Source organism: Nostoc sp., assembly GCF_036917675.1.
In the GTDB taxonomy this organism is placed as follows: Bacteria; Cyanobacteriota; Cyanobacteriia; order Cyanobacteriales; family Nostocaceae; genus Nostoc.
In genome coordinates this window covers 57672-115342 of the sequence record NZ_JBALCT010000052.1, presented here as the reverse complement: position 1 = coordinate 115342, position 57671 = coordinate 57672, and the positions used below count along the sequence as shown (strand labels likewise).

Sequence of the window (57671 nt, the reverse complement as noted above, 5' to 3'; positions counted from 1 at the left end):
GAGAACCGCCAAGGCATTGGTGTACCGCCCAACGAGAGCCTACCAAAGCACCTAGCAGACTTTGCAGGTAAACCAAAACAGCAGCAGTTAAACTTACCCAAGGCAACTTACCAACGGTTCCAGTCCCCTGATAGGGTGTGAGTGCCGTGCCGATAATCAGGAGGGTGCTAAAAAATAACAGTGCCGTGCCTAAATGAGCGGTAACGATATCAAACCGCAACAGTTCGGTAACGGTGAGTCCTCCCAAAATGCCTTGGAAGACGATTAAAAACAGAGCGAATGTGGATGCCCAAGGCAGCCAAGAGGGTAAGAAACGACGATGCCACCAGGATAAACCGAAGAGTGCGATCGCGCTTACACCAATTAAAGCTGCATCCAATCTGTGAAACCATTCCAAAAACACTTGGAGATTCATTTGCTTGGCTGGCACCAGTTCGCCATAGCATAAGGGCCAGTCTGGGCAAGCAAGTCCAGCATTCATCACACGGGTGGCACTGCCTATTGCCATCAAAATTAAGGTGGCTATGCAAATTTTCCACACCAAGCGCCGAATCATTTCCTTGGGCTTTTGCTGCTCAACTGCCGCTTCATTTTGTTGTTGTAGGACAAATTCGCTCATGAAGGATACTTTCTGCCCGCTCTTGGTGGATCTGTTAAAATTTTCAATTTTCTTTTAGCGTCCTATCTTCACCCTAGCGTATAGGCAAAGGGTTTATAGATTAGCACTCACTTATACTTTGAATCACTCCAGAAAGGTTTTGCCTGAAGCTTTAGGTATTTTTCAAGATGTGAAAAATTGATTAGTGACAATTAATTTAAGCATTCTAAATTTTTCCTTAAATTTTTCTACTGATTCATATCTACTTTTGGCAGTATCTGATAGTCACCTTGTACTCAAAATTAGTAAAATAGTTAAAAAAATTAATAAAAATTTCAGACCTTTGGACTCTATGCCTTCCAGCCTAGACTACCTTAGTAAGTGAGCAGGTTTAAGATAACGTAGTAAATTCAATTAAGTAAGCCGTGAAGATTCCAAGTTCAATCTGGACATTACTGATTGGCATCGTACTAACGCTAGCCAGCTTTTGGTACGGTCAAAATCACGGTCTGTTGCCAGCAGCCGCAACGGATGAAGCCGTTTTGGTGGATGGTCTATTCAACACGATGATGGTTGTTTCTACAGGTATATTCCTGCTCGTTGAAGGTATTTTAATTTACTCTGCATTTAAATACCGTCGGCGTGCAGGTGACAATGAAGACGGACCACCAGTTGAGGGCAATGTACCTCTAGAAATTCTCTGGACGGCAATCCCAGCAATTATCGTTTTCGGCATTTCAGTTTACAGCTTTGATGTCTACAACGAAATCGGTGGCTTTGATCCCCATGCGATCCATGAAGCACCGATGAATCAGCAGTCGATGAAAATGCCAGGGCATGGAACCGCACTCGCGGCTACTTTAAGGGATACTCCTGGCAGCAGCGAACCCAACCTCAATCAAGAAAAATCTGATCAGGCAATGCAAGATCCAGCTACCGCAGAAGTTCGTAATGCTGACCAAATTCCCCAACTGCGGAATGCCCCAGGTGTAGGTAGTGTTGCTCCGACAATTGGCGGCAGTCCTGAAAAAGCAGGCAAACCAGCAGAATTACGGGTCAACATCACTGGTCTACAATATGCCTGGATTTTCACTTATCCTGAAACTGGTATAACTACAGGTGAAATGCATGTCCCCATCGGACGGGAAGTGCAAATCAATATGACAGCCAACGATGTCATCCACGCCTTTTGGGTGCCAGAGTTCCGCCTGAAACAAGATGCGATCCCTGGTAGACAAAGCGAGATTCGCTTCACACCCAAAAAAGCAGGCGATTATACTCTGATCTGCGCTGAACTTTGTGGCCCCTACCACGGTGCAATGAGAGCGCCAGTAGTTGTTGAGACAGAAGAAGCCTTTGACAAATGGATGCAGGAGCAGCTAGTTGCCAGCAAAGAAATGCTAAATCAAGCCGTTGCTGTTAACCCTGCCGATCTATCTCCAAATGATTTTCTTGCTCCTTACACCAAGGACATGGGAATTCAGCCAGAAATCCTCCATCAAGTTCACCATTAGTCAATATGTTATTTAGTCAAAATCCAATGACTAATGACTAATGACTGATGACTAATGACTAATGACTATGACCCAAGCTCAGTTGCAAGAAACTGCCAATATCCCCGCCCTTCTTGAGGAACCAGGGAGCAGAAAATGGCAAGACTACTTTGGCTTCAACACCGACCATAAGGTGATTGGGATTCAATACCTAGTCACTTCGTTTATTTTCTACTGCATTGGTGGCGTAATGGCTGAATTGGTTCGTACAGAACTGCGAACCCCAGAGGTAGATTTTGTCACCCCAGAAGTCTACAATAGTCTGTTCACGCTGCACGCCACGATCATGATTTTCCTCTGGATCGTGCCAACCGGGGCAGGGTTTGCTAACTATCTAATTCCCCTGATGATTGGGGCAAAAGATATGGCATTTCCTCGGCTGAATGCTGTTGCCTTTTGGATGATTCCGCCTGCGGGTGTGTTGCTAATCGCCAGTTTAGTAGTGGGCGATGCACCCGATGCCGGTTGGACTTCCTACCCTCCCCTAAGTTTGGTAACAGGACAAGTGGGTGAAGGCATTTGGATTATGAGTGTCCTACTACTGGGTACGTCCTCAATTTTGGGGTCGATAAATTTCCTTGTGACATTGCTGAAGATGCGTATTCCCAGCATGGACATACACAAAATGCCCTTGTTCTGCTGGGCAATGTTCGCCACTTCTTCACTGGTTTTGGTATCAACCCCAGTATTAGCAGCAGGTTTGATTCTGCTTTCCTTTGACTTAATTGCTGGGACAACATTTTTTAACCCGACTGGCGGTGGCGACCCGGTAGTATACCAACATATGTTCTGGTTTTACTCCCACCCAGCAGTTTACATCATGATTTTGCCATTCTTTGGCGGAATTTCAGAAATTATCCCCGTTCATTCCCGCAAGCCGATTTTTGGCTATAAAGCGATCGCTTATTCCTCTCTCGCCATCAGCTTTTTAGGGCTAATTGTTTGGGCGCACCACATGTTTACCAGTGGTGTCCCCGGTTGGTTGCGGATGTTCTTTATGATCACCACCATGATCATTGCCGTACCCACGGGAATTAAAATATTTAGCTGGTTAGCAACCATGTGGGGTGGAAAAATCCAGCTTAACAGCGCTATGCTATTTGCCATCGGCTTTGTTGGCACTTTTGTGATTGGCGGGATCAGTGGCGTGATGTTGGCAGCAGTGCCTTTTGATATTCACGTTCACGATACCTATTTTGTCGTTGCACACTTGCACTATGTCCTATTTGGTGGTAGTGTTCTCGGCATTTATGCGGCGATTTACCACTGGTTCCCGAAAATGACGGGACGAATGCTGAACGAATTCTGGGGTAAGGTTCACTTTGCCTTGACAATTGTCGGTCTAAACATGACCTTCTTACCCATGCACAAGCTGGGTTTAATGGGCATGAATCGCCGTATTGCCCAGTATGATCCCAAATTCACCACACTGAACGAAATCTGCACCTATGGTTCTTATATACTGGCAGTCTCAACATTTCCCTTCATCATCAATGCCATTTGGAGTTGGTTGTATGGCGAGAAAGCTGGTAATAATCCTTGGAGAGCACTTACCTTAGAGTGGATGACGACCTCACCACCAGCGATCGAGAATTTTGATCAAACTCCAGTACTGGCTACAGGCCCCTATGATTACGGTTTGGAAAGGGCTAAAGAAGGTGTACCTTTGTATGATCCCAATCCAGTCTTATCTGGTGGCCCAAACTCAGTATTAAGAGCAGAACCCGACCCAGCAGTTGCCGCCAATCCCGAAGACCGGAAATAAATAGGGCATGGGGCAATTCAATTTTGGATTTTGGATTTTAAATTTTGGATTAAATTTCAATCTAAAATCCTAAATCCAAAATCTAAAATTCTTGCTCCCCCCTTCCCCACTCCCCACTCCCCACTTATCAAAATTCATGCAAAGTCAAATAATTGACCCAGCTAAAACTGAACTAAATCATCACCAAGCGGCGGAAGCGTCCGTCGGTCATCATGAAGAACATCCAGACCATCGCCTGTTTGGTTTGTTTGTCTTTCTAATTGCTGAAGGGATGATTTTTATGGGACTGTTCGGAGCCTACTTGGCTTTCCGTGCTACCTTACCTGTGTGGCCGCCAGCCGGTACCCCAGAATTAGAACTATTGCTACCTGGGGTCAACACCATCAATCTAATTTCTAGTAGTTTTGTCATGCACAATGCCGACACTGCGATTAAAAAGAACGATACGCGGGGTGCGCGAATCTGGTTAGCAATTACCGCTATAATGGGTGCTATTTTCTTGGTGGGTCAAGTATATGAATATACCCATTTAGAATTTGGTTTAACTACCAATTTATTTGCTAGTTCATTTTACGTTTTGACTGGTTTCCACGGATTGCACGTTACCATCGGAGTTTTGGCAATTGTTGCCGTGTTGTGGCGATCGCGCGTTCCGGGTCACTACAGTAACAAAAAGCACTTTGGTATTGAAGCAGCCGAAATCTACTGGCACTTCGTTGACGTGATTTGGATTATTTTGTTCGGATTAATGTATTTACTGTAAGTATTAATTATTAGTTGTTCACTCCACGCGAACAACTTAATCAGCCTCCCTTTGGGGGCTTTTTTAATTAACAGAATGCTGCTATAGCAATCCTAAATCATTTGTGAAAATTACATATCTCTTTCTTTTTTCTTCTCTTTGCGTCCTTCTCTACGCGAAGGCGTTCTTGGCGGTTCGTTTCCTGATCTATATTTTTCACGACTCATTTAGGACTGCTATATTGCAGCTAGCTACCCTTAGCTCGACTTTATCCAAAATTAAGAACTCGCTTTTATTTATCCAGCAAAAACCCTAGCTTTTTCGCAAATACTTTTTCCACGTCACAGATTATCGATGAAGTAAAAAAAGTAAAACTCGTGTCCCACAAAGGTTTCAGCAATAGCGATTGCGTTGCGAAAAAAATGGATAAAGTCGAGCTTAGTTTTCATGGGATCTGAATGCTAAATGCAACTGAGTTATTGCAAGTAAAATAGATGCGAATAAAAGGTGGGAAAAGTCGGAAAAGTGGGATGTTTTGTAGAAATTATTGAATAACCACTTAATATCCTGTAAATTAATATGTTAAAGACAGAGTAAACCATTAACAATTCAAAATTAAAAGCATTTTCAGACGAAGTGAAAAGTGTGGTCTTCTCTCAAGGGGAGTAAGTGGCGTGAGACGCTAAAAGCGTTAGCGAGTGTCTGGCGATTTCCCCTATGAACAACTGCGTCAAGAAAGGTAAGCGCAAAAAGCAAAAGGCTGGACTGAATAAGTCTATTCTTGATGTTGGATTTGGAATGCCCAGAAGCGCCATTAAATATAAAGTCGAGCAAATTGGTGGTGTGTATTATCGAAGTTCCAGCACGCCAAGTAAAACCTTCTCAAACCTGTCCTAAATGTGCAAATCAGCACAAAAAGACACTCGATATTCGAGTTCATGAATGTGGTATTTGTAATTATGTTCAGGATAGGGACATCGCTGCTGCTGAAGTAATGCTTTATTGGGCGAAAGGTACTCTACCGGGATTGGGAATCAGTGTCGTAGGCGCAGAGTCGTCTAGCTCTACTTCACACACCCCAAAACTTGCGGGAAGTATGAAGCAACTAGGGGCGAAGAAGCATCAGAAATCTCAAAGTAACTTTGTCACTAACGACTTGGGGAATGTAGAAACCCCAATTTCAGGCGAAGCAAGATTGGGGTAGTTCATGTGATAAGATTATTGAAATATTCCAGAAATAAATTTATATTAAAATACCTATAAGGTAAAAGTATTAAATGAACTAGTTAAACAGCTAACCATAAAACTGCTCCAAAGCATAGGTAGCCTGAAAAGCTGACTGCCTCAAATACACAAATCTAGCGGCAAGTATTCATAAACTCACTCAAGCTCTGCTCTGAATGGTCAGCAAATTAACAAGTAGTATACGCCACATGAGCCAGAACCCTCTAGTCAGAAAAACACTTCGGAGTCGCTTTGAGACTGTCAAACTGCTCGAAAGCGGAGAATCTGGTGATACTTACTTGTTAACAGGTGCTAGACATAACAGATATCAACACTCTATCGCCAAAAAAAGACTTCGGAATCGCTTTGAGATTGTCAAACAGTTAGGAAGTGGAGGCTCTGGTGATACTTACTTAGCAATAGACCTGGATTTACCAGGACAACCCCATTGTGTCGTCAAACATTTCCACCCAAAAGATCCTAATCCTGCTATTCTACCCATCGCTAAAAGCCTATTTGATCGGGAAGCAGAAGTTTTATACCAGCTAGGCAACGACCACGATCAAATTCCTAGACTGTTTGCCCATTTTGATGAAGATGGGGATTTTTATTTAGTCCAGGAATTTATTGACGGTCATGCCTTGACTCAAGAAATTGTACCAGGTCAGCGTCTTAGCGAGAATGCAGTCTTAAATTTATTAAAAGAGATCCTGGAAGTGCTGGACTTCGTTCACCAACATAACATTATTCACCGGGATATTAAGCCCCAAAATTTAATGCGGCGGCACTCCGATCAGAAAATTGTGCTAATTGATTTTGGGAGTATTAAGAAAATTGGTGCTTTGGGAGCAGGCTTAACAATTGCTGTTGGGACTCCTGGCTATATGCCAAGCGAACAGGCTAAGGGAAAGCCAAAACTTTGCAGCGATATCTATGCAGTAGGTATGATTGGCATTCAAGCTTTGACAGGTTTAATACCTGAGCAACTACAAGAAGATCCTAACACTGGAGAAGTTATCTGGCATGATCAAGCACAGGTAAGTGACGCTGTTGCAAATATTTTAGATAGAATGGTTTGCGATCGCTATAACCAGCGTTATCAATCTGCCGCAGAAGCTTTGCAAGCGCTTAATTCTGATTTGGCGTTCTCACAGTCATCACAATCTGCTGACATAAAGCAAAACACTGATGATAGCTATTGGCTAACTTATAAAAACTTTCTTTTGCTACTAGGAATAGGGCTTGGTGCTACCACTAGTCTGATAGTAATAATTTTAATCTATACATTTATTAATACAGGTACATCGCCTTCAAACCAACCTACTCAATTAAATAATTCTATAGAAAAATTATTTAAGTCACGGTTTACTAATGTTAATGTGAATAGCCTAATAGCCCAATCAGCTACTAACAGAGGAGTCTATAAAAGCAATTCCACCATTACAAAGACTACCACAGAAAGAGCAAATTGAATCTCACTAGATTAGAAAGAATTAATCATGTATTAGCAATCATAAAACTGTCTATTAACTGGTTTATTAAACATTCACTTATAACTTATAATCTCTAGACATTATTATAGAATAAATACCTATAAATTCCTGTAAGATAAACACAATAAAGCACATTTAAAGGTATGGACAATACAAATCAAAAAAAAGCTATCATTAATAACGAAATAGCCCTCTTTCTAAGAGGTTTGATTATTGGTAAAGTGCTGACACTTATAGTTATTGGCGGACTGCTTTGGTGGTTACTCAAGCCGAATTTATTGTCCCGCGATAGCGTTAACTCTTCCTCTAATCAAAGTTTCAATGCAGGCTCTAATAATGTATCAGCTTTTCAGACAGTTGCTGATGTCCCCACTGGCTCATTTAATTACGGAGGCAGTACAGCTTGGGCATCTATCCGGCAATTGGTAGATTCTCAGATCCAGAGCGTTCGCCCTGAACTACAATTACGTTACGTAGACCCTGTTAATGGTAGCCCTGGTTCTAGCTCAGGCATTCGGATGTTGCTTGATGGACAACTGGACTTTGGTCAGTCCTCCCGTCCCCTTACAGATGAAGAACAAGCTATGGCAAAAGAGCGAGGCTTTAGCCTTGAGCAACGTCAGGTGGGTATGGATGGGATAGCAGTGGTAGTCAACCCATCACTCAATGTGTCAGGTTTAACTGTTGACCAATTGCAGAAAATTTATTTGGGGCAAATTACTAACTGGAATCAAGTAGGTGGGCCAAACTTACCCATCACACCTTTATCCCAACAACAAAAGGACGCAGATACAGTAATATTTCCTAGCAATAGCGACTTGAAAGATCAAGCACTTGGCTCTAATGTGCAGTATGTCTACTCTACTACAGAGGCAGTGCGCCAACTTAGCAAAACCCCTGGTGGTATATATTACGCTTCTGCCCGTTCAGTAGTACCTCAATGTAGTGTGAAGGCTTTGCCATTGGGTCAGACTTCTGGTCAGCTAATTTCCCCCTATCGCGAACCTATGGTGTCGCCTGAGCAATGTCCACGTCAACGCAACCAGCTAAATATTCAGGCTATCAAAAATCGCAGCTATCCCATTATCGCTAACTTGTCTGTGATTATTAAGCAAAATAAAGGTCGGGAACAGCAGATTGGGGATGTCTATGCCAAACTTTTATTAACTGACCAGGGGCAAAAGGCAATTGAACAAGCTGGTTTCGTTGGGGTTCGCTAGTAGATTTGAAGAACAATAGAAATTGATCAAGTCTCAAGTAACTGACGTGCAAATGCGATCGCCTCGGTTGGTGTTAAGACTTTTCCCTCAGCTTGTGCTACGGCAATTTCTGCCAACAGTTGGCCGATGATTGGCGAAGCTGGAATATTTAATGCTACGATCAACTCCTTCCCGCTCACTAGTGCAGTGGGATGAGCGACCAGATCATCAGGGTTCAAGTAGCGGTTGATCAAAGGTGCCAAGACTTGGTAGCCCCTTGCTTTAGTTTCCTCTGTTGTAGCAACTGCTGTGTGTAGTGGCTTGTCACCAGACATCGCCTCTACCAAATTATTAAGTGCCATAGCTAGCACTGCTATAGCGGGAAACACCATATCTGCATCATGGAACAAAAAGTATTGTTCTCGCAAGGACATATCAACTACTTGAACCTGCGGTAATAGTTTCAGAGCAGTGATTACACCCCGGATTTCGGCACGACTATAAGTTAATTCCTGTAGCTCTATTTCTGCTAATTCCGGATCTGGGTTGACAAGACAAGCAAGTTTGGCAATACCTAACCAAGTGGTTTTGATACTATCGCGGACATACTCTTGCAGTTGTGCGCCTAATTGTGGCCAATTTTGGCTGAGTAAGGCAGCTGCATTGTCAACTGCTGCGAGTTTGATCAAGCTTTCACGGGTGGCGTTTTTGAAGAAAGGGGCAAGTAAACCATCTTCCCAAGCACTTGTAATCCAAGGAGTACCCTGAGAATTTGCCAGTAGATAGCCAATTTCTACCCGAACTCGTTCGGCTGCAACTTTGCTAATATGTGATGTTAAAGAACGAATTGCGGCTTGGGTAGCTGGCTCAATAGTAAAACCTAATTGGGCGGCTTGGCGATAACCTCGCATTAACCGCAAAGGGTCATCTTTTAGGTTAGCGGGTGATACCATTCGCAAAATGCCCTGTTGTAAGTCTAGACAACCTTGCAGAGGATCGATAATTTCTTGCGTATGAGGATTATAGGCGATCGCATTTACTGTAAAATCTCGTCTGTGCAAGTCAACTTCTAAACTATTTCCTTCCTGTTGGGCAAAATCAGCTGTGGCGTGGGGAAAAACCACACGAGCAATTTGTCGTTTGGCATCAAGTAACACAAAACCAGCTTTGTAATGATGAGCGATCGCTCTCGCTACCTTTACCGCCTTAGATGGTATAACAAAATCTAGATCCAGATATTCGCGAGTTCTGCCAAGGATAGCATCTCGGACAGCGCCACCTACCATGTAAGCCGGTTGTGGCAGCCATTCCAAGCTAAAAGGCCAATTTTCGGGAGCTAGGGTAGAAAGAAATGATTCCTGCATTTTAATAAAAATCAACCCAGCAATTCATGAATAACAGTTGGGCTTAAGCTAGATTAACAATAAAGGCGCCTGGAGTTGGTTCTATTATGTGTATTTGCGTGAATTGCCACTATGTAGACAGCTGTTTTACCTATCATGCCGTAGAAGGGCAGCACCAACAGCCTCACTTGACCGAAACACCAAATTTTGATCCGAATGAACCTTCGATCAATGTCAACATTCGGACTAAAGAGGATGTAATTGAAATGGAATGGGATGTTGTTGGTTGTCTGAGCTTTAAGCGGGAAACGGGTAAGTGGTCGAAGTTGCGTCCTGGTGAATTAGTGCCGACTTGATAGAAAATGATCAGTATATCTTAAAGGTGACTACTGCACCAAACAGCAGTAGTCGTAGATATTTTTGTAGATAACTATAAGGGTAACTTTACCCACATTTTTCATAAGTGACAAATGCGGGTAAAAAAGTATGTACTCTCGTTTCCCTTCTTATATCATGTCCGCATAATTAGTTATTCTAACCACAATCATTACACCCCCCCTCTTAATCCCCTGCTTGCTTGCGGGGAGGGGAGACAAAGCGTAGCTTTGGCGGGGTGGGGTTCTTTGGGTTTACAGCTATTTTCAGGTAAATAGACCACGCAATAAGGGCACAGCATTGCTCATAGGTGTCAACTTAACGTGAAAACCAGTCTCTAACTACAATACCTTCGCCAATTTTTTAGAATGCCCGTAGAATGCGGGTTTTGGGCTATGGGTTTAAACCTCAATTCAAAAGCCTGAAACCCTTACTGTCTAAATAATTTAGCTTTTTTGTCTAGCTGTAACCCTCTAATTTTGGCGAAGGTATTGTAACTAGCTTTTAGATTGTCTCGTTAAGAGTCTCCGACTGGGAATGCCGTTCTAGAGGCGGAGCCTCTTGAAAAGCGGCAGAGCCGCCAAGAGCAGCATTTCCAGCCAGAGTCTGGAAACGAGGTTTTAAAGGGGTTTGCGCTTAAGTTGACACCAATGAGCATTGCTGTGCCCGTACGAAAGATGTGGTTCAAATAGATGAAAACTGCTGTAATAAGTAATTAAGCGGACTTGATATTATGCCCAGTCCATAGCTTCACTTAATACTGGCGGACATGAGCAATTCATGAATTAACTTTTATTTAATATTTGCTTAAGAATAGCTTAATCATTAGGCATACATAATGATTAAGTAAAAAAAATACAATGTCCCTCAGTAAATATTGCCCCTAGTAGGAATACTGATATGCTCAAGAGAAATCTCATTCTGTTCTTGTTAGCGTCATTTTTTGCTGCCCCCGCCGCCAACGCAGAGGTTAAGCTGATCGCAATTGGGAGCCTAAGCGGTAACATCAGCGATCTCTCCAGAAAAACCTCCGCTCCGCTCGAAAGCGGTGTTCCAGGAAACGTCCTCGGTGGTTTTGGGTCAGGACTGGCCTACGCTGGCCGTAACACCTTCATCGCTGTCCCAGATCGGGGTCCGAATGCCAAGGCATACAATAGCGCTGTGGATGACACAACATCCTACATCAACCGCTTTCAAACTATCAGTCTGAAACTCGTACCAAGCCACCTTGGTTCAGCGTTGCCCTTTACTCTTACTCCTTCTCTAATTGACACAACCCTGCTATCGAGCAAGAAACCTCTAGACTATGGGACTGGGATGGGACTGGGGCTGCCGAGCGGAGTCCCTGCCCTAAATGCCAAGAATACCTACTATTTCACTGGACGCTCAGACAACTTCGACCCCACCCAGATATCGACCAATCCCAATGATGCCCGCTTCGATCCTGAGGGCGTGCGTGTATCCAATGATGGTGAGTCCATCTTTATCTCCGATGAATACGGACCCTATGTGTACGAATTCAACCGCGAGACAGGTAAGCGCATCAAGGTCTTTACGCTCGACAGCAAGTTCGCAGTCAAAAACCTAAGTCCTGTTGGTGCTACAGAGATTAGCAGTAACACGTCTGGACGTGTTGCGAACAAGGGTATGGAAGGACTTGCGATTACCCCTAATGGCAAGACTCTAGTCGGCATCATGCAGAGTCCACTAATCCAGGATGGGGGTACTAATGGCGCTTACACCAGAATTGTTAAGATCGACATTGCAACAGGTGCCACCAAGGAATACGCCTATCAGTTAGATAATATCGGCACCGCAGCTAAACCGAAATACCCGACAGTAAGTGAGATTTTGTCCATCAACGATCGCGAATTCCTAGTAGACGAACGAGATGGCAAGGGGTTGGGCGATGGCTCTCAAGCTGCCTTCAAGAAAATATACCATATCGATCTGACGAATGCTCAAGAAGTAAGCAATATCACCGGGGAAAGTAATCTTGCTGGTAAGGCAGTTAGCAAGACTCTGTTCCTCGATGTAGTAGCTACGCTGACTCAGAATGGGATCAAAACAGAGGACATACCTGCCAAGCTTGAAGGTTTGGCTTTCGGATCAGATGTGGTTATCAACCGCGTAATCAAGCATACGCTTTTCATCACCAACGATAACGACTTCATTGGTACCATAACGCCGGACACTTACCATCCAGCAGGTATCGAGAACCCAAACAAGTTTTTCGTCTTTGCAATTGACACTACTGACATTCCAGGTTTTGTACCCCAGAAGATTAAAGGAGGGTATTAATATCCAGGGTTCCGGGAAAGAGAATGATCGCAATATCTCCTGTGGGGTGGGCATCTTCCCATTGGTGTTAAGTTAACAAAATTAGAGTCTTGTCAAATGGGGAAAACTCAACGTATAGCAATCCCATGTCCAGATCCCCGACTTCTTTTAGATGTCGGAGATATAAATTTGAAAAATTTTGATCCGAATAAAGCTTCTATACAATGTCAACATTCGGACTCAAGAAGATGTGATTGAAATGGAATGGGATGTTATTCGGTAAATGGGTAAGTGGTCGAAGTTGCATCCTAGTGAATTAGTGCCGATTTGACAAGTTAACAGTAGTATGTTATATTTATGCCCATTAATAACAGAACCTTGACAATTCAATACCAAGTTTCCTAGTGAAAGCAAAAATATTTATTTTGACTTTACACACGTAACTTTTTCGAGGGGGTATGGCGATCGCTCAAACCCTTATTCTTTCGTTGACCCCCTCGATAAGCTGCTGTGTAAGCGTTTGAGGGGTGTACTGTTACCTTTTTTGTCAATAATTTAGACTTATTGACAAATAAATTAGACCCCCTCGAAAATGACCCTTCAAAACCAGTCACAGTAAGGGTTATAAAAGGGTAGGGTTTCTTCAATCACTTCCCCTCACGGGGATGGAAACCTTTAGTAGCACCACCACTAATTGAAGAAAAAGCAGTTTCTTCAATCACTTCCCCTCACGGGGATGGAAACTTTAGCAAACGGACAACTAGCTGGGATTAGTTTGAGTTTCTTCAATCACTTCCCCTCACGGGGATGGAAACTCTATATTGAACTCTTGGGTTTCTGGAATTACAATCGAAGTTTGTTCAATCACTTCCCCTCACGGGGATGGAAACTCAAAATCTTGCTCTTTCCCATCTTTCGATGTTTTTGTTTCTTCAATCACTTCCCCTCACGGGGATGGAAACAGATAATAATCCCTTCCCAGAACATACCAGATAATAAAGTTTCTTCAATCACTTCCCCTCACGGGGATGGAAACCTAATCCAACTTTAAGTTCATGGATGCCACGTTTAGTTTTTTCAATCACTTCCCCTCACGGGGATGGAAACAGGTGTAAGTTGACCACTAAGGTCGAGTACATAAAGTTTCTTCAATCACTTCCCCTCACGGGGATGGAAACTTGACTATGATGTGGTTGAATAGATAAATCAAGTACACTCTAAAAAATCAATATTTTAATTAACTTTGACCACAGAACTAAAACACCTCACAACAAAAAAATATGCTTTATCACTGCACACCACCACTCCCGAATTGGGTTTGGCAGTTAGTAATTTTGCAGGTGAGACTCGCTCTCAAGTTTGGAATTTGGGGCGTGATTTATCTAGCTTAATACATCAATATTTAATTGAATTTATCAAACCCCAAACTTGGGCAGATTTGTCTTATATCGCAGTTGCAAAAGGACCTGGCGGCTTTACGGGAACTCGGATTGGTGTTGTCACTGCTCGTACTTTGGGGCAACAGTTAGATATTCCTGTATTTGCGATTTCAACTTTGGCTGCGGTAGCTTGGTCAGAAGCAGGCAAAAGTCAAAATCCCAAAACTATTGCTGTGGAAATGCCAGCACAACGAGGTCAAATTTTTGCTGCTATTTATCAGTTTGAGCCAGATGATTCTAAACTAAGAGCGTGTTTGTCAGATAGAGTTTTGACACCAGAAGCATGGCAGGAAACTTTAGCGAATTGGAACACTAATTATCAGCTGATTCAAGCTCAATCTGGGCTAGCAGCGACGGTGACAAGTATTTTGGAACTAGCTAATCTCGATTGGCAAGAGGGGAAGTGTCCTAATTGGTCAGAGGCTTTGCCATATTATGGGCAGCACCCAGTAGAAGTTTAAGCGATCGCATCGCATCACACCCAAATCAAAACAGCCACAGCCAAACTGGGAGAGTCACCAGCAATAGTATAGCCCCAGCAGCTAAAGCAGTTACTGCCAGATCGCGATCGAGATTGAATGTCTCAGCAATTACCAGTGTGGCGAAAGCTGGAGGCATGGCCATTTGTAGCACGATGACTTTTGCGATCGCCCCAGTTAATCCAAACAGTGGTAAAATACTCCCCAATATCAAGGGAACCAGCAACATTTTGATTCCCAAGCTTATCACTGCTTGTGGTAAGCTACGCCAAGACTTGAGCAGCGCCAGTCGCATCCCAATTAACATCAAAGATAAAGTTACGACACTCCAAGCAAATTTCTCTAACCAGAATTCCGCGACTGTGGGAATTGTCACCTCCCGAAACAGCAAGCCAAATCCGAAACCCCACAGGGCAGGATTAATTAAGATGGACTTAGCAATCTGCCAATGATTATGTACACCGCCGCCAAAACGCGCTGCTAGTAACACACCCAAGCCATAAGTTCCTGGGAATGAACCGAACAAATCGTAAAATAGCGCCCAAGCAAAGTATTCCTTGCCTACCATTGCTAAAGTAATGGGAAAGCCAAGATAACCTGTGTTACCCAACATTGCTGCTAATATCAAGCTAGCCTGAGTCGATTGTTGGGGGACGGTATTTTTAAAATAGGCTTGTCCTTTAATGGCTAGCCAAGCTAAAAATCCTCCTAGTAAAATGGCTAAGTAAGCGAAGGCAGGTGCAATCCAAATTTGCCCCGACAAGCTAGATCGATGCAAAAACGATACTATGCTTATGGGTACTCCCACCCGAAAAAGGAACTGTCCCAAACGTGTAGGAACTGTCACAGGTAGTTTGCGTCCCATAATAAAACCTACCAGGACTAATCCTCCCAGCTTGACGTATAGTTCTAAAAGGTTTATCAAGATTGCGCCTAAAAACCACAGATGTAAAATGCTAGCTGTTACGTCTACTTTTGTCCAGTGCAAAATCTGTTATGGCTATCCCACAGAAACAGGAGTTTACCCTTGAATAAGGCTGGGTTTTCTGGAAAACCGCAAAACTCATCGAATGACTTTGGTGATGATATTCCAGTGGCTGTACGCGATACCCCTGATGCAACACCTAAAATTTGGTTGCAAACTCGAATTGTCCTGATTGGCGGAGTTGCAGGATTTGTCCTGCTGGCTTTAATTAGCGGTTTTTTGTTTTTCGTCACTGCACCCAAAAAAACCGCCGATTCTCAACCCTCGCCCACTACTTCTGCTCCTGCAACTCCAGCAGCATCTACTAATTCTAGCGATACTGTGTTAGGGCATTTTCCATACCCAGAAGCCCCTGAATCAGAACTAGTAACCATCTTTGCAAATAGGGGCATTAGAATGCGAAAAGCTGCTGCCCAAAAGTTTGAGGAGATGGTAGCAGCAGCGCGGAGTGCAGGTGTAATTTTAGTACCTATTTCTGGCTTTCGCTCAGTCAAAGATCAGGAGCAGTTATTTTTTGCTGTCGGTGCCCAACGAAATCAGACGCCAGCAGAACGAGCTGCCCTCAGCGCTCCTCCTGGTCATAGCGAACATCACACAGGTTATGCTGTGGATATTGCAGATGGAGCAGTACCAGCAACTAATCTCCAAACTAACTTTGACCATACCAAGGCTTATCAGTGGATGCAAGCAAATGCAGCGCGTTTCAGCTTTGAAATGTCATTTCCTAAAGATAATGTTCAAGGTGTGAGTTATGAGCCTTGGCACTGGCGTTTTGTAGGCGATCGCAACAGCTTGGAAATGTTCTACAAAGCCAGAAATTTAAAACCCGCTAAGTTGCCTCAATAAAAGTTGATCTAGAAGACCGATTCAGTAATCGGGGAGCAAAAGAAAAATTAGGTGAAGTAAATAATGGAGACGAAAATAGACTAAAAGCTTGCCAGCCAATGCTTATAGCGATAAGTAAGATACTACCCGTCGTCCTGAGTGCAAACAACGGGCAGAATCTTGAAATAAGTTTTCTAAGGTGTTTTGGATGCGATTTGTGTTCAGTCCCCTATTTTACCTTTGGTATTTTGACACTCCCCGCCCTAAAGGGAACGGGGATTCTTAATTGAACAAACTTAACTGTTCAAATAATATCCGCTTTTCAGGCATTACCTTAGATGTACGGTTCCTGCCCTGATTCTGTTCGCCATTACTGGCAGAATCATAACTGACAAGCGTGACTTTCCGAGAGTCCCCCGGTAGGTTTTTACGTCTTATGCTGACGAATTTTAAATTGGCTCTACGCAAAATTGTACGAGAAGCTTGCGTATCGGCATGGTCAATATGACCACAGCTTTCACAAATAAATTTCTCGCCATCTCTATTGTCTTTACTAATATGATGGCAGTCCGAACATTCCTGAGATGTAAACTTAGGATTAACTGATAATACAGGCTTGCCAGATTTCATTGCTAACCAAGCAATCAAAGAATTCAGTTCACCCCAACTAGCATCAGATATGGAGCGGTTCAATCCACGTTTTGCAGATTGTCCATTAGCCATGAATCGCCCTTTCTCTCTTTTAGGTTTACAGCGACACTTCATAGCTTTGATATTTAGATCCTCTTGAACAATCGCAGTAGCACTATGAACAACTTTATTGGCTGCTTTCCATTGATAATCATTTCGTTTATCCGCAATCTTTTTATGGAGCTTGGCTACTTTACATCCCGCTTTACTGCGATTCTTAGAGCCTTTGATTTTACGATTAATCCGGCGTTGCCTAATTCTTAGCTGTCTACGGGTCTTTTTGTTGGTTGAGAATTTGGGGTTTTCAACAAAAGATCCATCTGACAATGAAATAAATTTGTTAATTCCGACATCAATACCTACAGCCGATTTGACAGTTTCAATAAGACTAATAACTGGTAATTCATTTACTAGATTAAGCAGTACGCTAATGTACCAGCCATCTGCTTTTTTTATTACCGTAACGGAACGGAAAGCGACATCATTGGGGATAGCGCGACTATCTAAATATCGCATATCCCCAATTCCGGGTAAGTAGACATGGGAATAGCAGTCTTTACGTTTCCCATTTCTGTCAGTCTTACCATCCCGCTTGATATCAAATTGAGATTGTCCCGGCTTGTACTGGAAACTATTAAAATTAGAGACTTTTCTGAAAGCAGGAAAACCGCGTTTATGCTGAAAGAATCCGTTGTAAGCCGTATCTAACTTAGCTAAGTTGCCTTGTAAAACATCTGAGTTAATTCGGGCATAGTAGGGATTTTCAGACCTTAACTCAGTAGTTCTTTTACTTTGAACATCTGCTGCACTGCCCCATTTTAAAGTGCCTTTACTGCTTTTGGTTAAGCCAGCAGACATTACACCATGCTTGACGACTGGACACGTTAACGGGCATGAGGCGCCGTACTCAGCACGAGTTTCAATATCAGAGTAAGCGGCATAGCCATACATCACGGGCTTCACTGAGTCTTGATTATTAGTTTCAAAACCGCGCTTGCGTTCTGCTAGACAATAGTTTCTATGTTTCCGAAGTGTTACAAGCCACTGACCCATAAGTGCTTGTTGCGCCTTATTCGGTTGTAGTTTGTAATTCCAACGGACTTGTATAGATAGTTTGTTGTTTGCTTTGTTGTTTGCTCTTAACCAATGATACACTACAAAGGTAGAACTTTATAAAAAAAGGAGGAAAACATCTTACCAGTATCGCCATTACAATCACTCGGTCGGGTTAGCGGTTGTTCATTTAGTTTGGATACCAAAGCGGCGCAAAAAAGTATTGATTGGAGATGTAAAAACCCGACTGATTCAAATCTTTCAAGAGTTGGCAATAGAAAAAGAATGGGCAATTAGGGCAATGGATATAGCACCTGACCACATTCATCTTTTTGTCGAAGTTCATCCTACCGATGCAATTAATCAAGTCGTGAAGGCTTTTAAAGGTAGGTCTGCTTACTTGCTGCGTCTTGAATTTCCAGAATTAAAAAAGCTGCCGTCTCTATGGACAAACAGCTATTTTTTCACAACTGCTGGAAACATTGCTGCTGATACTATAGAAAGGTATATCAACGATCCTCATCATGGTTGAGAATATCTGTAGGCGGTTAAAACGCGAAATGCGCCGGGGGAAACTTCCCCCGATCACTTTCGCCGCTCGTGTGCGTTTTCCTCTTCGGGCTAAAGCCACGAAGCTCCCAACGCTACCGCGCTTCTCTTGTGGGTTGATGTTGAGCTTTATATCATTGACATCCTCCCCACCTTACTTGGTAGAAGGTGGGGAGAATGTCAAGAGGGTTGATTTAATTTGGTCATGAGAGTACCTTCAGCTGTGTTTATAAAGGTGTCTCGATCTGGAATAATTGCTTGGGGTATTAAAGTAGTGGAGTGAGTGGTAATTCCTGGCAGCTTTTTGACAGCAGTGCCGATCGCCATAAACTCTATAATGCCACTACCTAACTGATAAACATAAGTTTTAATACCAACAACTTGGTCAGCTCCACTATTACGAGCATCAGTAGCGATGTGAGCAATGGCTTGTTCGCGTGCTTCATAAATTAATGTAGTCAATTCATTAATTTCACCACGGACAAATGACTTGAATGCTGATGTGATTCCCCCAACAAAACCAAGAGAATATACGGAAACACCCAAAAGCAACTTTAAAGGCATATAACCCAGGTTGATCAGGTTCCACATTTCTTGATTAGTTAAATCGCTGGTAATAGGAGTTTGACTAAAGGCTACTTTAAGGGCGGGATGGTAAGAAGCAGTACCAATCATCACCATCTCTTGCATCCCGGCAAAGGGAATAATTGATGTCTGAATTCCAACCACAGCATTAGCCCCTGTACTTAAGGCTTCAGACTCAATTCGCTTTAAGGCTAAGTGACGAGTTTGGTTGAATATTTCGGAAAATTCTTTAATTTCTCCGCGTTTTAAACTTTTGAGAGAGCCGAGTATTCCACCGCCTAATCCAATGGAGTAGGCAACATTGCCAAAGACAAATTTTTTGGGTGCAAATCCGGCATCAATTTGGCAATAGAGTTCCTGTCCATCGGCGGAAGTAGAAAATTCTAATTTTTCGGATTTTTCTTCACCTTGGTGAACACAGGAGCCAATAGAGAGGAATTCAACATTGCCGACTTGTTGCACTAAATCATTAGAAACGCCTGTGATGCCAATTCCGCCATGCTTTTGTGCTTCAGCCGACATCCGCGCATAAGCTTTTTGCCTTCCTTCATGAATCATGCTGGTGACTTCGGTGACTTCTCCGCCGACAATGGTTTTTAGTCCTGATGCAATTCCCCCAATTAGCCCCAGTGAAAAGACACTGTTGCCAATGACTAAATCTCCTGGATACATACCCTGTTGTCGAAGACAGAAGATTTCATTGCCAGAGAGTCCGCTGATTGCAACCATGCTTTTGACTCCAGTAATTAAGATGAGTGTATGATAACCCCGTTCCAAATGGGGAGTTATATCATGTCCGCCAAATTACCCATAATAAAAGAACCCCACTCCCAACCCCTAAGAGCCTGCGGGGAGGGGAGACAAAGCATAGCTTTGGCGGGGTGGGGTTCTTCGGATTTAATAAGTAATCAAGCGGACATGATATAGGACTAGTATTTGATTTTTGAAATACACGTAGGGTGTGTTAGCGATAGCGTAACGCACCAAACCCTCGATAATGGTGGGTTACGAACTCCGTTCTAACACACCCTACAATACTAATTTTGTTCAAAAATCAAATAGTAATCCTATATTAGTCATTAGTTATAACTCATAGCTGTTGAAGAAGGGTATATGGATTCACTCAATTTTTCCCTGTTTCAGGGCTTTACGGGCTAACTTGACATAAGTTTTCACTGTAGACTCTGGCATCTCTAAATCTTGAGCGATCGCCTTTAAGGATTCGCCTATCTCCCGTCGTGCTAAAATTGTTGCCCAGACTACCGCAATTTTATCAGTGCGATCGCCTCCTTTTCGTTTTCGTTGTGCAGTAAATAACTCTGTGAGTTCTTCAATACGTTCTGCCAACATATTCGTTAGCAACTCAACGGTTGTAGTTGATTTTTGTTCCACCCAATCTAAACGTGTTTGTCCCAGTCCGAAGGTAGTTTTATGTCCTGTCCCACAGTATGGAGCCAACTGCACCAAGCCATAAAATAACTCGGTAAACTCAGCATTTGCTAAAGCTGCTTTGCTTAGACCAAAAGACATAGCTCCGGTAAAACCTGTGACTGAGCCTCGCTTCCCGGCTGCCACTTTCATCGATTCCAAATGGTGCTGATGAATAATTACGCTTTCGTCTATCCAATCAAGGAATGTTTCTTGTTCTACTGGCAATCTGGAAAAGTCATTCCATCGCCGTAGGTAACTATGGAAAAGATTTTCTGGTACTGGCAAGGGAAAATGATGACCTTTGCGCCGAAAACTTGTGGGTGAAATAAAACTCAGATTTACTAACGATTGTTGGACTGATGATTGCAACAACTGAGCATAAGTAGTTGGAGCATGAGCGATATTCACCTGTTTTATCTGTAGGGATGCGCCACTCAATTCGATAGTTTTCGGTAAGTTAGTCAACCAAAGTTTTAGAAACTGCACCACCCGTTCAGACAGAGCATTCAGATGCCAGTGGTAAATTTGCTTGGCTTCTAATCGCAGTTGCTTGCCACTAGCAAGCAGTTCACCTTCTAATGCTGAAATATTGAAGGGTTTTTCTGATTCTCCATCATGTAAATATGCAGAAAGCTCTGGATCAATTTGTCGCACTTGGTCAAGAAACCAGGCATGAAGTCCAATTGTATATTGTGAGTAAAGAGAATTTGATGTGTTTGGCTCAAGTTCAAACACCAAGCCTACCAATTCAATGTTATCTGCCCATGTAACTGCTGAGGTGGTAGCCACTGATATAGCTTTCGGTTGGCGTCTGGTGCTTGTAACTGCTCTTGGCATCGCTTGATTATACTCAAACAGTGTTCAATATTTTAGGCCATTTCATCCCCTTGTGGGGAAAAGTTGATTGCAGGCTGGAGGTTCAAGAGGAACGGCGAATATCCATCTTTATTGTTTCAGTCCCCGTGAGGGGATTTTGGAAGTAGAAACATTAAACATCGGATTTATTGAGGGAGAAGTTGCTGTTTCAGTCCCCGTGAGGGGATTTTGGAAGTAGAAACCTAGGGAATAAAATTACTATTCCACCATTATGTAAACTTGTTTCAGTCCCCGTGAGGGGATTTTGGAAGTAGAAACAGTTTCTCCGTTTTGGCGATCGCGTTCCGTTTTCTTGTTTCAGTCCCCGTGAGGGGATTTTGGAAGTAGAAACTTCAAAAACCAATGTCTATCTTAATGGTAGTTTGATGTTTCAGTCCCCGTGAGGGGATTTTGGAAGTAGAAACCTCAAAGATTTCCGAACGTGAAATATGCGATCGGACATGTTTCAGTCCCCGTGAGGGGATTTTGGAAGTAGAAACTTTGAGCTTCCTATTTGACCTAAAGGAGTGTTAAGTTTCAGTCCCCGTGAGGGGATTTTGGAAGTAGAAACAGATTTGCAAGTGAGGAAGTTTCCAGATATTCACAAGTTTCAGTCCCCGTGAGGGGATTTTGGAAGTAGAAACATTACGGAAAGGGGCGATCGCACTAATAATTGTTTGTTGTTTCAGTCCCCGTGAGGGGATTTTGGAAGTAGAAACACAATAGCTGACATTAAGCCGGAAATCAAAAGTGAAGTTTCAGTCCCCGTGAGGGGATTTTGGAAGTAGAAACTTCTCCATTGATGTTGTCCACGAGTGGGAATACATGTTTCAGTCCCCGTGAGGGGATTTTGGAAGTAGAAACCGCTAGTGTTTTTATGCTTGCTGCTATCTTGGCTTAGTTTCAGTCCCCGTGAGGGGATTTTGGAAGTAGAAACTTACCCCTAGTTAAGCTATGGATTCTGAATTTATTTGTTTCAGTCCCCGTGAGGGGATTTTGGAAGTAGAAACTATATAGTCTGAGTAGCTTTAAGCCACAATCAAGGGTTTCAGTCCCCGTGAGGGGATTTTGGAAGTAGAAACCTTTGCGGTTTTATAGTTAAACTTGTATCCATCTTTCTCGTTTCAGTCCCCGTGAGGGGATTTTGGAAGTAGAAACACAATTCAGCATAGTTAGTATTTGATAATATAGTTAGTGTTTCAGTCCCCGTGAGGGGATTTTGGAAGTAGAAACCCGTGACCACCACAGCCCAAGTGGGAATTATGGAATGTTTCAGTCCCCGTGAGGGGATTTTGGAAGTAGAAACTTTTAAAAACTCGCAACAGTGCAAGTGCAACGGAAAATGTTTCAGTCCCCGTGAGGGGATTTTGGAAGTAGAAACCCAGGACAATCATGACTAAAATTACTTTAGCAGATGTTGAGGGTTTCAGTCCCCGTGAGGGGATTTTGGAAGTAGAAACCGCATTTCGCTCTCAACGCCGCACTTTCTCTGATTGTTTCAGTCCCCGTGAGGGGATTTTGGAAGTAGAAACCCATTGCTATTTACCACTTAACAATCCAATCCGGTAAGTTTCAGTCCCCGTGAGGGGATTTTGGAAGTAGAAACCAGGCTAAAGGAGTCGCTTTAAAGCTAAGTAGTGATTGGTTTCAGTCCCCGTGAGGGGATTTTGGAAGTAGAAACCAACCTTCAGGACGGGTACGATTTAAAAACCTTGCTTGTTTCAGTCCCCGTGAGGGGATTTTGGAAGTAGAAACTCCCTGATTACACAAAAGGTAGAATCGGCGGCATTATGCGTTTCAGTCCCCGTGAGGGGATTTTGGAAGTAGAAACCGCTCGGTGCTGAAACCTAACGAGAGCAAGCTTTCTGGACACGGTTTTGGCAGATCGAAAATTTTGGTCATTTTCAGCCTATCTTATTGCAAGTAATTTGCAATATCTGAAACTACTGAAACGCTGTAATCATTTACTTGTCAAGGTTCTGGCGATTTTGGCAGATCCCCCAGGGTTTTAGCCCCCGCTTCGACTTGCCAAACATCAAGCTGATACACCAATCATAATACTATTGTTTGCTCTTGTCGAGGAATTTCAGAACCATAAGTAATTGTTCGCTTGATTGCGCCAGCATCAAGTATATACAATCGTACCGAATCTTCTTCAGGTTTAACCAGTTTTTCAATCTTGGTTTGCAGTGTAGCAAATTGTATCGCTGTTAAAAAACACTCAAAAACGCTGTATTGTGTCCATTTCCCGTAACCAGACAACATCTTATGTAAACGAGTGCGACGTTTATTTGCGCCTTTATTATCAGGCAGATCGTAAATAATTAAATAAAACAGGGTAGTCATTGTCAGATTTTTTGAGAAATGATAATCAACGTAAAGCTAAAGCTTTATATGGAATCCCTTCTTGTAAATGGCGACTCAATAGCCGCGCTTGTAGTTCAATCGCTCGCCGATAAGTGCATTTGTACTCAAAAACCGGATGTTTAAATTCATCATTCATTTTGCGCTCGAATGCTTCTAAGAAAGTTTTTCTAGCAGTATCCTTGAGCCGATATGCACCTAAACTTTCGTTAAAATCGTCAGGTTGAATTTCATGTTTATGTAATACGGCTAATACTACATTGTCAGAAATCAAAGCACGAAACTCTTCCATTAAGTCCAGAACCATCGCAGGTTGTCCATGATGGACTTCATGCAAATATCCAATATAAGGATCTAGTCCAGCAACATGAACCGCAGCCGTTACTTGAACTCGCAACAAACCATAAGCAAAACTGAGGAGTGAATTCACGGGATCAGTAGGTGGGCGCCGATTTCGACCAGCAAATGTCCACTCTTTTCCAACCATCCGTGGCCAGCAGGCAAAATATTCTCGTGCAGCTAAACCTTCAACCCCTCTGACCTGCTCTAGAGTTTTTTGGCTTTTGACGAGACTTTTACGCTCTTTGAGAGGATTATCTCGCTCATTATGACGATACAAAACCTGATATTGATTGTGAATTTTCGCTATCACAATTGTTTTGACTAATTCTAAACGTCCGACGGGATCGTTATAAAGTTTATATTGTGCTAATCGCAATTGACCGTTGCGTGAATAACCCGGAAGCGCGGAACCTAAATATTTACCAAAGCTAGAAAGATAGTGAATAGGCATACCCAATTCCAAAGCATAAACTAGAGCATCCCCTGTAACTTGAGGGTTGCCCATCAAGACAACTTGTTCAACTGTTTGGGCTGCAACAGTCTGTTTTTTCCAAGAACCATCTGATTGTTTGAGAGCAACGTTAAAAGCTTCGTAATTCTTGCTTAAAACGGCATCAGCTTGAGTAACGTAAAGAACTGTCATTTTAGATTTGTGGTAATTATTGGTGGATAAAACTTATTAAACGCGATGTGAGACTTATAGTATTTCCCAATAACAGTGAAGTACATCTCAAAACCTCACCCCCAACCCCTCTCCTTAGTAAGGAGAGGGGAGATAAAGCCACATGAGGTACATCATAGCCCCCTCCTCGCTTGCGGGGAGGGGGTTGGGGGTGGGGTTCTTGTACCTCAAGCGAGAAACGCTATATAGTATTTCCCAATAACGTGAAGTACATCTCAAAACCTCACCCCCAACCCCTCTCCTTACTAAGGAGAGGGGAGATAAAGCTTATTCTTTATCGGGGTGAAGTTAAGCTGTACCTCAGTTGCTTAGGAAACGCTATATTCTTAAAACCTCTCTCAATATCGGAGAGAGGCTTTGATTCTTGCTCTCGATGAATTTAATCATCAGTTTCAGCAGTGGTTGACCTTCGTAACTGTTGAACTTCAAAAGGTAGACAAATCCCTTTTAAACTGCATGGAAGACATTTTTTAGTGTTGTCAATTGGTGCAGGCATAGTTCTTTGCTCTGCAAGTTGAGCAAGAGCGATCGCTTGCTCAGTCATTTGCCGTAGTTGAGGTGTAAGCTCTACCTTCTGTCTTCTGCGGTTAGCGTGATAAAAAATTTCTCCGTAGGCGATGCTGCGATCGGTACGTTCTTCTAAACATAAAGCAGCTGCACAAAGTTGGAAATGGTCGTTTAGATGGTGTGCCATCTTTCCCTTTTTATATTCCACTGGAACAAGCTGGCGATCGCATTCTTCAACAGCATCAATGATACCTGCAATTTTTAGGCGATCGCTCCACACCCATTGTTGCTGATGAATCAGCGTTTCCCCTTCCTGAATAGTTCCTTCTTCATTAATATTCCGGTGTATGTGGCGACCCAAGATAATATGTTCATTATCTTCCATTTCACCTAACACATATTCTAGATAAAATCTGCGTGGGCAATATTCCCAGGCATTTAAGTATGCCAATGGTAAGTAATCTTCATTCATTAAATTTCTCTTAATTACGAATTAACTAAACAGGTTTGACCCATTCCCATTGCTGTCTTGCGTCCAACTCCTGCAAAGTGGGCAAAATTAGCTAAAGTGGTAGCAATTTTCGCCTGTCCAGCTTCTTCAAAACGATATCTTACCCAGCCTTTAGCACCAATTTCTGAACTACTTTCTAACTTCAAACTATAAGTTTTCAGTTCATAAGCACAAACTAACCCTTTCCACTCCACAAATGGAAACTTCAGTTCTTCTGGTGCAAATATATTCCAGCGCCGTAAGAGACTACCAAAAACTAATTCTGGTAAAGGAAAAGGCTGAATTTCTCGCTTCTGTTTAAAACTTGTAGGCGACAAGAAATTGAGGGTGATGTCATCAGAGATTTTATCTGTATTTGCCAGAATCGCGTAATCTGAGAAATCTGCTAAAGGATGAGTTCCTGGCAAAGTATAGATACTGCGAATAACAAAGGGGCATTCTCCTAGAGACAGAGGTTTGTTACCCCATTGTTCTATACCATTCAAAAGTGGATCGATTAAATCACCATCAAGTAGAGAGATGCGAAAAGTAAAATCATCTCCCGGTTGTGTTCCTCGTTGGCGATAGTATCCCATCAATTCTGAGAGGCTGAAAGGAGTATCTTGACTGCGGTAAATAGCATCTGCTATTTGGGTATCTCCCAAACTCAACCAGTCCATCACTTGAGCATGGAGTCCCCAACTTATAGCAGGAATAATTTGCTGACTTGCAGCACCCAGTTGAATCACCAAAGCATATAAATTAGCAGATTTAGGAGGCGATGACAACACTGCTGGCTCCATAGAAAACTCCAACAGGTAAACAGGTTTTATCAGGTAGTTGCCAATAGTTACCAGACAGTTGCGCCTGACTAACTAAACTCACAGGCGGCATCACAATTCGGTTGTATAGTAACAGTCTGGATGATGTTGGCAAATCCAACGGATTTAAAGGATGCTTGGTGATGTACTGTCCAGTTCGCTCCTTCAAATCTGCAATTTCTGTTGCTTCAACTCGCACCTTAGCAGCCCATTTTCCCAACCTAATCCAACGGGGAATTTTGATAGATTCACGGCTGACAATATAGGTTTTATACTGACTGCCTACTGCTAATTCTTTAGCACGTCCATAATTAATTGGGTAATTGCGTTTTGCTCCGTCACCGCCAAATTGCACAGATTTACCATAATAAGCAACTTGTGCTGCTTTGAAGGTATTCACCTGATAAGACCAAATTAGAGGTAATGCCGGAAATACATAGATTCCGGCTTTGTTAAGATGCAAAAGATTTTGCTCTTGAGTGGCATCTAAGTAAGTGGGTTTTTGGGCATTTATTCCCTTAAGTCGATAGGCTTTAGGAATGTACTCAGTTTCAAATAAGGCAAAGCTCAATGCCCAATTGTGCAGATATTTTTCTGTTTCGTAGAGAATACCCATTTCACGAGTGGCAAAAAATACGTTGTCGTGGAGAGTTAACTTGCATTGGTAAAGAATCATAAGCTGGTGATGAGGGATTAGGAAAGTAGTGTAGGTGTTACCCACACTACAAAGTTGCTCTTGTTAACCTATTTGCTTTTACCTTTTTTACCAGCGCTCGCACCATAGGTTTCAGCGTAGATTTTAGTTTGCTGATACAGAGTTGTCAGTGTATCCCGCAAGCGAGTTTCATCTTGATAAATTGCTGTCACTTCACTCAATAAATCAGTTAATTGTGAACCACTAATTAGCTGAGTTTTACGAATTGGTTCTTGATTGAGTAAATTACTTGCCACTTCAGTTGCTTTGATGATAATATCTGCTATGGGTGCATTTAAATCTGATTTTAAAGCATCATAAAGTGACTGGGTAAAATGCAAATTACTGAAGATTTCACCATCACAACACACAATACCAATGATGTGATTTGCCATTGTTCCGGTGCGTGATTCCTGTGCGCCATAGCGACGAGTTCGCATCAAGTTACCCAACACATAAAGGAAACCTTCAAAGGTTGGGTCACGCAGAGTTTCAACTGTGGGAAAGGTGACTTCTGGCAATACATGATCTAGTTCATTGATGGCACTCCGCATTTCTCCTTTCTCGCTCATAGTCCCACCTTCAAAGGGAGCATTAAAGGTGAAACTACGGTGAGATTGTTCGTAGGGACTTAGAGAAAAAGCTGAATCTGAGTAAACTTTAGATCGTTCTGAGCCACTATCACCGATCGCAAAACCATAGATAATACAATCGGGACACTTTTTACAGGAGTTTTCGCCATTATATTCACAGAACTTTTCCTTATCGGCGATATTCGCACTAGTTAATTCTAAAGAACGTAATAACTCACGGCCTGAAAGACGTTCTGGTGTCACCTGCTTGCGCTTGAAGATTACCAAGCGACTTATCGGATCTGGGTTCTGTAAACCAGCTTGAGTCCGGGCTGTATTCAGGACTCCATCAGTTTGAAATACGGGAAAAGATTGGCTATGACGCACCATTAAAAAGTGGACATATTTACCAGATGCTAAACGGGGGAAGACTGTTTGAAATTCTGATTTTAAAGTGTTGATAACGCTCATGCTACTTCTCCTGGTAATTGAGTTTTTTCAGATTGTTTTTCTTGTAAAGCTAGCCAACGATAGGCAAATTCTGCACCAGATTTGATCCGGTTGCGGTTTTCTTGGAGTAAGGCGCGATCGCCTTTATAAAGTCCCAGGAATAACTCATCAACACAAGTAGTTATAAAGGCATGAATTGCCATTAATTCTTGTGCTTGTCGAGTCGGAAAATCTACTGATTTATCTAGTAAATATGGACGTGTACGATAATCTTGTCGTTCTAAAGCATCTTTGAGTTGTCCCGCCGCTTGTAAGATCAAGTCTTCCCGACCTATTTGCTCTGGAACTGTGAGAATCATCTCTAAAGCTTTAGAGATAGGTAATAAAACTGCATGACTAGATTCATGAACTTTCACTTGATAAAACTGGCGATATTCTGTTACCAGTCGCTCAATTAACTTCAATTTTTCTTGCATATTTACGTTTCCTTTTACCCAGATTTGGGCATAATTCCAAATTCGTTTGACATCTTCCTTACTTGGTTCACGTTTGCTTTCACGAAATCCCTCATTTGCGATCGCAAACACATTTAATACATCCGTTGCCAAATCCCTCACCGTACCATTCAGGGCTTGCCAACGATCCTTTCGTCGTGAACTGCGGCATTCTAGATGTAAGCTGTAAGTCACAAGTAGCTTCTCTAATGCAGGTGCTAAATCCTGCAATCTTAGGCAAGGGTTTACACCCAAAAGATTCCAAAACCCCGCCGGTCCATCGAGAATCACTGAGTCCGGGAATTCTTGATCGCTGGCATAAAGCGGATCGGGGCTGCTAGTAGCCACAACTTTTACACCGAGAAGTATGGGTAAAGCTAATGCCAAAAAAGCGGGTGCTACCCAAGCATCTGTAGTGGTTTTACCTCTAGTAGTTGTATAAGTTATTGCCAAAAACGGCAAGTCTTTAGTAGAGTAACTGTCTCCATATCGCCCCGTTTCTGCTTCATTTTCATCTCGCCAAGGCAAGTTTTGCAGTCCGTTGTAATTCATCCCAGCATCTCGCCACTGCTTGCAAACTTCCCGGAAGTCGAGTTTGTCTATTTTGATTTCTTTCACCAGTCGCCTCACTGCAACAGCAACTTGAGGTGAGTAGACATAAGCAGGAAAGATATAGAGAAAAACAGGCTGTAGTTCTTCTAGCTTTCCTGAAGGTACAGCCCAAAAAGCCTGACGCAACAACATTTCTAAAGACCAAATTTTTGAGATGCCGCGTTTAATTCGTCCTCCTCCCAAGGCATTTTTGTTACTGTATTGTTGACCCTTAAATAGCACCACAGTTTCTAGTTGATCCTCTGCATCTGACTCTCCTGAACTTAAAGAACAAATAGGCTGATTATTAACTTTTGCCCTCGAATATGCAGCTAATTGATTCTCAAACTGAGTGGGTTGATGGCAAAACCCTGAAACTTCCAAATACTCGGTTAAATAGGTAACTAAAGCCTCATGGATGGGGCTAGTTATTCCCTTGAGTAAATTATTTTGTTCCGCCCAAGTTGCCAAGCGATCCCCTAAAACTTTCAAAAAATTACTAGCCTGTTCTTGGTCTAGAGTGGCATGAGTTGCAATGTAATGAGCCGCAGTATGATACCAACCATAATTCACACCTCCAGATTGCACTTGTGTTTGTTCTGGAGATATTTGATTTTGCAATTCCAAAGCTGTCAGTATCCAATTTGTATATTCCTGACAACCTTTAAAAAACTTTCTCTGTGCTAGAACAATAAACTCTGCCAGCCGATCAGCCCGGATATCTGCACCCTGGAATAAAAATTTTTTCTCCGCATCAGTTAGGGTTAAATTCTTTGATTCCAACCGCTTGAGTGTAACTGGATCTTTAGCATTAGCGACTTTAATTTGCACCACGTCAGGAAGTAGCCGAATCAAATCAGCAGGGGTAAAAAGTTCTAAAGTTTGGGGAGCAACTTTGAGTCCATGACTACCACGGACAAAGCCGACATCGCCACTTTTAAAATAGTCCGCTAATCCCTTTTGATTATTTTCAGCATCTCCTTGGATGAGATTTTCCCATACAGCCGTTTGAATGTCTGCCAAGTCCGGCGTATCATGATTTTTAGGAGCCAAATATACAGCACCCTGAGCAAAATAGAGAATTGGCTCCCAATCAAGCTGACGAGCAAAACTCACGACTGCATTGTGGATTTGGTTGGTAATTAAACCTCGACAATCTCTTAGGCGATGGTAAACTAATTTTTTAGGAATAGTCAGCCAATCGAGATGATCTTGTAAGCGATCGCCTTTAGTAGTTATAGCAACATCTGCCGGATCGCCCATGTGAACCGCCACATCCCCAAACGCCAGTAAATGCCGTAAGACATCATTTAAGCGGCGATCGTCTAGAGTGAATTCTCGCTCGTCATTTTCCCAGTTAGAAATAATCGGATTGCTATCAATGCTAAATTGAGTATTCTGGGCTAAAAAAGCAATTTCTAATAGATATTCCTGCCATTGATGCCAAAATTCTTGAAAATTTAGCTTCTCACCTAACTCTCGACATAAGTTAAGAATTGCCTCTATCTCATGGGCTTTTGGCGGCGGTTGATCCTCTCCCTGACCACGCACATATTTGTTGTAGTCGTGTAAAGTTAAACCTAAACAAAGCAGTCGTTTTTCAACTTCTTGTAGTTGCAGATGTTTCGGTAAATGTGTACTCAAATTCCAGGCTGTTAATAGTCCATTGAGGACATGAACTAATAAGCTTTGGTCGGCTTTGGCAGCCCAGCGTTCGGCATTTTCTCTGGCATAGCGCTCGCCTTGTTTGACTAGAGTTTGATAATGAACTACTTCCGAACCGCCTAAAGCTGGTATTAATCCAAATTCCCGTTCCATTGCAGGTAGCACTGTGTTAATAAACGAATGCAAAATTGGATCTGTATCAGATGGGAGAGTTTCAACTAATAGTGTTTGTAGTAGTGTTGCCATAGTATTTGAAATGCAGAGTGTACTCAAAGTCAAGATAATTACGAATTATTAAAAGATGTAAGGTTTGGTGCGATCGCACCGGGGAATTCGCCATTTCAGGGCTTCCAAAAGTAAAGCATCTTGGTTAAAAGCGCAAGCATGGTATTGTTCATCTGCATCTTGGAGGCGATATAGCCCAAAGGTGGGGGCCAGATGGAGGGCGCGGCTAATATCCCAATGGCTGTTGGGTTGACTACGATTTACCTGCACTAAGAAAGTGAGTAGTTTTTGTTTACCCAGACAGCGACTTACTTCAGCTTGTGGGTGTCCAATAATGCTAAGTTTATCGATGAGACAGAGGGTACATTGTTTGAGTTCATCAGTACCGCGATCGCATACTAAGCTAATAGGAAATCGTTCATCTGACCATTGCCGAATTCTCAGGTAAACTTGAATATATTTCTCTGGAAATTCTGTAGCTGAATGATTCGCTTGTTTTGCAGCTTGTAAAAATCCTTCCCGGTCAATAACTTCGACTTCGGCATAAGGTAACAATCTCAGCAAATCGTAAGTATAAAAACGCCCTTCATCCCAGATAGCTGCTTGCAAATCCGAACCACCCCGAAACCGTAAAAGCTCCTCTTGGATTGCTTCACCGGTCTTAGTTTTATCTTGTCCGAGAGCAAACCAATGTCCGCGTTTTTTATCCAGTTGCTCACCGTAGACACGGCGTAAATCCTCAGCCATACTATCTTGCAACTGCTGCATGACTGCATTTTTCTTGGGACTCATGCTAAATAACATTCCTTGAGCTTGGAGAGCGCCCCAATAGCTGCGGTATTGCTCAAATTTTTTAGGAGGATCAAACGCTTCTGCAATTATTTCTGTTAAATCTAACTCTTCCTTTTGAGATTTAATGCGGCTGATAGTTTGTCCATCTTCTAGCTTTTCTTTCAGCCTCGCCATAATCCAAGGAGTCCGACTTGGTAGCAAGACAAATGCTTTGTAATTCAAAAAGCCAGGATGACGACCCAAGCGACCTAGACGTTGCATGAAGGTAGCAGAATCGCTAGTTTCAAAAATCAGCAGATGAATTTTGAAATCTACACCGACATCAACAGCACTTGTACCAATTATCAAAACAGGTTGAAGAGAATTCTCCAAATTTTGCTGTGCTAATGCTCTTCCTTGAGGGTCAATCCGACCGCTAATTTCTCGAACAATCACGTCAGGAAGTAATGCTTGCAGTTGACGCACAGCTCGACTAACAAGGGCTACAGAGTTGAGAATAATTAATCCTCGTCCTTTTGGTTGCAAAATAGCGCGAATGGTTTCTACTTGCTGGATTAACCAAGTTAGGGAATCAGTATCTTGGTCTAACTGAACAAACTCCAAGTTTACAGGTTGGGATATTTGCCGAAATCCTGGGGTAGACTGACTAACGTAATTTCCTCCGACCTCTGCAACTTTAAATCCAGAAGTTTTCAGCATCTTGATAAATTCTCGTTTAGAAGTAGCAGAAGTAAATAGAAACCGCATCGGACGTTTTCGGGGGCGATTATGGCGAATTAATAGCATAGCGTTGAGAATTGCGGCTTCTTGATGCACCCCAAAAATGTGAAACTCATCAGCAACGTATAAATCGGGGTTTCTAGCGAGGGTGAGCGGTAATTCCACGCCCCGATTGTAGGCGGGGTTGTAGTAGCGAAAGTGAGCCACTAAATGAAAGATATCTGGGTTTGTTAGAATAACGTGTTTTTGCTTAAATGATAATAGCAGTTCTTTAAATTTGTTACCTTTATTTGATGCCTCAACTCGACGGGCTAATTCGGCTCCATAAAAAGTGTCTACCGATGTAATCCCCTCTGGCTGAAACTTTTCATAGTAGCCAATAACTTGCTTTTCTTGGTCAGTCACCAGTTCAATCGTTGGATATAGCCCAATAATGCGAAACCCAGGATTGAGCAACGCCACCAAATAAGCTGCCAAGGATTTTCCATCACCAGTAGCAGAGGTATTAAATATAACTTCTGCCGTTCCATTGATAATCTCTGCATAAGTCTGCGCTTGGTGAGAAGAGAGGGGACAGTGAGAATCGGTTGCAAAGTTGGGAGCTTGCTGTTTTACCTTGCAAATTTGCGTACATCCGAGAGGACAAGCACCGATTCCAGGATTGAGTTGGGAATAGAGCGGCAGTATAGAAAGTTTCACAGTACCCTAGTGATGTAACTTTGCATCAATGTAACACTCGATAAAATAGAGATGTCATCAAAAAATGATGTTAACTCTAACCAATTTCGGTTTGCCCTAGAAATTTTGAAGCTAATAGCTGAAAAACCTCGAAAAAAAGCTGAGTTAGAAAACTTGTTGTGCGATCGCGGTTTTTACTGTGGCGATTTATCTCAGAAAATTACTCGCGTCATTGGTAAACTTAGAGACTGCGGTTTCGAGATTGAAGGTGTTCCAAATCGCCCTTATAAACTAGTGGAGTCCGTATTTCCCGTAATCCTTTCCGTAGAACAGCGACAAGCCTTAGCAATGGCAGCTGACTTACTTGCAGACTTGGGATTTTCTGCCCCAGCCAGCCAAATCTACCGAATTGGCAATTTCAGTAAAAAACCTCAATCTCACAGTCTGACGGTAGACTTTCATCCCCCTGCTGATTACAGTGAAGACGCGCTATCTGACATTGTTCGCCAGTTGCAACAACGCTTTCAAGAGAAACGCCGCTTTGTCATTTGGTATCACAACAACAAAGGGAAGGAGACAATCTGGGATTTAGACAAATCAGAACTGAGATTGCACAATTGCACACTTTATTTATTCGCTTTGGCTCCAGACTTTCGTAGCTATCATATTGAAACTAGGCCAAATATTGAGCAGAACTGTACATTTAGAGTTGATCGGATCACCAGAATTGGTGCAGCTTCCCAAACCCCTTGGACTTATAGCAAATTCCCAACCCTAGATATTATCTATCGACTGACGGGCGCTTTAGCAGCTTACCAACCGCGTAGACCTCATGAAACAATCATTTCGCCAGAAGGAACTATAGACTACGTTGATATTTTGACCCAAGATGACTGTATATTTTGGTTCCACCAAAGAATGCTGCAATATGGTTCCAGTGCTAGAGTTTTAGAGCCGCCTTGGGTTGCGAAACAAGTTAGAGATGTTCTTAAAAAAGCTCACGACAATTACTGTGGGTAATAGAGGTAGAGGGTGGGAGCGTGCAGCAGAATGTCTTGACCCTGGAAGATAGACGTATTTAACATAATAAGTAATGAAGAGTCATAGTTTCATTCTTCTTCATCTTTTAAATTCCAAGCGTTTGCAATATTCCCAAGCTCTTCAACTATTTGCTTAGTTTGCTCAATAATATATTCTGCACTTTGAGGATTTTTTCTAAATCCTGCATGAAGTACATCATTACGCAAATTTGCCAGTTTATAACTATTTGACCATAGGTTGGATAACTGAGTTCTTTTTTCTTGAGAGATGCTTGCTTTATACTGTTCAAGATATGATGAAGTATACCTATTACCTTGTGCATCTTTCTGCCCTATTCCTCCATTTAATAGGAGTTCCATTTCATTTCGATTAGGTCTTTCTATCTGGGGATCTATATTAAAGTAATAACATAATAGAGAAGGTAGCCATTCTCTTGCCATAGATAAAGCCTGAACTATTTGACCTTTTTGTGCATACCATTTCACGATTTCTAGTTGTCTTAATAAAGAGGCTTGAGGTTTTATAATATAATCAGTTGGATTTATTAGTCCAAATTTACCATAATCTTTTTCTAAACGAGTTAACAAAGTAATAAATGGTAATTCAGATTGTGATACCGTTGGTACCGCTTGAGCTATAAGTTTAGGCAAGAGAGCAGATTTTTCTAAAACATCCATTGGACGCAAAAGTTGTAAACCTTGGGAAATGCTGTCTATTCCTGAAGCTAATTCTTGTGATGCGATATTACCATTAAGTAATAAATTAGCTAAATATTGACCATTTCCTGTTTTTATAAACTGGTCTGTTGCAGTTAACCAATCAATCATAGACACGAATTCTGATAAATCAATTACTGGTGCGGGTAAATCAGTTTTGAAGTTACCTAGTTCTAATGCACCATAGTAAATAGCACCGATGGTAACATTTTTAGCAGCTTTTAAGTAAGCAGCAAATAAGAATACAAGAAAAGGTAAAGAGCGGAGTCCATGAGTTATATCAAAGATAACGTGATCATTTTCATTAACTTGTTCAGTGATAATCTTAAATGTTTCCCACATTTCTTCGGTAGTTGCACCTGTGGGAATATCAATTGCTTTAATGCGTGTATCTTCTAATTTTTCTAATACAGTAAAACTCCTTTTCTTTGCCTCATTTGTTACACATACCAACATAGAGTCGTATTCACAAAATTGGCGTAGTGCTTCTGCAAATACTTCTCCCTTATAAGTTTTACCTTTAAAACTATATGTAGTTTCGCGTGGATACAGTCCCAAAAACGTAATAATTTGTCTCATAGTTATTTTCCGTTATTTATTATTGTCTGTCCCATACCTAAACGCGTCTTCATCCCCGTACCAGCAAACTTTGCATGACAAAGTTAGTAATACAAAATCCATCATTCATTAATTAATTAATAAATTTCACACTTTTAATAGTCCCATCCTCCTTAAGGGCGGTAATTTTAACCTTTACTATCTGTCCCTCCTCTAGAGAAGCTGCTTTTTTCGGTTCTCTCTCAGTCAGCTTAATCCTTCCCAGCATCTCATAAGTTACTTTATTACCCTTAATGCTAAGTACAGTAGCATCTAAAACTTGGTCAATTTCAAACTTTTGTGACTGAAAAACTTCCGCAATTTCTGCTTGACGTTCAGATATTTGTTCAACCTGTGGACTTTGAGAAATGGATATTTCTTCAATCGGACTAACTTTGTAATACCGCATTAAACGCATCGCCCAGCCTAAAATTTTTAACATGGTCTGAGCGTTTGCTTCTTGGCTTTGCAGATATTGATTACAGGCGCGTTCGATATTGCGGTAATAGCCTATAGTTCGGCCACTGTGTCCAATTTGCCAACCGTTAGTAACTAAGGTTTTAAGATAGCTAAAAAATCGCCGTCCTGCATCTGGTTGATCTACAATACTACGCAGATATGCAATAACTTTTCCTACTTCATTAACATCTGTGTCTTCTTTAACCAAGGTTATCGCTAAATTGTGAGCAAGTTGAGATTCCGCTTCTGTTAAAGATTCTGTAGTCAACATTAATACATTCCTTCTGGTGGTTCGCGGTCGGTTGGGTAGCGTAGAACTTCAGCGAGTTGTTGGAGTTGGGGAAGTTGAATGAGTCGGGAATGTGCTGTTTTAATTTGGGTAGCAATAAATTCTTGTAGTACCTCTCCTGTGAGAAGATGATTGTTATCGGGGGTGTAAGTGGAGTAGTGCGATCGCAAATCATCAAAGTTTTGCAATATCCTAGCTTGGTTGACTTCTACAGTCATTGTTCCCATCCCGATAGGTTTACCACCACCAACTTTTAAAGCTATGGGGTAGTTAGAATCTTGTCCCAGCACAACAAATAGTGTCCCCAATTCTTCAGATTTGATGTTTTTAAATTGCAATTGAGTAGTAAAAGTGTATTCTCTTGCTGCTTGTTGAATTGCAATTCCTTGATTTTGTCCTTTTTCAATAGCGCGAATTGTATGATAATAAAACTTACGTCCAGCAACTTTTCCCCTTGCGTCAAAATATGCGCTTCCGGGTTCAGGGCGCGGACGATATAACGAAGGCATAAACCCCGTATTAAAACCTATATTTTCGCACTTAACATCATTAAACTCAATTAATCCTTGCCAATCTAAAGCACCGAATACTTGACTAGCGGGACATAATTGTTCTTTATTTCGACATGGTAATCTCTCGTTAGGTATCTTATCCCGAAATCTTGATGTGACTACTGCAAGGGTGCTATTCGTAATCGCTTCATAAACTGAACGAATACAACCTTTAAGGGAACTCCCTTGAATTAGAAGGTGTTTATCAATCCCCTGTACCATTGTTTTAATTAAAGGTACACGAGTTCCAATATCGTTACCAGGAATAACTATACCAGTAGAAACATGAAGTGAAGTTTTAACTTTCAGGGTTAAAAATAAAGTTCCATGTAGACAATTTTGATCAAATCTATGATGTCCGGCAGGATGTTCTAAGCGGGGTCGTTCTGGTGGAAAAGAAACAAACTTGTATGGTTTTTGTATATTACTTACCGCAGAATCATCACGAGATGGAGGCTGAGAAGGTACTGGTTTTCGTGGTTTAGGTTTTGGGATGTTGGTCATTTTCGTTAACCGTTAAGGCGATAAAATGAATAGTTGCAGTATCAGAGTCTTTGAAATATCTTTGCTTGATTGCTTCAGGCTTGATAGATTGATTATTTTCATATTGAAAAATGAAACCTTTAGGAAATCTTGTTTCTTCTGGGTTATGCCAATAGGCATTTCTATCAAAAATTTCCCAATTACCAGTTAATGTTTTAAATTCTTCTAAATTAAATTCCTGTTGACTGAGGATTAAAACTTCATAACCAGATTTATATTTTTTCCATCGAATTTCACAGATAGAATTAAATACTTGCCCTTCAATTTCTTCTCTTTCATCAGGCAATTTCCTACAAATTCCACTCACCGCATGAGAGTAACGTAAAAAATAATAACTTTGAGAGTTAGAGAGTTGATTAATTAAAGTAGCGAGTTCATCGGGTGCTACCAATTGCTTATGATATACATAGCCCAGAATAAATTCTTTTTTCATGGAACTAAAACCTTACTCCATGCACGAACTGAACGCATAAATAAATCTTTTACACCAGATTCTGTGTCACCTTCCCATTTAAGTTGAACACCAAAATCTAATTCCATAGACTCTGCACGAACTGGAGAATCTTGATAGTCAGGTTTAGGAAAACCATATTTTCCTGCTTCTTCAGGTAGTAAGAATTCTCCCACTCCAAGTAAAAAAGTCCAGTTCCATAGTCCTGAATGTCCTAGTTGATTAATTTTTCTTGTCTCAAGGTCAAGCTGACACCCTGGATACTGGACAATTGCACTATTGTATTGAACGCGAACCGTACCTAAACCGCGTGATTTGGCAAAACCTAACCCAAACCAACCATCATTTAAATCACGCAGTACCAAACCAATTAAACCAAGTTGCGCTAAGGTGAAATTCTTCAAATGGATTTTCGTATGAAATTGTCCAGCAGTGCAAACTTGATAATTGAAAGGGCCAACTGCAACAGAACCAAATACGCGGTCAATAGCGACACCGTTACGTTCTTCTAATTTAAGTTGCGTTAAGTCAACTGGATGTGCATCTTCAATGCGAATGCGGCTTGCTATTGAAGTATTACCAAACATTTGGTCAGTAAATGAAGATTGTTGATAGATGTCGTGACTTGCTAAATTTTTAGGTAAGTAATCACCTTTGGTCGGGTCACTTGCCCAAAGCTTCCTTGTGTTATTATCACCACCAACAGTGCGGACAATTCTTTCAGCATGGGCGCGAATTGCACCTTTTAAGCTGCTTCCAGGTAAATAAATTGACCACCCACCCCCATGAAAAGTTCTGACAAATTCCATATCAGGATTTGTAGGGTCTGCACCTTCACGTCCCGATTTAATCAGAATCGGGCCATCTGGGATGATGTTTAAATCAATAGTGCAATGGTTTACAAGTCGTTTGTGCATAGATGTATTTATTTCAAGAAATCTGTTTAGGCGGCGACTAAATTATTTAGCTGTAATTCAGATTGTTGAAAGGCAAAATTTACAGCAGCGAATAATTTATCTAATTCTTGAATGGTGTAATAAGTGCTGTTTCTGGTAAATATTTCACGTTCTAGTTTTCCAAATTGCCAACGTTCCCCATTAGAAACAATTCCGAAAATAATTATTTGATGTTCTCCATTTAATCTTTGAGCAGCAATCATTTCTGCTAAACATTGCGCCCAACCTGTTTCAAAGTTATCTTGTTTTGCTTCAACTAAAATAAAGTATGGTTTATCAAATACAACTTTACCTAATGGAGAGCGTTTCGCCAGAATATATTCAGGAAAACCGGATAATTTTTCATCATAATTTAGTGATTCATGACTCCATAAAATAAAATGTTGGCGGTAGGTTTTCCAAACTTCTTTAAGAACGGGATAAATCAGATTTTCACAGATAGCAAATTCTGAGTTATCAACTACAGCATCCCGCATCATCAGTTCTAAATCTTCGCGGAAGTAGTCAGGAATATTAAAGGGAATTTCGCTGATAAAAATTGCTTCTGTGTAGGTGACTTGAAATGCTTTGAGAACTTCACTGATGGTTTTGTAGTTACTGAAAGCCATTTTAACCTCTTCAAGATTGTGTGTGGGTTGTAGTGGTTGAATTTTTGGGTAGATTTTCTGTTAGATATGTGATGAGAGATTGAGTCCATTTTTGTTTGGATTCTTTACCATCTTGATGGCTGGGTAATTTATCACCTAAGTTGCTATTAACTAATTCTTGCAAGTATGTTAATAATTTTTCTGGTTTGTTGTTAACATCAAGCCAGTACATTTTCTCAATTTCTAGTTTAACAACTCCTAAACCGCGCGATCGCCCTCCACCCAGAGGAATTTGTTCTGTCTCAAACTGGTGTAACCCAATCATTAATAGTCCTAATTCGCATTCTTTCGCATTTTCCACCACTGCGCAAAACTCAAACTGTGTCCCCGCAGGTACTACTTGAAAATCATACAGTTTACCATCTGCTGCGGTTTCGGTGTCTCTATCAATGGCTACACCGTCTCTTTCTTGGTATTGTCCAAACCAAGTATCAGAGACTACGGTTAAATCTCTTACTTGGAATTTGCTAGCAATCCAGGGTGAACCAAAAAGGCGAGATGCTAAATCAGTTTCATTGATAATTTTATTTGTGAGTAACTGATCTCTTTTTGCACTGCGTTCTTCTTGTGGATATTCCTCAAGTTCTTTTTCTACCTCTTTTTTAATACCATTTTTTCCATTAAGACGTTCGTTTGTAATTGACCATTCTGCTTCTATAGCGGGATTAGCTGCTAGGCTGAAATCAATACCTCTGAGGAAACTTTCAAGGCGCGATCGCATTGCACCTTTAAAGCTAGAACCTGGTATTAATGGTTGTCCTAATGCATCTTTAATCACAGGTAAATCTGTTCCAATGGGTTCTGTGGAACGTCCGGCGCTAATTCTTAATGCGGTGATGGTGGTAAGTGTACCTGTGATTTCTAGGCGGTTTTTGAATGTGTCGAACATAGTGTTTAATTATTCTATTAGTTTATTTTGTCTCTTTTCCTTCAACATAATCATGTGTTCCATAATGTCGCAACTTTAGTCTTCCATTCACAACTTTGCAACTGACACGAAATTGTATTCCAACATAAAAATGATCAACACCTTCCTTATCTTTTGCACCTTGGTAAGGAGAATAACTAACAGTCTTTCCTAGAATTCTTGTATCTCCATTTGATTCTTCAAATTGATAAGATACTTTAGCCAAAGTTTCTTGTAGTTTTACCTTATCTTGTGTATCGGTAATTTTTTTATAATCTCTCCGAAACATATCTTCATATTCTATTTTTGGGAACTTTAGTAATTCTGGGGATGCTAAAAATTTATCTTTACACTCATTCCAAATTAGTTGTCCCCAGTTAGAAATAGTCATTCTCCCATCAATTTCTGCAACTAACGCTTCTTCAATTTTTTCAGCTTGTGAAGCAGATAAACTTGCGCCAGCATTAAGTAATGCCAAAGTCACCTCATGTTTTTTTATTCGTTCATAATCTATAGTAATTGGTAAGCGAGGAATAGTAATTAGCTGAGACGATGAACCTTCAAATACATATATAATTTTGTCAGCATAAAACATACCGATAGTATTCATACATCCTTGAATCGCTTTAAAACCACCTACTAAATTAAAGTAGATGTCATAACCATCTTTTTTAGCCTCTTTATATCTTTTTGAAAGCCAATCTATTAAATCATCAATCCCTTGTGTGAATTTTGAAGTATTTTCTACGGAAAGCTGATAAGGAGTATAAACTTCAATACAATTGACTTTTTTATGTAAAAAATCTTTAATTATTTTCGCAGTTATTTGACCTTGTGCTGTATCGGTAGTTATTAACCAATGATAATCTAGTTTTCCATTATCAACTTTGTCGTTATACAAGCTATATATACCATTTAGTTCTGCACTGGCTTCTTTAATTTCTAAAGTATTACCACTATCCAGCTTTTGTTCAGCCCTGTTTTTTAACTCTAAAAGAATATCTGGAACTTCAGGATAAGATTTATTAATTTGCTCTTCTGTTAAATGAGCAGTTTTATCAAGCAGTTCTTTCCAATTTCTTGGATCTGCTTTTTGACGTAGTTGATTAGTAAGTAAACTTGTTCCAACAGTTGATACAACAAAACGATGCATATTTGAAATCTCCTATTAATAATTATAGTTATTTAAGTTTTTAAATTCAATTCTCCAATCGAGGCTGTATGTTCTCTTGCTAAATAGCCTAGATATAGTTGCACAAGTTTCATGTGAATCTGTTTTGTCAATTGATGTCGGTTATTACTCTCCTCTATATACGACTCTAAATCATGACCTTTAGCAATACCTTTCTGTACATTTTTGACTATTGATTCCGCATCTTGCTTAAGATCATCCAGTTCTTTAACTAAAGCTACTGCAAATATTTCTTTATCTTTAGAAGTTGTCCAAATAGGACTTGAACCACGTCTACCAATTTGATAACGAATATAATTTTTGATAACTTCTATAGAAGAACTAGAATCAACAGAAACCCCAAGTACATTTCTAAATGGAGATTTTTCATCTTTTCCTGCTATTGCAAATCTTTTGGATATTTCTACCATCTTTCGGATAATCTCATCTATCTGGTTGGTGATACCTTTTTCAACTCTTAAAGCAAGTTGTTCTTTTAAAACATTATTTAGTTCAATCATTTTTAAAGAGCTTCCTCCTGAAATACATTATGAAACTCATTACAAATTTGCACTTGTCCGAAACCTTCAGAAGTGCGATCGCCTATTCCATAAACTTCCAAATCTTCCCAAGCTTTCAACCACAAATCCTTGTTTTCTGTACTGAATAAATACACACTTCCTCTATTTGTCACTAACTCTACATCTTTCATCAATCCCCAAGCAGCATTCCAACCAGAACGGTAATCATAGCTACTGTAAGCAGTATAAAGTTGCAAAGATGAATCATTCACCCCTGTAACCTGATGTAGCATTGTTTCAGAAATTACTGTTGTGCGTCGCCAATTTTCAGTTAAAATTGCATCTGCTTGTAAATCAATGGTGAAATAAATACGACTTGAGGGTAATTCGGAAGCATTGCCAAATATATTACCCCATTCATTCCAGCGTATACGTAATTTTTGATTAAACTGGTTAATTTGATTATCTACATTTGACTTAATATCACTTTGCTTTTTAGCTGTAATCTTGACTTTTCCTAAACCTCGTGAACTTGAACCTCCTAAACGAAAATTATGTTGATGATTGTCAATAAATGTGTGTAAAGAATCTACTAAATCATCAGGTACTAAAATTGCACTTGTATATATTGCTGGTTGCTTTTTCCGCTCTTTTGATTCATTTAAAACTTCAATGCTGTAAAGTACCCTTTCTTCAGAAGTAGCACGACGGCGATTTATACCAACTCTAGTTAATAAACGAGTTTTTGCAGATGGACTATAATATTCATCATTATGTTCAGCATAAAAACTACTAAAATTATCAACTCTTTCACCATACATGGTTTTTTCTATTGGACAATTTGGATGATAAATTTGACTATGATTTTCAGCGCAAAATCGGTCAATTAGAGTATCAAAAACACCATTATTACCTGTTTCTTCAGCTTCTTGAGATTTAAACCCTGATTTTCTTTTAGAACTGAGTACGGTAGTCGGTAAAACTCTAACATCATTTTTAATGATATCAATATCATCTATTTTTAAATTACCAGGATAAGCATTTTGAAAAAGAGCTGGATTTTCACTCAAAAATAATTTATGAAAATCATCACCTTCTTCAATTTGTTGATTTGCTTCCTTTAATATCTGACCAGCAACAGCACCACGAATTACTGAACCAGGAATAAAAGTTTCAGCTTCACTTATATTTCCTCCTGGTTTTTGTCGTCCTATTGCTAAAGGGGATAAAGCTTTAATTTCTAAATTAATCTTTTTCATTATTTCCCACTCCTTTAGCTAAAAAACCCCATGCTGCTTGTTCTACAGATAACGCGGGGAATTCCCAATTTAACCACCCCAAGCCAGCAGATTTACTCCCACCTAAAGCGTTAATGTGTCGCAGTCCCGCTAAAATTAACGCGCCTACGTAATCTGGGTTGTTAAATGGTGAGTTAGATAAACAAATATTCCCTTGAAACCTCAATTTTATATTCGCTGGGGATGTTTCTAGAAAATAAAGTTTACTTTCTTCCCCAGTGCGACGACGACGGTTTATTGTTACTCCAGGACGGATGATTTCTGGTAAATTTTCTGGTTCTTCTTCACAAATTAAATCATCAAATATGACGCGAGAACGTAAAACTGGATTCCCAAATATTTGACAAATTAAACAATGATGGTTTTTATCCTCTTTTGATATTTTATATTCTTCCCTGTCAAAATTCCCATCCAAACCTGCCCTTTGTGGACACATACTTTGTGGGTTGGGAGAATAGCAAATGTCCCATTGTAAACCTCTAGCTATTTTTTCGCACTCATGGCGTAAACGCCCTTTTAATTGTGAAGCAGGAATGAGTAAGTTTCCTTCAGCGTTGCGAACTATGGGTTTATCTGCGAGTGAACCGGAAGAACCTCCAGCACCTATACATAAAGCTGTGTCAATGATAGCGGTAATAGAATAAGTTTGAATTGAGTTCGGTAATTCTTGTAATTTAATCATGACTCAACCTCTACAGGTAAATTTTCTGATTCTTCATCTTCTGGTTCTTCCACAAATTCATAGATATCAACCATATCTCGCCAAATTGTTTCAAAAAGAGGATAGCCTGATTTATCATCTTCTAAAGAACCATCATCATACATCCAAGGTGCTAAATTACCGCCATTATTTTCATTTTTAGGTGGACACCAAGCTTTTTAAAAATCATTTTCTAATTCAGATTTACCCTGCTTGAGTCTAACTCGGAAATATCGATAATTGAGAATAGCTGTGTGTTTACCTCGTTCTAATAAGCTCCTAATTTGGTAAAGTTGTGATTTAGGAAATTTGGCTTTTTTTAAGGCTGCAATTGATGTTAATAATCCCCTTAATTCATGTAGAGTATAAGGTGCAGCATAGAGTTTTAAGTTTTGCGGACTTTTCTTAGTTAATGCTTCTTGACGAAATTCTTTAACACTTGATGCAATCATTGTCACGGATTTTAGTGTTAAAAAATCTACTGTTCCCCCATGATATCCCACCTTTTTTAATTTTTTAGCCCGTTCTTTAGCAGACTTGAGTAATTGATTTATTAACTCTTTAGCATAATAGATTGGTGTGTTAATAGCTGTAATTAAAACACCTATTGATGTACTAAGTTCACATTCAGAAGGTTTAGCATTTAATGGTTGGTAACGATGAATTTTATTTGGTTCAAATGGTTTATCAAATTTGAGTTTATAATTACCTAAAATGCATTTTTTTTCTTTTTCTTGAGGTTTAACTTCTACTAAATTAACTTCTTTGAGTAAAATTCCTTCAAATCTATCTGCTATCATTTGAGATATTTCTAAGGCTTTATTAGCAGGTACAACAATTAAAATATCATCACCACCAATGGTAATTATTTCAAAAGGATGAATCAAATCACCATTTCTCAAGTCTGATTCTTCTTCATTTAAACCTTTCAGCGTGTGAGGATGTAAATTTTCTGCTAATGCTTGATAAACTGCATATTGTGTTGCTAGTTCCACATCTTGACTAAATTTTTGATATTGCTGTGGAGTTTTGATTTGTTTTTGGATATATCCACCCATATTATTACCATCAGCATAAATATAGGCGATAAATCCATTACTAGCATTAGATACCTGGGTGAGAGTTTGGGCTATTTGTACAGTTTTGGGATTTATACCTCCATAGTATTTACTTTTCAAACTTTGATTTTTTTCTAAAAATACTTTATTAAATCTGTCTACCCAGCTTTCAACTATACCTCTACGCCATTCCAATTTACAATCAAGATACCATTGTGGTTCTTTTGGATCACCATCTTTAGCTCTATCACCAAACAGATATTTTCTAACTGATGGTTCAGAAAAAGAAGTTTCTCTAGCTAGTTTGTCTACTCGCAGAATAGCAGAATGGTTTTCGCCTCCATCTCTGACTAAATAAGGATGAGTTTCAAACATAGGTGGATAACGACGGGTGGTTTTACGTCCAGGAATATGATTACCGCTACGTCGTTGATTAAATAAAACAGCTAATTTGGTAGTAATTTCATTAAAACTTTTACGGGTTTTAAATACTTCTAGCCGTTCGTTTTCATCTTTGGGATATCCAAAATAAGCCTGAATTATTGGTTTTTGGTAGTTCTTGTGATACCACTCTAACCAAGGTGTATCTTCTATATTTTCCTTGAGTAAACCAAACCGGATTTCTAATAATCTAAATGTGTCCCCAACTGCACAAGAATTAGCTGTTAAGGTTTCGTAAGTATAACGCTTTTCAATGGCATCAGCTAAATGATGAACATAAGCGGTAGGACAAAAAGCAAGAATATTTCCACCTGTGGAATAAATAATTAGTTGGGGAATGAGAACTTCGGATAAATTGAAGTCTTGATGAAAGTTATCATTTAGCCATGTTCTGATATCTGTACATTGAGCTTGATAAAGATTGGGTTTATATTCTGGTTGATAATCATCATTGAAAAATGCTTTTAAATCAATCTGGTTGATTCTATCTAGTAAGCCAGATGCACCGCGTATTTCTTGAATCTTTGCCGAGTCAAATACATAGTTTTTAACTTTGGTAGCACCACCATAAACTAAACCAATTTTAGTAGTTTGATTCCATAAATTAGAGTATTGGTGTTTTAGCTCATCCAGAGTTGGCGGAAAATAATCATCTTTAATACTTTGCAATTCTTCTACCTGCTGAACAATTGCTTTAACCGCTTCTGGAACTTCCTTGGTATTATTCTTATTCAAAGCCTCCCGCATTTCTTGTAAAACAGTAATATCAAACTGCGGTTGACGTTCATTACCCCAAGCCAGACACCAAGCGATCGCTATACTAATAGAACTCATCTTATCCATTTTGACATTTACCTCAAATTAACTCCACTAAAACCCGCGCCAATGCTTGCACCATCGGACGACTAGAGAGATCCTCCCCACGCTGCAACCGATGAACACTTCCTCTAAGAATCGGCGTTTCCCCCGATATCGCATCACTTACACCTTCATAATCACTGTAAATAATTGCAACCACCTGTAAACCCAGAGACTTACACAACTCTTGCCAAGGTGCAATCTCACACTCATCTTTGACCAAAATCACCGCATGAGTCGCTTCGGCCATAATCAAGCGGTTATCGTCAGATATTCTTCCACCCACATCAAATATAAATATTGATGTATTGATAGCTCTGACTTCCTGCGCTTTCAGTTGAGCAAACTCTGGTGTAAATCTAGCTTTATATTCAGCTTTTAAATTTTTCGCCAAATCCAAATCACGCCGTGCAGTTTCCCCATACCAAGAACCATCACCATCTGGACAACCAGAGATGAAATAAGACTCTGGTGCATTGGGAATCTGCAATAACGCCTGTTTTAAACCATCCCGAAAGCAAGTCTTTCCTGTATTGGCAAACCCACACAGCACAACTTTGATACTTGACTGCTGTGGCGTTAGCGAAGCTCGCCGCAGGCATCGCACCACATCCAATGTATCCCCTACTTTATACTTAGGATGTCTGCTAATGGTGACTACATATCTATCCAGCCCTCTCTCGCCAATCTTAGGGTCAAAAAGAGCGATCGCATCATACAACTTAGATAATTTATCAGCTAATACCTGACTAACCAGTACCGATATGCGTCCGTTAATTTTAATCAGGGAACCACCAGGAAGTTCACCTGAAGCAATCATTGCATCCAACTGCGCCACTACATCTCGCACAATCTGGTCGCCTTTAGCAAGTGTTGCAGTAAATCCAACTTTTAAAATGTCGCCTTCCAGACTGATATGATACGTTGTCATAAAATTTTTTACTAGCTACACCCATATCTTTAATCAATCAAATATCAATCTATTAAGTCTCCTAGTTTATACGATGGATTATGTGTAATAGAAATCACATATTTACCTAACTTAGGATCGTAAAATCCTACTGCACCGTAAATATGAGCAAGTTTATGTGCTAGAACAAATGCTACAGGGATAGAAATCGGCCCATTAATTTTGAGTAACTGCCCTCCCGCCAGTTCACCTGATGTTGCCATTTCTTCCAATCGGCCTGCTGCATCACGCACAATCTGGTCATTTTGGGCAGGTTCGCCAAAATTAACACGTAAAATTCCGTCTTTTAGCTCGATTTTGTACGTACTCATGACCTTTAGCTTTATTTGATGGGTACATCATACACGCACCTGGAAGAAGTGTCTTCCAAGATGCTGTATCTTAAAGAAAGTTATTTTTATCGAGATTGGGCTGGTGTCTGAACTAGTTTTTCAAGATATTCCTGATGTAGAACTATTGCAGTGCTTAGGACGCGGATATCTTAAACAAAATCTCTTACGAGCAATTCGTTTGTGGGTATGGTTGCGTTCGTTATACGGCTCCGAAGGAGCATCACTTTACGGTGACAATCAACACCGTCTAATTTTAGATGACTCTTTTTCTTACGCAGACTGGCGAAATGCATTCTTCAGTCCCACACATCCCAAAGGAGAAGAAATTCCCCCCATACATGACTCTCATTGCCCCTGTGCCAAGACCGTAGCCCAATGGTTATTCAGTGAAAATACAGGAATAGTTGCTAGCCACTGGCAAAAATTAATCCTTGCTCACACAGGTCTGAATGAACCTGAACTGAATACTCTATTGCAACGGCGCTTATTTGGCGTAACTCGTCGTTCCCTACAGGCTGACTTGGAAACTCTGGCTAAACTCGGCTGGCTTGTGTATAAATACCAAAAATATTATCGGGTGTGCGAGTTTCCACCACGTCTCATAACTACAAGAGATGAGGGAACTACCGCCAAAGTTGGAGCCTATGAATTGAACTTCATGCATGAAGATTTAGTGGGGTTTGCAGAAAATCACTCCCAAAAAATCAATGGAGTACAACGCTTTTTCTTGAAAGTCGATTATGTTATACCCCGTAGTACCCTTGATGCGGTTGATGATTGGCAAGATCAATTAAGACAACTTTGGGCAAAAACTCCAGTTCCACCTATCAAGCTAACTTACAGTAGTGCAAGGCTTGAGGGTAACGTTGACTGCATCGTTTATCCAGTATGTATCTACTACGTACAGAGGGCAGTTTATCTGTGTGCATACGGCGAAAGTCCTCAAAAAGATACTAACTGGTATAATTTTCGCCTTGATCGGATTCAGAATTTGCTGACTCTAGAGTGGGTAAACTCTAAGTTGCCCTCTAATTTGCAACAGCAATATCAGCAGAAGTCTTTACCCACCCCAGATGATATTGCTCTGTCTATGTCTAAAGCATGGGGATTTGATTTCTACTTGCCTTCTCAACTGATGTTACTGCGATTTGACCGGGAGTTTTGCGATCGCTACGTTAAAGATACTGAACGCCATGACACTTTTGAAGAAATTAGCTACCAGCAAGTACAACGTTTGATTCAACGTGAAATTAAACCACCTCAACAACAGGCTTTACTAAAAGTTCTGGACAACCGTTCACCAAAAGACGCTTACTATCAAGTATTTATCCGATATCAAGATCATAAACAAAGGGATAATAACGTAGTCATGCGTTTACGAGCATGGCAACCAAAAGTCGAAGTCCTCATCCCTTGGGATTTACGACTAAGCTTTGCTGCTGATATCGCCACTCAATTTCAGCTTTATCACAATTCATAATAACTACAGCAGAATTCAGAATTAAGGAGTCAGAATTCAGAAGCAAAACAGGCTTGATGCTCGCCTTTGAGACTTAGGTTGTGTACAACACCCAACTTTAAATCTGCTGTATGAACCCATTTTTGCAATCTGGGAGGATGGCAGTTGTTGTTTCAGTCCCCGTGAGGGGATTTGGTAAGTAGAAACCCTAATTTTTCCTCTAAGAATTTATCATGACACCAGAACAGTTTCAGTCCCCGTGAGGGGATTTGGTAAGTAGAAACTTGTCCGCCACGCCGAGTTGATCTCCAGTATTTCTCGTTTCAGTCCCCGTGAGGGGATTTTGTAAGTAGAAACGTTAACGTCTCCTCAGTACCCATAACTAAGTTTTGTGTTTCAGTCCCCGTGAGGGGATTTTGTAAGTAGAAACGTTTGCATCCTCTCTCTAGTATTTGTCAGTGCCAGTGTTTCAGTCCCCGTGAGGGGATTTTGTAAGTAGAAACTTCTTGCATCTGTTTTAGCTGGATACGCGAACCCTGCTCAGTTTCAGTCCCCGTGAGGGGATTTTGTAAGTAGAAACTTGCGTGAGGCTTTGGAGAGTTTTCAAGAGGATAAGTTTCAGTCCCCGTGAGGGGATTTTGTAAGTAGAAACCTGGCGAATCCGCCCCGAATACCATCGTCCTCAAGGTATTGTTTCAGTCCCCGTGAGGGGATTTTGTAAGTAGAAACATCAACTTATCGGCTATATCAGCAGCATTGATCCAGGTTTCAGTCCCCGTGAGGGGATTTTGTAAGTAGAAACCTTGCTTTTATCTAAAGATTTGACTCAGTATCTGGATGTTTCAGTCCCCGTGAGGGGATTTTGTAAGTAGAAACATCCGTCGCCTGACTGTTCCAAAACAGTACCCATGCCTGTTTCAGTCCCCGTGAGGGGATTTTGTAAGTAGAAACACTTGCATTAGTTAAAACTATTTTCATTGGTGAGGAGAAGTTTCAGTCCCCGTGAGGGGATTTTGTAAGTAGAAACGCCTTCTGCATATTTGCGCCAATTGGGGACGACTTCGGGTTTCAGTCCCCGTGAGGGGATTTTGTAAGTAGAAACATTTAACCATAGAAGAAGATTTGTTGAATTGGTTAAGGTTTCAGTCCCCGTGAGGGGATTTTGTAAGTAGAAACCGCTCGGTGCTGAAACTTAATCAGAGCAAGCTTCCTGGGAGGGTTTTTGGCAGATCGAAAAAAAAGGTCATTTTCAGCCGCTCTTATTGCAACTAATTTGCAACTTCCCTCATGACTGAAATGCTGGAACTATTTACTTGTCAAGGTTCTGGCGATTTTGGCAGATCCCCCACGGTTTTAGCCCCCGCTTCGACTTGCCAAACATCAAGCTGATTCCATAATCATAAGATGTGTATCTATTATTGTCCAGGAGTTTGTGAAGATTTAATCTCCAAGCCGATATTCAAGCTCAATCAAACCCAACAGCTTCTCTTCCAAAGCTGTCAAATAACGACGATTCAGCTTACCGAGCATCTCCAAAAACTTCTGCATTGACTCCTCCAACGCACCCGAATATACTCGACTGATGCGATCGCCAATCTCCGCGGACTAAGAGAAAATCAGGCTTTTATAACCCACGGAAGTGGGTAAAGCCTTGTGTAGACGCGGTTTCTAACCGCCGATTTAACGTTAAGCTGACACCCATGAGCATTGCTGTGCCCTACTATATGTTGCATCCAAACGAGAATTGCTATATTCTGAGAATTTTTTGAAACCACTCTTCGGTGCGATCGCCCATAGCTTCTAAAGAGTATAAAGTTTCTGCTTGCTGGCGACAAGCTTGGCGATCAATTTCATCCAAATGCTTAATTGCTTCCACTAAACCTTGGACACTATCAGGTTCCACCAAAAAACCAGTTTTGCCTTCTTGAACAATTTCTGTTAAACCACCCCGACGATAGGCAATTAAAGGTACTCCACAAGCAAGCGCCTCTATTGCTACATTTCCAAATGCTTCTATCCAACGAGGGGTTACTAAGACTGCTCGACATTGCCCTAACTCCTTTTGTAACTCAACTGTTGGTAAAAATCCGACATATTCTATGGGAGCATCAGGATATTTTTGACAAATCTTTTCCCAGTAAGATACATCCTGTTTTAACCCGAATATTTTCAGTGTGATGCCGGTGATTTCTGCTGCTGCTACTGCATCTTCTAGTCCTTTTTCAGGAGCTATCCTACCTACCCACGCCAAGCTCTGAGTTGGTTTGGGACAAAATTGATAAATAGATAAATCCAAACCATTTAGCAGACAAATACACCGTTGTGCAAATGTAAAAGTTGCTGCCTGTGTTTGACTGTGAACACCAATACTACCGGGAAAAATGATTGCTACTTGTTCAATAATCTCATCCATTGCATCCGTCAAAGAACCCATGCTGATCAAATGTGCGATCGCACAGTTAAAAAATGGTGTTAAATACAATGGCAACCAATCATAAGCAAAATTAACAATCAAATCATAATCTCCTTGGACTTGGCGAGCATAATCCCACATATTCGCTAAAACAGAATTTTTATGCAGCAAAATCGGATCACTACGACTCTGATTTTGCGCTGGTATCTGTATTAGTTCTCCAGGAATTTCTCTAATAGGCAATGAATTGCTGATAGAGCCTTGCGGTGCAACAATTTCTAATTTATGTCCTCGCCGCAGCATCTCTATAGCAATATTAGATAGGGTCAACTCTACTCCGCCTCCCAATCCTGAACCTAAGGCACCCATTGGGGTAGACATAAATAATAATCTCTGGGACATTTTCACCGTTAATGTATTTTTATAAACATCATTTTTTCTACCTAAACAAGCTACTTTTGCTTCTTGCGAATTAAAATCTTTATGTCCTAAGTTTTTTATTTATTCTTGTTCTGCTGCTAACTTTGTCTCTATGGTTTCTGAATCTAAATGTAAAAAATCTTGTAGATGACGTTTGAAGTGAAATGAGTTTTCTAAAAAGCTACTTAAGAAACAATGGGTAGTAGAATTTACCATAAAATTTGTGTGGTCAGGAAATAAACGTATTATATTATAGAATAAATCTATACCAGAGTTATGGATAAAATCAATAATTACAATTTTGTGTATTTACACATCGATGAATTTATTTTTTAATTCAATCAAAACCTTGAACCAAAGTATTGTTTCACCTTAAAAAGTTGTATGAAAAGCACGCTTTTTCAATCTAAAATTCCGAGTTTTTCGCGCCAGTTGACCAATTCTGCTTGGCAGCTTTTGCTGATGGGAATTATTCTGAGTATATTTTTAATATTTTTATATGGTTGTCAAGGGACAGTCCAGAAAAATGACGGAGTAATTCATCTGAGTCTATGGCAATCAATCAATCCCCCTAGTAATCGGGATGTGTTTAACAAACTAGTAGATAAATTTAATCAGACTCATCCTGATGTTCAGGTGGAATCTATTTTCATCGGTCAACCCCAATTGCCAAAAATATTAACAGCAGTTGTGGGCAATGCACCTCCAGATATTCTCTCATTCGATCCTCAATTCACAGGTCAATTTATGGAACTAGGGGCAATTCGACCTTTAGAAGAATGGGTGGATAAATTGCCCTTGAAGTCGGAAATTAGCCCCAACTTATGGGAACAATTAAAATTAGACGGTCATCTTTGGTCAATCCCACTTTACACGAGCAATATAGGCATTTTTTATCGACCTAAACTTTTCCAAGCTGCGGGAATTACGCAAATTCCTCAGACTTGGGAAGAGTTGAGGGAAGTCGCAAAAAAATTAACCATAGACCGGAATGGCGATAATCGACCTGAACAGTACGGAATATTACTGCCTTTAGGAAAGGAAGAATGGACTGTCTTTAGTTGGTTCCCCTTTTTATTGAGCGCTGGGGGAGAAGTTGTGACAAATAACCGCCCGAATTTAACGAATACGGGTGCGATCGCAGCCTTACAATTTTGGCAAGACTTATTAAAAGATGGTTCAGCAACCCTTTCTTCCCCAGAGCGAGGTTATGAAGAAGACGCTTTTATTGCAGGTCGCGTTGCTATGCAGATCACAGGCCCTTGGACTTATATAATGAAGTCCAATGTTGACTTTAACGCATTCCCTATACCTACAAATGTGAAGCCGGCGACGGTGACAGGCACTGGAAATATGTATTTGATGAAGACTACACCAGCCAGAGAGCAAGCTGCACTCAAATTTTTAGAGTATGTCTTGAGTGAAGAATTTCAAACAGAATGGAGTATGGGGACGGGTTTTTTACCAGTTAACCTCAAAACTGCCCCAAGTCAGGCTTACCAGGAATTTATTCAGCAAAAACCTATCTTGAAAGTCTTTATTGATCAAATGTCTGTATCAGGTTCTCGACCAATCATTCCTGGCTATAGTCGTTTGTCTGACAGTTTAGGTCGAGCCATCGAAGCTACCATGTTAGGCGCTTCTCCAGAAACAGCACTCAAACAAGCCCAAGCAAACCTCGATTCAATTTGGGATTCCCTACCATCTAGATGAAATCTAAAATTCTACCAGCACCCCTCAAACCTGGTGACATGCTACGAGTTATTGCGCCCAGTGGTGCTTTACGAGAATTGGAGCCGTTTGCACGGAGTGTGGAAATTTGGCGATCGCACGGCTACCAAGTAGAAATCAGCCCAAAGATAGATGATAAATGGGGATATTTAGCAGGTACAGATGAAGACCGCCGTAACCAGCTAGCAGCAGCATGGCAAGATCCAGATTGTCGCGGTATCCTCTGTGCCAGAGGTGGTTTTGGTAGCACCCGCATCTTAGAAAATTGGCATTGGCAACAAAACTCAGAACTTCCCAAGTGGTTGATTGGCTTTTCTGACATCACCGCCCTTTTGTGGAGCCTTTATAACGTAGGGATTTCCAGCCTTCATGGACCAGTGATGACAACTCTCGCCGATGAGCCAGATTGGTCAATCGAGCGATTGTTCAATTGGGTGGAAGGGCGAGATATCCAACCTCTCAAAGGTTATGGCTGGGGTGGCGGGATTGCTACTGGCATTTTGCTACCAGGAAATCTGACAGTCGCAACTCATCTTTTAAATACACCAATGCAACCAAATTTCGATGGTGTGATTTTGGCACTTGAGGATGTCACAGAACCACCCTACCGTATCGATAGGATGCTGACACAGTGGCGTTTGAGCGGTGCTTTATCTAAAGTCTGCGGTATTGCTTTGGGGGGTTTTACTCGCTGTGAAGCCCCGCCAACTGTGCCTAGCTTTAGTGTAGAAGAAGTACTGCGCGATCGCTTGGGCGATTTAAATATTCCGATTGTCTCTAATCTACCTTTTGGTCATGATAGTCCCAATGCAGCATTACCAGTGGGTGTAGAAGCAACTTTAGATGGGGATGCAGGGATATTAGCGATCGTACACCCCCATTAAATTCAACTCAATCCCATTTACGGTAGCAGCGAGATGTGCTGTAATAAGGGTGAAAAATTTCTCAGAATTTGGTCTGAATCGTCCTGTAGAAAGTCTCTACTACTTGGGGGTCATCAATGTGAAAAGGGTAATCTTGATTAAAGCCTTTAAAGAAATACCAGTTCAGGATAGTTTTACCTTCAGTTGTCAGCGCTTGATGGAACTTTAATAACTGCTGGGTGGGATCTATTTTCGAGCCTGAACCTCAATTACCAAAAATCTTAACATCTGTTGTTGGTAATGTGCCTCCAGATATCCTGTCATTCCATCCTGAATATACAGGTCAATTTGTGGAATTAGGGGCAATTCGACCTTTAGAAGATTGGTTAGACAAATTGCCAATCAAGTCAAACATTAGACCGAACTTATTGGAAGAAATGCAGTTAGGTGGTCATATTTGGTCAGTGCCAATGCACACTAGTAATATTGGAATTTTCTATCGCCCTAAACTTTTTGAAGCTGCGGGGATCACAGAATTACCCAAGACTTGGGATCAATTGAGACAAGTGTCCAACAAATTAACTATAGACCGCAATGGCGATCGCCGCCCTGAACAGTATGGAATATTACTGCCTTTAGGAAAAGGAGGATGGACTGTATTTAGTTGGTTCCCGTTTTTATTTAGTGCTGGGGGAGAAATTGTAACCAATAACCGCCCGAATTTAACGAATAGGGGTGCGATCGCTGCATTACAATTCTGGCAAGACTTGATAAAAGATGGTTCAGTAATGCTTTCCGTCCCAGAACGAGGTTATGAAGAGGACGCTTTTCTTGCAGGTCGTGTTGCGATGCAGATCACAGTACATGCAGCCCACCAAGCATCTGCTGAAGAAATAGGTGTTTGAGTTACCTCGGTCTATAACAAAATCAATGGTATCGAAGCGAGTATTAATGGGGAGTTAGTCACAGAGGTCGCTGGACAAATGGAAGCTACAATTCGGCATCTGAACGCAACAATGCCTGATTTGCTACCAGGTTATCGAGTAAAAATTATTGATGGTAATGCGTAGGCGTAGCCCGCCGCAGGCATCGCAGCTAGTGAACATCGTTTAAAAGAACTGCGCCAAATCAATAGCGCTCCATTACCAGGGCAATCTTTGGGAACATTAATACACCTTGAAAGGGCTACTTAGTTAGGACTTACGCACTGTACAAAAGAATCATGTTGTGTATTTAACGTAAATACGTCGTTTCAGGTTTTTATTAATCATTCTTTGATAGTAAATAGACCCGCGCTGTAGGGGCACAGCAATGCTGTGCCCTTACGACAGATGTGTATTTATTCAAATCATCCATATTTGGTCTTTCCTGTCAATGCGTAAATCCTATTAGTGAGGCTTAACGAAGTTATCGCTCTCATTCAAACTTCGCAACATCGCCAAGCCGTTCATCTAACCACTCATCTGTAAACCAACCACAAGGCAAAACAAAGTATGCAGGAAATTTGGACAAGAATAGAATTCTGGCTCAAAGTTAATGCTCCACAAGTTCTTGATACATTGAACCTTGGAGCATCAGAGAGTCAGATCAAGGCAGATTGCTCTTTATTTCTATGCCTGTCTCATTTTCCATTTTTTTCTACCTAATTGTCCAAAAGAGCCACCACCTGTGGCAATCTGGGAAACAGAGATTTATCAAATCTGATATTTTTAGCTACAGCAAATTTACCTAATCAGGTTATGCAAACTCTGCCCATAGTAGATACTTCAAATACTACATCAGGTCAACCTACCTTTGATACAACTATCAAGCGGCGTAAAACCCGTCCTGTAAAGGTTGGTAATGTCACAATTGGCGGTGTCTACCCCGTTGTAGTGCAGTCAATGATTAACGAAGACACCCTTGATATTGATGGTTCCGTGGCTGGTATTCGTCGTCTGCACGAAATTGGCTGCGAAATTGTCCGTGTCACAGTGCCGAGTATGGCTCATGCTAAAGCATTAGCAGAAATTAAACAAAAATTAATAAAAACTTACCAAGACGTGCCAATTGTGGCTGATGTCCATCACAATGGGCTAAAAATCGCTGTGGAAGTCGCCAAGCACATAGAGAAAGTACGGATTAATCCGGGCTTGTATGTGTTTGAAAAGCCAAACGTCAATCGAACTGAGTATACTAAAACCGAATTTGACGAAATTGGCGAAAAAATCCGCGAAACCCTAGAACCTCTAGTCGTTTCTTTGCGAGATCAAGGTAAATCGATGCGAATTGGGGTAAATCACGGTTCCCTAGCTGAAAGAATGCTATTTACCTACGGTGACACCCCAGAAGGCATGGTGGAATCTGCCATAGAATTCATTCGCATCTGTGAATCTTTGGATTTCCGCAACTTGGTAATTTCCATGAAAGCCTCACGAGTACCAGTGATGCTAGCCGCCTATCGCCTGATAGCCAAGCGCATGGATGACCTTGATATGGATTATCCGCTACATTTGGGCGTTACCGAAGCTGGTGATGGCGAATACGGGCGAATTAAATCCACGGCTGGTATTGCTACCTTACTTGCTGATGGCATTGGCGATACAATTCGCGTCTCACTTACAGAAGCACCAGAAAAAGAAATTCCCGTCTGCTATAGCATTCTCCAAGCTTTGGGATTGCGAAAAACTATGGTGGAATACGTCGCTTGTCCTTCCTGTGGACGCACTTTGTTTAACCTAGAAGAAGTG

General features: G+C 40.9%; 46 protein-coding genes, 2 pseudogenes and 3 CRISPR repeat arrays (2 of these 51 cut by a window edge). Of the genes and pseudogenes, 17 read left to right on the top strand and 31 right to left on the bottom strand.

What is annotated here, in order from left to right; all coding sequences use genetic code 11:
* A protein-coding gene (locus V7K31_RS19635; RefSeq protein ID WP_335096266.1) for a COX15/CtaA family protein crosses the window boundary here: on the bottom strand, positions 1-619 show its 5' portion. The gene continues 332 nt to the left of window position 1, outside the view; 619 of the gene's 951 nt are visible here — the first part of the coding sequence; its start codon is at positions 617-619; its stop codon lies beyond the left edge, outside the window.
* A 404-nt stretch (positions 620-1023) separates the two neighbouring features.
* On the opposite strand from V7K31_RS19635, the gene V7K31_RS19630 reads away from it, so the two are divergent.
* The 6 genes from V7K31_RS19630 (at position 1024) to V7K31_RS19605 (ending at position 8595) form a co-directional block, all read left to right on the top strand.
* A complete protein-coding gene (locus V7K31_RS19630) occupies positions 1024-2112 on the top strand; it encodes a cytochrome c oxidase subunit II (protein WP_335096265.1) in 1089 nt (362 codons plus the stop codon).
* 67 nt (positions 2113-2179) lie between these two features.
* A complete protein-coding gene (ctaD, locus tag V7K31_RS19625; RefSeq protein WP_335096297.1) occupies positions 2180-3916 on the top strand; it encodes a cytochrome c oxidase subunit I in 1737 nt (578 codons plus the stop codon).
* Positions 3917-4052: 136 nt separating this feature from the next.
* Entirely contained in the window at positions 4053-4679 is a 627-nt protein-coding gene (locus V7K31_RS19620) for a cytochrome c oxidase subunit 3 (protein ID WP_335096264.1), read from the top strand.
* Between the two features lie 763 nt (positions 4680-5442).
* Positions 5443-5862, top strand: a complete 420-nt coding sequence (locus tag V7K31_RS19615) for a zinc ribbon domain-containing protein (RefSeq protein ID WP_335096295.1) — start codon at positions 5443-5445, stop codon at positions 5860-5862.
* A gap of 229 nt (positions 5863-6091) precedes the next feature.
* Positions 6092-7354, top strand: a complete 1263-nt coding sequence (locus V7K31_RS19610; protein ID WP_335096263.1) for a serine/threonine-protein kinase — start codon at positions 6092-6094, stop codon at positions 7352-7354.
* Between the two features lie 164 nt (positions 7355-7518).
* Positions 7519-8595: a PstS family phosphate ABC transporter substrate-binding protein gene (locus V7K31_RS19605; RefSeq protein ID WP_335096261.1), complete on the top strand. Its 1077-nt coding sequence runs from the start codon at positions 7519-7521 to the stop codon at positions 8593-8595.
* Between the two features lie 26 nt (positions 8596-8621).
* On the opposite strand, the gene V7K31_RS19600 is transcribed toward V7K31_RS19605, so the two are convergent.
* Positions 8622-9938: a CCA tRNA nucleotidyltransferase gene (locus V7K31_RS19600; protein WP_335096259.1), complete on the bottom strand. Its 1317-nt coding sequence runs from the start codon at positions 9936-9938 to the stop codon at positions 8622-8624.
* Positions 9939-10024: 86 nt separating this feature from the next.
* On the opposite strand from V7K31_RS19600, the gene V7K31_RS19595 reads away from it, so the two are divergent.
* The 3 genes from V7K31_RS19595 (at position 10025) to tsaB (ending at position 14472) form a co-directional block, all read left to right on the top strand.
* The gene (locus V7K31_RS19595; protein ID WP_292790237.1) at positions 10025-10273 is read left to right on the top strand and encodes a Ycf34 family protein; all 249 of its coding nucleotides are present in this window, start codon (positions 10025-10027) and stop codon (positions 10271-10273) included.
* Positions 10274-11192: 919 nt separating this feature from the next.
* On the top strand, positions 11193-12593 hold the full coding sequence (locus tag V7K31_RS19590; RefSeq protein WP_335096257.1) for an esterase-like activity of phytase family protein: 1401 nt from the start codon (positions 11193-11195) through the stop codon (positions 12591-12593).
* A gap of 621 nt (positions 12594-13214) precedes the next feature.
* A CRISPR array of direct repeats spans positions 13215-13750; the repeat unit is 31 nt; unit sequence TTCAATCACTTCCCCTCACGGGGATGGAAAC.
* Between the two features lie 65 nt (positions 13751-13815).
* Positions 13816-14472, top strand: a complete 657-nt coding sequence (tsaB, locus tag V7K31_RS19585; RefSeq protein ID WP_335096256.1) for a tRNA (adenosine(37)-N6)-threonylcarbamoyltransferase complex dimerization subunit type 1 TsaB — start codon at positions 13816-13818, stop codon at positions 14470-14472.
* A 25-nt stretch (positions 14473-14497) separates the two neighbouring features.
* Here the strand turns inward: tsaB and V7K31_RS19580 are convergent, their stop codons facing one another.
* On the bottom strand, positions 14498-15415 hold the full coding sequence (locus V7K31_RS19580; RefSeq protein ID WP_335096294.1) for an AEC family transporter: 918 nt from the start codon (positions 15413-15415) through the stop codon (positions 14498-14500).
* 102 nt (positions 15416-15517) lie between these two features.
* Between V7K31_RS19580 and V7K31_RS19575 the strand changes: the two genes are divergently transcribed.
* A complete protein-coding gene (locus V7K31_RS19575) occupies positions 15518-16321 on the top strand; it encodes a M15 family metallopeptidase (protein ID WP_335096255.1) in 804 nt (267 codons plus the stop codon).
* Between the two features lie 261 nt (positions 16322-16582).
* Here V7K31_RS19575 and V7K31_RS19570 read toward each other — a convergent pair whose 3' ends face one another.
* Positions 16583-18145, bottom strand: coding sequence for an RNA-guided endonuclease InsQ/TnpB family protein (locus V7K31_RS19570; RefSeq protein ID WP_335096254.1), 1563 nt, complete (start codon positions 18143-18145; stop codon positions 16583-16585).
* A gap of 34 nt (positions 18146-18179) precedes the next feature.
* Here V7K31_RS19570 and tnpA point away from each other — a divergent pair.
* A pseudogene (tnpA, locus tag V7K31_RS19565) lies at positions 18180-18575 on the top strand (IS200/IS605 family transposase); the annotation flags it as partial.
* Between the two features lie 197 nt (positions 18576-18772).
* On the opposite strand, the gene V7K31_RS19560 reads toward tnpA, so the two are convergent.
* The 10 genes from V7K31_RS19560 to cas3 all read right to left on the bottom strand — a co-directional run bounded on the left by V7K31_RS19560 (position 18773) and on the right by cas3 (position 33571).
* Positions 18773-19906: a heavy metal-binding domain-containing protein gene (locus tag V7K31_RS19560; protein ID WP_335096252.1), complete on the bottom strand. Its 1134-nt coding sequence runs from the start codon at positions 19904-19906 to the stop codon at positions 18773-18775.
* Positions 19907-20296: 390 nt separating this feature from the next.
* Entirely contained in the window at positions 20297-21445 is a 1149-nt protein-coding gene (cas6, locus tag V7K31_RS19555; RefSeq protein ID WP_335096250.1) for a CRISPR-associated endoribonuclease Cas6, read from the bottom strand.
* 113 nt (positions 21446-21558) lie between these two features.
* A CRISPR array of direct repeats spans positions 21559-23294; the repeat unit is 37 nt; unit sequence GTTTCAGTCCCCGTGAGGGGATTTTGGAAGTAGAAAC.
* 221 nt (positions 23295-23515) lie between these two features.
* Positions 23516-23809, bottom strand: coding sequence for a CRISPR-associated endonuclease Cas2 (gene cas2 / locus V7K31_RS19550; RefSeq protein WP_334822629.1), 294 nt, complete (start codon positions 23807-23809; stop codon positions 23516-23518).
* Positions 23810-23834: 25 nt separating this feature from the next.
* The gene (gene cas1d, locus V7K31_RS19545) at positions 23835-24812 is read right to left on the bottom strand and encodes a type I-D CRISPR-associated endonuclease Cas1d (protein WP_335096249.1); all 978 of its coding nucleotides are present in this window, start codon (positions 24810-24812) and stop codon (positions 23835-23837) included.
* A 418-nt stretch (positions 24813-25230) separates the two neighbouring features.
* Positions 25231-25830, bottom strand: a complete 600-nt coding sequence (gene cas4, locus V7K31_RS19540; protein ID WP_335096248.1) for a CRISPR-associated protein Cas4 — start codon at positions 25828-25830, stop codon at positions 25231-25233.
* 14 nt (positions 25831-25844) lie between these two features.
* On the bottom strand, positions 25845-26651 hold the full coding sequence (gene cas6 / locus V7K31_RS19535; protein ID WP_335096246.1) for a CRISPR-associated endoribonuclease Cas6: 807 nt from the start codon (positions 26649-26651) through the stop codon (positions 25845-25847).
* On the bottom strand, positions 26620-27345 hold the full coding sequence (gene cas5d, locus V7K31_RS19530; protein ID WP_335096244.1) for a type I-D CRISPR-associated protein Cas5/Csc1: 726 nt from the start codon (positions 27343-27345) through the stop codon (positions 26620-26622). Before cas5d ends, cas6 (V7K31_RS19535) begins: the two co-directional genes overlap by 32 nt.
* Positions 27346-27413: 68 nt before the next feature.
* Complete coding sequence (gene cas7d / locus V7K31_RS19525; RefSeq protein WP_335096243.1) at positions 27414-28406, bottom strand: type I-D CRISPR-associated protein Cas7/Csc2; 993 nt, start codon at positions 28404-28406, stop codon at positions 27414-27416.
* A complete protein-coding gene (cas10d, locus tag V7K31_RS19520; protein WP_335096241.1) occupies positions 28403-31381 on the bottom strand; it encodes a type I-D CRISPR-associated protein Cas10d/Csc3 in 2979 nt (992 codons plus the stop codon). The genes cas7d and cas10d overlap by 4 nt, the downstream gene beginning before the upstream one ends.
* A 48-nt stretch (positions 31382-31429) precedes the next feature.
* Complete coding sequence (gene cas3 / locus V7K31_RS19515; RefSeq protein WP_335096239.1) at positions 31430-33571, bottom strand: type I-D CRISPR-associated helicase Cas3'; 2142 nt, start codon at positions 33569-33571, stop codon at positions 31430-31432.
* A 51-nt stretch (positions 33572-33622) separates the two neighbouring features.
* Here cas3 and V7K31_RS19510 point away from each other — a divergent pair, with 51 nt between their 5' ends.
* Positions 33623-34570, top strand: coding sequence for a WYL domain-containing protein (locus V7K31_RS19510; RefSeq protein ID WP_335096237.1), 948 nt, complete (start codon positions 33623-33625; stop codon positions 34568-34570).
* Between the two features lie 89 nt (positions 34571-34659).
* On the opposite strand, the gene csx2 is transcribed toward V7K31_RS19510, so the two are convergent.
* The 15 genes from csx2 to V7K31_RS19435 all read right to left on the bottom strand — a co-directional run bounded on the left by csx2 (position 34660) and on the right by V7K31_RS19435 (position 48035).
* Positions 34660-35886: a TIGR02221 family CRISPR-associated protein gene (gene csx2 / locus V7K31_RS19505; protein ID WP_335096235.1), complete on the bottom strand. Its 1227-nt coding sequence runs from the start codon at positions 35884-35886 to the stop codon at positions 34660-34662.
* A gap of 112 nt (positions 35887-35998) precedes the next feature.
* Positions 35999-36634 (bottom strand): hypothetical protein, encoded by a 636-nt coding sequence (locus tag V7K31_RS19500; protein WP_335096234.1) that lies wholly within the window; start codon positions 36632-36634, stop codon positions 35999-36001.
* Positions 36634-37707 carry an RAMP superfamily CRISPR-associated protein gene (locus V7K31_RS19495; RefSeq protein WP_335096233.1) on the bottom strand — a complete coding sequence of 358 codons (1074 nt, stop codon included), beginning with the start codon at positions 37705-37707 and terminating at the stop codon, positions 36634-36636. Before V7K31_RS19495 ends, V7K31_RS19500 begins: the two co-directional genes overlap by 1 nt.
* Positions 37685-38179 carry a hypothetical protein gene (locus V7K31_RS19490; RefSeq protein WP_335096231.1) on the bottom strand — a complete coding sequence of 165 codons (495 nt, stop codon included), beginning with the start codon at positions 38177-38179 and terminating at the stop codon, positions 37685-37687. The genes V7K31_RS19495 and V7K31_RS19490 overlap by 23 nt, the downstream gene beginning before the upstream one ends.
* The gene (locus tag V7K31_RS19485) at positions 38176-39114 is read right to left on the bottom strand and encodes an RAMP superfamily CRISPR-associated protein (RefSeq protein WP_335096230.1); all 939 of its coding nucleotides are present in this window, start codon (positions 39112-39114) and stop codon (positions 38176-38178) included. The genes V7K31_RS19490 and V7K31_RS19485 overlap by 4 nt, the downstream gene beginning before the upstream one ends.
* A gap of 26 nt (positions 39115-39140) precedes the next feature.
* Positions 39141-39761, bottom strand: coding sequence for a hypothetical protein (locus tag V7K31_RS19480; RefSeq protein WP_335096229.1), 621 nt, complete (start codon positions 39759-39761; stop codon positions 39141-39143).
* A 10-nt stretch (positions 39762-39771) separates the two neighbouring features.
* Positions 39772-40689 carry a type III CRISPR-associated RAMP protein Csx7 gene (csx7, locus tag V7K31_RS19475; RefSeq protein ID WP_335096228.1) on the bottom strand — a complete coding sequence of 306 codons (918 nt, stop codon included), beginning with the start codon at positions 40687-40689 and terminating at the stop codon, positions 39772-39774.
* Positions 40690-40711: 22 nt separating this feature from the next.
* Positions 40712-41860, bottom strand: coding sequence for a putative CRISPR-associated protein (locus V7K31_RS19470; RefSeq protein ID WP_335096227.1), 1149 nt, complete (start codon positions 41858-41860; stop codon positions 40712-40714).
* 32 nt (positions 41861-41892) lie between these two features.
* Complete coding sequence (locus V7K31_RS19465) at positions 41893-42399, bottom strand: hypothetical protein (protein WP_335096226.1); 507 nt, start codon at positions 42397-42399, stop codon at positions 41893-41895.
* A gap of 2 nt (positions 42400-42401) precedes the next feature.
* Positions 42402-43658 (bottom strand): type III-D CRISPR-associated RAMP protein Csx10, encoded by a 1257-nt coding sequence (csx10, locus tag V7K31_RS19460; protein ID WP_335096224.1) that lies wholly within the window; start codon positions 43656-43658, stop codon positions 42402-42404.
* Entirely contained in the window at positions 43645-44379 is a 735-nt protein-coding gene (locus V7K31_RS19455) for an RAMP superfamily CRISPR-associated protein (RefSeq protein WP_335096223.1), read from the bottom strand. Before V7K31_RS19455 ends, csx10 begins: the two co-directional genes overlap by 14 nt.
* Positions 44376-44522, bottom strand: a complete 147-nt coding sequence (locus V7K31_RS19450; RefSeq protein WP_335096222.1) for a hypothetical protein — start codon at positions 44520-44522, stop codon at positions 44376-44378. Before V7K31_RS19450 ends, V7K31_RS19455 begins: the two co-directional genes overlap by 4 nt.
* Positions 44523-44576: 54 nt before the next feature.
* Positions 44577-46730 (bottom strand): type III-B CRISPR-associated protein Cas10/Cmr2, encoded by a 2154-nt coding sequence (gene cas10 / locus V7K31_RS19445; protein ID WP_335096219.1) that lies wholly within the window; start codon positions 46728-46730, stop codon positions 44577-44579.
* Between the two features lie 22 nt (positions 46731-46752).
* Positions 46753-47685, bottom strand: a complete 933-nt coding sequence (locus V7K31_RS19440; RefSeq protein WP_335096217.1) for a CRISPR-associated protein Csx3 — start codon at positions 47683-47685, stop codon at positions 46753-46755.
* Between the two features lie 44 nt (positions 47686-47729).
* On the bottom strand, positions 47730-48035 hold the full coding sequence (locus tag V7K31_RS19435; protein ID WP_335096215.1) for a CRISPR-associated protein Csx3: 306 nt from the start codon (positions 48033-48035) through the stop codon (positions 47730-47732).
* Positions 48036-48138: 103 nt separating this feature from the next.
* On the opposite strand from V7K31_RS19435, the gene V7K31_RS19430 reads away from it, so the two are divergent.
* Entirely contained in the window at positions 48139-49536 is a 1398-nt protein-coding gene (locus tag V7K31_RS19430; protein ID WP_335096214.1) for a TIGR03985 family CRISPR-associated protein, read from the top strand.
* 149 nt (positions 49537-49685) lie between these two features.
* Positions 49686-50691: direct repeats of the CRISPR family, unit length 37 nt; unit sequence GTTTCAGTCCCCGTGAGGGGATTTTGTAAGTAGAAAC.
* A 571-nt stretch (positions 50692-51262) separates the two neighbouring features.
* Here V7K31_RS19430 and V7K31_RS19425 read toward each other — a convergent pair.
* On the bottom strand, positions 51263-52330 hold the full coding sequence (locus V7K31_RS19425; protein WP_335096213.1) for a glycosyltransferase family 4 protein: 1068 nt from the start codon (positions 52328-52330) through the stop codon (positions 51263-51265).
* A gap of 99 nt (positions 52331-52429) precedes the next feature.
* Positions 52430-52564, bottom strand: a complete 135-nt coding sequence (locus V7K31_RS19420) for a hypothetical protein (protein WP_335096210.1) — start codon at positions 52562-52564, stop codon at positions 52430-52432.
* 168 nt (positions 52565-52732) lie between these two features.
* Here V7K31_RS19420 and V7K31_RS19415 point away from each other — a divergent pair, with 168 nt between their 5' ends.
* The 4 genes and pseudogenes from V7K31_RS19415 to ispG all read left to right on the top strand — a co-directional run.
* Positions 52733-54061 carry an ABC transporter substrate-binding protein gene (locus tag V7K31_RS19415; protein ID WP_335096209.1) on the top strand — a complete coding sequence of 443 codons (1329 nt, stop codon included), beginning with the start codon at positions 52733-52735 and terminating at the stop codon, positions 54059-54061.
* Positions 54058-54963, top strand: coding sequence for a S66 peptidase family protein (locus V7K31_RS19410; RefSeq protein ID WP_335096207.1), 906 nt, complete (start codon positions 54058-54060; stop codon positions 54961-54963). The genes V7K31_RS19415 and V7K31_RS19410 overlap by 4 nt, the downstream gene beginning before the upstream one ends.
* A 218-nt stretch (positions 54964-55181) precedes the next feature.
* Positions 55182-55847, top strand: a pseudogene (locus V7K31_RS19405) (extracellular solute-binding protein); the annotation flags it as partial.
* A gap of 834 nt (positions 55848-56681) precedes the next feature.
* A protein-coding gene (gene ispG / locus V7K31_RS19400) for a (E)-4-hydroxy-3-methylbut-2-enyl-diphosphate synthase (protein WP_335096206.1) crosses the window boundary here: on the top strand, positions 56682-57671 show its 5' portion. Its footprint extends 237 nt past the window's final position; 990 of the gene's 1227 nt are visible here — the first part of the coding sequence; its start codon is at positions 56682-56684; its stop codon lies off the right edge, out of view.

Excerpts from the sequence above, each read along its gene's own strand:
- ctaD (WP_335096297.1), top strand. The coding sequence starts at position 2,180 with ATGACCCAAGCTCAGTTGCAAGAAACTGCCAATATCCCCGCCCTTCTT.
- V7K31_RS19620 (WP_335096264.1), top strand. The coding sequence starts at position 4,053 with ATGCAAAGTCAAATAATTGACCCAGCTAAAACTGAACTAAATCATCAC.
- V7K31_RS19615 (WP_335096295.1), top strand. The coding sequence starts at position 5,443 with ATGTTGGATTTGGAATGCCCAGAAGCGCCATTAAATATAAAGTCGAGC.
- V7K31_RS19610 (WP_335096263.1), top strand. The coding sequence starts at position 6,092 with ATGAGCCAGAACCCTCTAGTCAGAAAAACACTTCGGAGTCGCTTTGAG.
- V7K31_RS19605 (WP_335096261.1), top strand. The coding sequence starts at position 7,519 with ATGGACAATACAAATCAAAAAAAAGCTATCATTAATAACGAAATAGCC.
- V7K31_RS19600 (WP_335096259.1), bottom strand. The coding sequence starts at position 9,938 with ATGCAGGAATCATTTCTTTCTACCCTAGCTCCCGAAAATTGGCCTTTT.
- V7K31_RS19595 (WP_292790237.1), top strand. The coding sequence starts at position 10,025 with ATGTGTATTTGCGTGAATTGCCACTATGTAGACAGCTGTTTTACCTAT.
- V7K31_RS19590 (WP_335096257.1), top strand. The coding sequence starts at position 11,193 with ATGCTCAAGAGAAATCTCATTCTGTTCTTGTTAGCGTCATTTTTTGCT.
- V7K31_RS19560 (WP_335096252.1), bottom strand. The coding sequence starts at position 19,906 with ATGGTTGCAATCAGCGGACTCTCTGGCAATGAAATCTTCTGTCTTCGA.
- cas6 (WP_335096250.1), bottom strand. The coding sequence starts at position 21,445 with ATGCCAAGAGCAGTTACAAGCACCAGACGCCAACCGAAAGCTATATCA.
- cas2 (WP_334822629.1), bottom strand. The coding sequence starts at position 23,809 with ATGACTACCCTGTTTTATTTAATTATTTACGATCTGCCTGATAATAAA.
- cas1d (WP_335096249.1), bottom strand. The coding sequence starts at position 24,812 with ATGACAGTTCTTTACGTTACTCAAGCTGATGCCGTTTTAAGCAAGAAT.
- cas4 (WP_335096248.1), bottom strand. The coding sequence starts at position 25,830 with ATGAATGAAGATTACTTACCATTGGCATACTTAAATGCCTGGGAATAT.
- cas6 (WP_335096246.1), bottom strand. The coding sequence starts at position 26,651 with ATGGAGCCAGCAGTGTTGTCATCGCCTCCTAAATCTGCTAATTTATAT.
- cas5d (WP_335096244.1), bottom strand. The coding sequence starts at position 27,345 with ATGATTCTTTACCAATGCAAGTTAACTCTCCACGACAACGTATTTTTT.
- cas7d (WP_335096243.1), bottom strand. The coding sequence starts at position 28,406 with ATGAGCGTTATCAACACTTTAAAATCAGAATTTCAAACAGTCTTCCCC.
- cas10d (WP_335096241.1), bottom strand. The coding sequence starts at position 31,381 with ATGGCAACACTACTACAAACACTATTAGTTGAAACTCTCCCATCTGAT.
- V7K31_RS19510 (WP_335096237.1), top strand. The coding sequence starts at position 33,623 with ATGTCATCAAAAAATGATGTTAACTCTAACCAATTTCGGTTTGCCCTA.
- csx2 (WP_335096235.1), bottom strand. The coding sequence starts at position 35,886 with ATGAGACAAATTATTACGTTTTTGGGACTGTATCCACGCGAAACTACA.
- V7K31_RS19500 (WP_335096234.1), bottom strand. The coding sequence starts at position 36,634 with ATGTTGACTACAGAATCTTTAACAGAAGCGGAATCTCAACTTGCTCAC.
- V7K31_RS19495 (WP_335096233.1), bottom strand. The coding sequence starts at position 37,707 with ATGACCAACATCCCAAAACCTAAACCACGAAAACCAGTACCTTCTCAG.
- V7K31_RS19490 (WP_335096231.1), bottom strand. The coding sequence starts at position 38,179 with ATGAAAAAAGAATTTATTCTGGGCTATGTATATCATAAGCAATTGGTA.
- V7K31_RS19485 (WP_335096230.1), bottom strand. The coding sequence starts at position 39,114 with ATGCACAAACGACTTGTAAACCATTGCACTATTGATTTAAACATCATC.
- V7K31_RS19480 (WP_335096229.1), bottom strand. The coding sequence starts at position 39,761 with ATGGCTTTCAGTAACTACAAAACCATCAGTGAAGTTCTCAAAGCATTT.
- csx7 (WP_335096228.1), bottom strand. The coding sequence starts at position 40,689 with ATGTTCGACACATTCAAAAACCGCCTAGAAATCACAGGTACACTTACC.
- V7K31_RS19470 (WP_335096227.1), bottom strand. The coding sequence starts at position 41,860 with ATGCATCGTTTTGTTGTATCAACTGTTGGAACAAGTTTACTTACTAAT.
- V7K31_RS19465 (WP_335096226.1), bottom strand. The coding sequence starts at position 42,399 with ATGATTGAACTAAATAATGTTTTAAAAGAACAACTTGCTTTAAGAGTT.
- csx10 (WP_335096224.1), bottom strand. The coding sequence starts at position 43,658 with ATGAAAAAGATTAATTTAGAAATTAAAGCTTTATCCCCTTTAGCAATA.
- V7K31_RS19455 (WP_335096223.1), bottom strand. The coding sequence starts at position 44,379 with ATGATTAAATTACAAGAATTACCGAACTCAATTCAAACTTATTCTATT.
- V7K31_RS19450 (WP_335096222.1), bottom strand. The coding sequence starts at position 44,522 with ATGTATGATGATGGTTCTTTAGAAGATGATAAATCAGGCTATCCTCTT.
- cas10 (WP_335096219.1), bottom strand. The coding sequence starts at position 46,730 with ATGAGTTCTATTAGTATAGCGATCGCTTGGTGTCTGGCTTGGGGTAAT.
- V7K31_RS19440 (WP_335096217.1), bottom strand. The coding sequence starts at position 47,685 with ATGACAACGTATCATATCAGTCTGGAAGGCGACATTTTAAAAGTTGGA.
- V7K31_RS19435 (WP_335096215.1), bottom strand. The coding sequence starts at position 48,035 with ATGAGTACGTACAAAATCGAGCTAAAAGACGGAATTTTACGTGTTAAT.
- V7K31_RS19425 (WP_335096213.1), bottom strand. The coding sequence starts at position 52,330 with ATGTCCCAGAGATTATTATTTATGTCTACCCCAATGGGTGCCTTAGGT.
- V7K31_RS19420 (WP_335096210.1), bottom strand. The coding sequence starts at position 52,564 with ATGGTAAATTCTACTACCCATTGTTTCTTAAGTAGCTTTTTAGAAAAC.
- V7K31_RS19415 (WP_335096209.1), top strand. The coding sequence starts at position 52,733 with ATGAAAAGCACGCTTTTTCAATCTAAAATTCCGAGTTTTTCGCGCCAG.
- V7K31_RS19410 (WP_335096207.1), top strand. The coding sequence starts at position 54,058 with ATGAAATCTAAAATTCTACCAGCACCCCTCAAACCTGGTGACATGCTA.